At 63.4% G+C, this 56,897-nt stretch carries 49 protein-coding genes, 1 tRNA gene and 1 pseudogene (2 of these 51 cut by a window edge); 28 read left to right on the plus strand and 23 right to left on the minus strand.

The window, feature by feature from the left end; translation table 11 throughout:
- From H621_RS0119805 to H621_RS0119815, 3 genes are all read left to right on the plus strand, one after another.
- Nucleotides 1–86 carry the final stretch of a hypothetical protein gene (locus tag H621_RS0119805; protein WP_051270634.1) on the plus strand. Its footprint begins 661 nt before the window's first position, so only the last 86 of its 747 coding nucleotides appear in the window; the start codon falls outside the window, past its left edge; the stop codon is at nt 84–86.
- Nucleotides 87–153: 67 nt separating this feature from the next.
- Nucleotides 154–471, plus strand: a complete 318-nt coding sequence (locus H621_RS0119810; RefSeq protein ID WP_028945040.1) for a DUF2388 domain-containing protein — start codon at nt 154–156, stop codon at nt 469–471.
- A gap of 201 nt (nt 472–672) precedes the next feature.
- Nucleotides 673–1,125: a YMGG-like glycine zipper-containing protein gene (locus tag H621_RS0119815; RefSeq protein WP_028945041.1), complete on the plus strand. Its 453-nt coding sequence runs from the start codon at nt 673–675 to the stop codon at nt 1,123–1,125.
- A gap of 14 nt (nt 1,126–1,139) precedes the next feature.
- On the opposite strand, the gene H621_RS0119820 is transcribed toward H621_RS0119815, so the two are convergent.
- From H621_RS0119820 to H621_RS27350, 6 genes are all read right to left on the minus strand, one after another.
- Nucleotides 1,140–1,964, minus strand: coding sequence for an SDR family NAD(P)-dependent oxidoreductase (locus tag H621_RS0119820; protein WP_028945042.1), 825 nt, complete (start codon nt 1,962–1,964; stop codon nt 1,140–1,142).
- 29 nt (nt 1,965–1,993) lie between these two features.
- Complete coding sequence (locus H621_RS0119825) at nt 1,994–2,410, minus strand: MaoC family dehydratase (protein WP_028945043.1); 417 nt, start codon at nt 2,408–2,410, stop codon at nt 1,994–1,996.
- 13 nt (nt 2,411–2,423) lie between these two features.
- Nucleotides 2,424–2,864: a MaoC family dehydratase N-terminal domain-containing protein gene (locus H621_RS0119830; protein WP_028945044.1), complete on the minus strand. Its 441-nt coding sequence runs from the start codon at nt 2,862–2,864 to the stop codon at nt 2,424–2,426.
- Nucleotides 2,865–2,890: 26 nt separating this feature from the next.
- Entirely contained in the window at nt 2,891–4,075 is a 1,185-nt protein-coding gene (locus H621_RS0119835; RefSeq protein ID WP_028945045.1) for a lipid-transfer protein, read from the minus strand.
- Between the two features lie 28 nt (nt 4,076–4,103).
- Nucleotides 4,104–5,204 (minus strand): acyl-CoA dehydrogenase family protein, encoded by a 1,101-nt coding sequence (locus H621_RS0119840; protein ID WP_245219113.1) that lies wholly within the window; start codon nt 5,202–5,204, stop codon nt 4,104–4,106.
- 168 nt (nt 5,205–5,372) lie between these two features.
- Nucleotides 5,373–8,186: a winged helix-turn-helix domain-containing protein gene (locus tag H621_RS27350; protein WP_036990172.1), complete on the minus strand. Its 2,814-nt coding sequence runs from the start codon at nt 8,184–8,186 to the stop codon at nt 5,373–5,375.
- Between the two features lie 183 nt (nt 8,187–8,369).
- Between H621_RS27350 and H621_RS0119850 the strand changes: the two genes are divergently transcribed.
- The 11 genes from H621_RS0119850 (at nt 8,370) to H621_RS0119900 (ending at nt 23,057) form a co-directional block, all read left to right on the plus strand.
- Nucleotides 8,370–9,173: an enoyl-CoA hydratase/isomerase family protein gene (locus H621_RS0119850; protein WP_028945047.1), complete on the plus strand. Its 804-nt coding sequence runs from the start codon at nt 8,370–8,372 to the stop codon at nt 9,171–9,173.
- Nucleotides 9,174–9,232: 59 nt separating this feature from the next.
- Nucleotides 9,233–10,789, plus strand: a complete 1,557-nt coding sequence (locus H621_RS0119855) for an acyl-CoA synthetase (protein WP_028945048.1) — start codon at nt 9,233–9,235, stop codon at nt 10,787–10,789.
- Between the two features lie 4 nt (nt 10,790–10,793).
- The gene (locus H621_RS0119860; RefSeq protein ID WP_028945049.1) at nt 10,794–12,350 is read left to right on the plus strand and encodes an acyl-CoA synthetase; all 1,557 of its coding nucleotides are present in this window, start codon (nt 10,794–10,796) and stop codon (nt 12,348–12,350) included.
- Nucleotides 12,351–12,465: 115 nt separating this feature from the next.
- A complete protein-coding gene (locus H621_RS0119865) occupies nt 12,466–13,605 on the plus strand; it encodes an acyl-CoA dehydrogenase family protein (protein WP_028945050.1) in 1,140 nt (379 codons plus the stop codon).
- 27 nt (nt 13,606–13,632) lie between these two features.
- Nucleotides 13,633–14,841 (plus strand): lipid-transfer protein, encoded by a 1,209-nt coding sequence (locus H621_RS0119870; protein WP_028945051.1) that lies wholly within the window; start codon nt 13,633–13,635, stop codon nt 14,839–14,841.
- Nucleotides 14,842–14,924: 83 nt separating this feature from the next.
- On the plus strand, nt 14,925–16,754 hold the full coding sequence (locus H621_RS0119875; protein WP_028945052.1) for a DUF1302 domain-containing protein: 1,830 nt from the start codon (nt 14,925–14,927) through the stop codon (nt 16,752–16,754).
- 26 nt (nt 16,755–16,780) lie between these two features.
- Nucleotides 16,781–18,148: a DUF1329 domain-containing protein gene (locus H621_RS0119880; protein WP_028945053.1), complete on the plus strand. Its 1,368-nt coding sequence runs from the start codon at nt 16,781–16,783 to the stop codon at nt 18,146–18,148.
- A gap of 110 nt (nt 18,149–18,258) precedes the next feature.
- Entirely contained in the window at nt 18,259–19,611 is a 1,353-nt protein-coding gene (locus H621_RS0119885; protein WP_028945054.1) for a coniferyl aldehyde dehydrogenase, read from the plus strand.
- Between the two features lie 29 nt (nt 19,612–19,640).
- Nucleotides 19,641–20,723, plus strand: coding sequence for a Zn-dependent alcohol dehydrogenase (locus tag H621_RS0119890; protein WP_028945055.1), 1,083 nt, complete (start codon nt 19,641–19,643; stop codon nt 20,721–20,723).
- A 12-nt stretch (nt 20,724–20,735) separates the two neighbouring features.
- Nucleotides 20,736–21,929, plus strand: coding sequence for an acyl-CoA dehydrogenase family protein (locus tag H621_RS0119895; protein WP_028945056.1), 1,194 nt, complete (start codon nt 20,736–20,738; stop codon nt 21,927–21,929).
- A gap of 12 nt (nt 21,930–21,941) precedes the next feature.
- The gene (locus tag H621_RS0119900; protein ID WP_028945057.1) at nt 21,942–23,057 is read left to right on the plus strand and encodes an acyl-CoA dehydrogenase family protein; all 1,116 of its coding nucleotides are present in this window, start codon (nt 21,942–21,944) and stop codon (nt 23,055–23,057) included.
- A gap of 172 nt (nt 23,058–23,229) precedes the next feature.
- Here H621_RS0119900 and H621_RS0119905 read toward each other — a convergent pair whose 3' ends face one another.
- Entirely contained in the window at nt 23,230–23,529 is a 300-nt protein-coding gene (locus H621_RS0119905) for a hypothetical protein (protein ID WP_051270636.1), read from the minus strand.
- A gap of 98 nt (nt 23,530–23,627) precedes the next feature.
- On the opposite strand from H621_RS0119905, the gene H621_RS0119910 reads away from it, so the two are divergent.
- Both H621_RS0119910 and H621_RS0119915 read left to right on the plus strand, forming a co-directional pair.
- Nucleotides 23,628–24,062, plus strand: coding sequence for a YeeE/YedE family protein (locus H621_RS0119910; RefSeq protein ID WP_028945059.1), 435 nt, complete (start codon nt 23,628–23,630; stop codon nt 24,060–24,062).
- Nucleotides 24,063–24,064: 2 nt separating this feature from the next.
- Nucleotides 24,065–24,484 (plus strand): DUF6691 family protein, encoded by a 420-nt coding sequence (locus H621_RS0119915; RefSeq protein WP_028945060.1) that lies wholly within the window; start codon nt 24,065–24,067, stop codon nt 24,482–24,484.
- Nucleotides 24,485–24,680: 196 nt separating this feature from the next.
- Here H621_RS0119915 and H621_RS0119920 read toward each other — a convergent pair whose 3' ends face one another.
- From H621_RS0119920 to napE, 5 genes are read right to left on the minus strand one after another with little or no spacing between them, the layout of a single operon-like run.
- Nucleotides 24,681–25,277 carry a cytochrome c3 family protein gene (locus H621_RS0119920; protein ID WP_028945061.1) on the minus strand — a complete coding sequence of 199 codons (597 nt, stop codon included), beginning with the start codon at nt 25,275–25,277 and terminating at the stop codon, nt 24,681–24,683.
- Between the two features lie 9 nt (nt 25,278–25,286).
- A complete protein-coding gene (locus tag H621_RS0119925) occupies nt 25,287–25,766 on the minus strand; it encodes a nitrate reductase cytochrome c-type subunit (RefSeq protein WP_028945062.1) in 480 nt (159 codons plus the stop codon).
- 11 nt (nt 25,767–25,777) lie between these two features.
- Nucleotides 25,778–28,282 carry a nitrate reductase catalytic subunit NapA gene (napA, locus tag H621_RS0119930; RefSeq protein ID WP_028945063.1) on the minus strand — a complete coding sequence of 835 codons (2,505 nt, stop codon included), beginning with the start codon at nt 28,280–28,282 and terminating at the stop codon, nt 25,778–25,780.
- Nucleotides 28,279–28,539, minus strand: a complete 261-nt coding sequence (locus tag H621_RS0119935; RefSeq protein WP_028945064.1) for a chaperone NapD — start codon at nt 28,537–28,539, stop codon at nt 28,279–28,281. The genes napA and H621_RS0119935 overlap by 4 nt, the downstream gene beginning before the upstream one ends.
- A 33-nt stretch (nt 28,540–28,572) precedes the next feature.
- Nucleotides 28,573–28,743 (minus strand): periplasmic nitrate reductase, NapE protein, encoded by a 171-nt coding sequence (gene napE, locus H621_RS0119940; RefSeq protein ID WP_028945065.1) that lies wholly within the window; start codon nt 28,741–28,743, stop codon nt 28,573–28,575.
- 250 nt (nt 28,744–28,993) lie between these two features.
- Here napE and betT point away from each other — a divergent pair, with 250 nt between their 5' ends.
- Both betT and H621_RS0119950 read left to right on the plus strand, forming a co-directional pair.
- Nucleotides 28,994–30,967, plus strand: coding sequence for a choline BCCT transporter BetT (betT, locus tag H621_RS0119945; protein ID WP_028945066.1), 1,974 nt, complete (start codon nt 28,994–28,996; stop codon nt 30,965–30,967).
- 134 nt (nt 30,968–31,101) lie between these two features.
- Nucleotides 31,102–31,176 (plus strand) — tRNA-Gln (locus tag H621_RS0119950).
- A gap of 133 nt (nt 31,177–31,309) precedes the next feature.
- Here the strand turns inward: H621_RS0119950 and H621_RS0119955 are convergent.
- The 3 genes from H621_RS0119955 to H621_RS0119965 form a co-directional block, all read right to left on the minus strand.
- Nucleotides 31,310–33,304: a peptidase U32 family protein gene (locus H621_RS0119955; RefSeq protein WP_028945067.1), complete on the minus strand. Its 1,995-nt coding sequence runs from the start codon at nt 33,302–33,304 to the stop codon at nt 31,310–31,312.
- Between the two features lie 213 nt (nt 33,305–33,517).
- The gene (locus H621_RS0119960; protein ID WP_028945068.1) at nt 33,518–33,898 is read right to left on the minus strand and encodes a RidA family protein; all 381 of its coding nucleotides are present in this window, start codon (nt 33,896–33,898) and stop codon (nt 33,518–33,520) included.
- Between the two features lie 109 nt (nt 33,899–34,007).
- On the minus strand, nt 34,008–34,919 hold the full coding sequence (locus H621_RS0119965) for a LysR family transcriptional regulator (protein WP_028945069.1): 912 nt from the start codon (nt 34,917–34,919) through the stop codon (nt 34,008–34,010).
- Between the two features lie 191 nt (nt 34,920–35,110).
- Between H621_RS0119965 and H621_RS28220 the strand changes: the two genes are divergently transcribed.
- The 8 genes from H621_RS28220 to H621_RS27355 all read left to right on the plus strand — a co-directional run bounded on the left by H621_RS28220 (nt 35,111) and on the right by H621_RS27355 (nt 41,427).
- Nucleotides 35,111–35,326 (plus strand): hypothetical protein, encoded by a 216-nt coding sequence (locus H621_RS28220; RefSeq protein ID WP_084168007.1) that lies wholly within the window; start codon nt 35,111–35,113, stop codon nt 35,324–35,326.
- A 172-nt stretch (nt 35,327–35,498) separates the two neighbouring features.
- Entirely contained in the window at nt 35,499–37,646 is a 2,148-nt protein-coding gene (locus H621_RS0119975; RefSeq protein WP_028945071.1) for an FUSC family protein, read from the plus strand.
- A complete protein-coding gene (locus H621_RS0119980; RefSeq protein ID WP_028945072.1) occupies nt 37,636–37,836 on the plus strand; it encodes a DUF1656 domain-containing protein in 201 nt (66 codons plus the stop codon). Before H621_RS0119975 ends, H621_RS0119980 begins: the two co-directional genes overlap by 11 nt.
- Before the next feature lie 3 nt (nt 37,837–37,839).
- The gene (locus H621_RS0119985; protein ID WP_028945073.1) at nt 37,840–38,781 is read left to right on the plus strand and encodes an HlyD family secretion protein; all 942 of its coding nucleotides are present in this window, start codon (nt 37,840–37,842) and stop codon (nt 38,779–38,781) included.
- A gap of 146 nt (nt 38,782–38,927) precedes the next feature.
- The gene (locus H621_RS28570) at nt 38,928–39,077 is read left to right on the plus strand and encodes a hypothetical protein (protein ID WP_156905639.1); all 150 of its coding nucleotides are present in this window, start codon (nt 38,928–38,930) and stop codon (nt 39,075–39,077) included.
- An 80-nt stretch (nt 39,078–39,157) separates the two neighbouring features.
- The gene (locus H621_RS0119995) at nt 39,158–39,625 is read left to right on the plus strand and encodes a sterol desaturase family protein (RefSeq protein WP_028945074.1); all 468 of its coding nucleotides are present in this window, start codon (nt 39,158–39,160) and stop codon (nt 39,623–39,625) included.
- 73 nt (nt 39,626–39,698) lie between these two features.
- A complete protein-coding gene (locus H621_RS0120000; protein WP_028945075.1) occupies nt 39,699–40,616 on the plus strand; it encodes a pyridoxal-phosphate dependent enzyme in 918 nt (305 codons plus the stop codon).
- Between the two features lies 1 nt (nt 40,617).
- Nucleotides 40,618–41,427 (plus strand): AraC family transcriptional regulator, encoded by an 810-nt coding sequence (locus H621_RS27355; RefSeq protein ID WP_036990176.1) that lies wholly within the window; start codon nt 40,618–40,620, stop codon nt 41,425–41,427.
- A 38-nt stretch (nt 41,428–41,465) separates the two neighbouring features.
- Here the strand turns inward: H621_RS27355 and H621_RS0120010 are convergent, their stop codons facing one another.
- On the minus strand, nt 41,466–42,362 hold the full coding sequence (locus H621_RS0120010; protein ID WP_028945076.1) for a bile acid:sodium symporter family protein: 897 nt from the start codon (nt 42,360–42,362) through the stop codon (nt 41,466–41,468).
- A gap of 46 nt (nt 42,363–42,408) precedes the next feature.
- A pseudogene (locus H621_RS27360) lies at nt 42,409–43,184 on the minus strand (class II aldolase/adducin family protein).
- A 173-nt stretch (nt 43,185–43,357) separates the two neighbouring features.
- On the opposite strand from H621_RS27360, the gene H621_RS0120020 reads away from it, so the two are divergent.
- Entirely contained in the window at nt 43,358–44,365 is a 1,008-nt protein-coding gene (locus H621_RS0120020; RefSeq protein WP_028945077.1) for an AraC family transcriptional regulator, read from the plus strand.
- Here the strand turns inward: H621_RS0120020 and H621_RS0120025 are convergent.
- Nucleotides 44,362–44,934, minus strand: a complete 573-nt coding sequence (locus H621_RS0120025) for an HD domain-containing protein (RefSeq protein ID WP_028945078.1) — start codon at nt 44,932–44,934, stop codon at nt 44,362–44,364. The two genes, H621_RS0120020 and H621_RS0120025, sit on opposite strands and share 4 nt — an antisense overlap.
- A gap of 194 nt (nt 44,935–45,128) precedes the next feature.
- On the opposite strand from H621_RS0120025, the gene H621_RS0120030 reads away from it, so the two are divergent.
- Nucleotides 45,129–46,007 carry a Dyp-type peroxidase gene (locus H621_RS0120030; protein WP_028945079.1) on the plus strand — a complete coding sequence of 293 codons (879 nt, stop codon included), beginning with the start codon at nt 45,129–45,131 and terminating at the stop codon, nt 46,005–46,007.
- 177 nt (nt 46,008–46,184) lie between these two features.
- On the opposite strand, the gene H621_RS0120035 is transcribed toward H621_RS0120030, so the two are convergent.
- The 5 genes in view from H621_RS0120035 to H621_RS0120055 are tightly spaced (at most 24 nt apart) and all read right to left on the minus strand, a layout consistent with a single transcriptional unit that may run on beyond the window.
- Nucleotides 46,185–48,281 (minus strand): site-2 protease family protein, encoded by a 2,097-nt coding sequence (locus H621_RS0120035; protein ID WP_028945080.1) that lies wholly within the window; start codon nt 48,279–48,281, stop codon nt 46,185–46,187.
- Nucleotides 48,281–49,627 (minus strand): efflux RND transporter periplasmic adaptor subunit, encoded by a 1,347-nt coding sequence (locus H621_RS0120040; protein WP_028945081.1) that lies wholly within the window; start codon nt 49,625–49,627, stop codon nt 48,281–48,283. Before H621_RS0120040 ends, H621_RS0120035 begins: the two co-directional genes overlap by 1 nt.
- Nucleotides 49,614–50,396: an efflux RND transporter periplasmic adaptor subunit gene (locus tag H621_RS0120045; protein ID WP_051270638.1), complete on the minus strand. Its 783-nt coding sequence runs from the start codon at nt 50,394–50,396 to the stop codon at nt 49,614–49,616. Before H621_RS0120045 ends, H621_RS0120040 begins: the two co-directional genes overlap by 14 nt.
- Complete coding sequence (locus H621_RS0120050) at nt 50,377–51,912, minus strand: TolC family protein (protein WP_028945083.1); 1,536 nt, start codon at nt 51,910–51,912, stop codon at nt 50,377–50,379. Before H621_RS0120050 ends, H621_RS0120045 begins: the two co-directional genes overlap by 20 nt.
- A gap of 24 nt (nt 51,913–51,936) precedes the next feature.
- A protein-coding gene (locus H621_RS0120055; protein ID WP_028945084.1) for a VCBS domain-containing protein crosses the window boundary here: on the minus strand, nt 51,937–56,897 show its final stretch. The gene runs 6,391 nt beyond the window's last position; 4,961 of the gene's 11,352 nt are visible here — the last part of the coding sequence; its start codon lies off the right edge, out of view; it ends in the stop codon at nt 51,937–51,939.

Here is a 56,897-nt window from a genome sequence, read left to right on the forward strand (position 1 = left end):
CGCAGATGCTCGATGAACGGTACCGGCGCATTGGCCTGAACTACGCGCAAAGCCTGCTGCTGATGAACTTTCTGCCGGTGCAGTAGCAGGGAACTCCTGCCGGGGGAGGAGTATCCTATTTGACGTAGGGACTCTATTTCCGGAGGCACCACCATGCGTCGTCTACTAATCGCTTCTTCGCTTGTTCTCTGCCTGCCTTTCGGCGCGGCGCTGGCCGATGTCGATGCCGGTGATGTCGCCACCTCGGCAGGGGTTTCTGCCTCGCTGTATTCCACCTTCAAGGATGACAAACGGATCATTCCGGCCCGTGACGATGCGTCGTCGTTCATCGCCAGTGGTGGGGCCATCCGTGGGGTTTATCTGGAATCCATGCTGCAGCGGGTTCGTGAACAGAACCCGGGATTGCAGGCCACCGATGAAGATATTGCCCGGGCGATCCTGATGCAGGACCCATTGGGCGCCGAGCGCTGAACCTGTGGGAGCGGCGGTGTGACGGCTCGACTGGCCCCGCGAGAAGCCCATCCGGCTGGCAAACCTGTACAGCCTGGAACACCCATCGCGGGGCAAGCCTGCCCCTACCGTTTCCGGCACATCCCCAGGCCCTTTGCCCCACACCGGATCTACACTTAACGGGCTGCTTCGCCGAAGCAGGTGCAGGATCCGGAGGTCATCATGTTCAGGTTGTCGTCAGTGGGCCTATGTGTGGCGGTTGCGCTGTTCAATGCCCAGGCAAGCGCCGAAACCGTGGTGCCGATGAAGGGCCAGAGTTCTCAGCAAGTCCAATTGGATATGAGCGAATGCCAGAACGTCGCCAATAGCGCGTCGAGCAGTACCTCGACGCCCAGCGGCGGGCGGATCAAGGGGGCGGCCGTTGGGGCCGCCGCCGGGGCAGTGGGGGCGAATGTGCGCGGTAACCAGCACGATGAGATCTATGACCGCGTCGATGATGATGTAAAGCAGGACTATCGGCAGGATCGCGCCAAGCAAACTGCCGCTGCCGGTGCGGTGATCGGTGGCGCCAATCAGCGCCAGGACCGCCGCGAGCAACGCCGCACGAACGAGTCGACCAATGCCACGGCGTACACCAGTTGCCTGCAGGGCAAGGGGTACCAGGTCACCCCCTGACGCTGCAGGGGGATCTACTGCAGGTTACCGGCAACGGCGATAGTCTGCGCGGTGATGTAGTTCGACTCGGGTGAGCAGAACAGATACACCGCGTCGGCCGCTTCCTGCACCGTGCCCGGGCGGCCCAGGGGGTTGCGCTGGGCGAATGACCTGGCTGCCTCCGGGCTGATCCCGACACGGATGTCCCGGCCTTCGATATTCACGGTGGCACCGGCATGGGCGTCGGCGCTGGTCATGCGGGTTTCGATGAAGCCGAAGGCCACGGCGTTGACGTTGACCTTGAAGCGACCCCACTCGCGCGCCAGCGCACGGGTCATGCCGATCACCCCGGCCTTGGCCGACGAGTAGTTCATCTGCCCGGCGTTGCCGTTCAGGGCCGATACCGACGAGATGTTGACCACCTTGCGGAACACTTCCCGTTCCAGGGCCGCATCGGCTTGCGCCTGGGCCTTGATGATCGGGTAGGCGGCACGCAGGATGCGGAACGGCGCGGTCATGTGGCAGTCGACAATGGCGTACCACTGTTCGTCGCTCATCTTCTGGATCACGTCGTCCCAGGTGTAGCCGGCGTTGTTGACAATGATGTCGATGGCGTTGAAGTGATCCATTGCCGTCTTGATGTAGCGCTCGGCAAAGTCCGGTGCGCTGACGTTGCCGTGGCACACGGCGGCCTGGCCACCGAGGTTGCGGATCATCTCGGCGGTTTCGTGCGCGGGGTCGGCGTCGAGGTCGTTGATCACCACGCGGGCGCCTTCGCGGGCCAGTTTCAGTGCGATCTGCTGGCCGATGCCGCGGCCCGAGCCTGTCACCAGGGCGACCTTGCCTTCAAGTTTTGCCATGGGTGTTACTCCTCTCTTATCGGTCTTGTTTACAGGGCGATCACGGCGTCACCGACGATCTTGATTTCGCCGTACTGATTGGTAGTGCGGATCTCGACTCTCAGGCGTTGTTCGCCTTCGGCCTCGAAGCGCTCCACCACCGTGCCGGCACAGGTGATCTGGTGGCCCAGGTGGGTAATGCCGAGAAAGCGCACACCCAGGTCGCGCAGCTGGCGTTGGTCCACCCATTGAGTGACCAGGCGCGCAAGATAGGCCATCGACAGCATGCCGTGGGCGAACACATCGGGCATGCCGGCCTTGCGGGCGTAATCGACGTCGATATGGATGGCGTTGTGATCCCCCGAGGCGCCGGCGAACAGCGCCAGGGTGGTGCGGTTGATCGGGGCCAGGGTCAGGGCCGGCAGTTGTTCGCCGACCTGCAGGTGTTGCAGCGCTGGGGTAGTCATCTGGGTCTCCGCTTCAGCTGTTGCGCTGTACAAGGACGCTACGAAGGTCGGCGACATGTTCGCCGTGCTGGTTGGTCACGCGGGTTTCGCGCACCACGAACTCAAGGGCGCCGCCTTTTTTGTCGTAGATGTCGGCAATGCGTACTTCAAAGCGCAGGGTGTCTCCGGCATAGGCCATGCGGTGGTACCGGAACGATTGTTCGCCGTGCAGGATGCGCGCGGTGACGATGCCCAGTTCGTCGCGCCAGGCGTTGGACGGGATCTGGAACTCCAGCGAAAACAGAAAGGTCGGCGGCAGCGGCAGGGTCGGGTGGCCGGCATCGCGGGCGACCTGTTCGTCGAAGTAGACCGGGTTGGTTTCACCGGTAGCTTTGGCGAAAAAGCGCAGTTGCCCAGCCTCGGCCGTGGCCTCGAAGGCGGGTAGTTGGCGGCCGATGTGTTGTTTGTCGATCATCGAAAGGCTCCTTGGGGCAGGCCAGGTCAGTGTCTCTGGTACACGGTGACCACGCAGGCACCGCCCAGGCCGAGGTTGTGCTGCAGCGCCGTACGCGCGCCTCGTAGCTGACGCTGATCGGCGCTGCCGCGCAGTTGATGGGTCAGCTCGTAGCATTGCGCAAGGCCGGTGGCGCCCAGAGGGTGGCCCTTGGAGAGCAGGCCGCCGGATGGGTTGGTGACCCAGCGCCCGCCGTAGGTGTTGTCGCCATCGTTGACCAATTGCTCGCCGGCGCCTTCGGCGCACAGGCCCAGGCCTTCGTAGGTCAGCAGTTCGTTCTGGGCAAAGCAGTCGTGCAGTTCGATCACGTCGACGTCCTTGGGGCCGATGCCGGCCTGGTTGTAGGCAATGTCGGCGGCCATGCGGGTCATGTCGAAACCCACCACGCGGATCATGTCGTTGGCGTCATAGGTGCTGGGCAGGTCAGTGGTCAGGGCCTGGCCGGCGATCAGCACGTCGGTGCGCAAGCCGTGCTTTTTCGCGAAGGCCTCGGAGACCACGATGGCGGCCGCCGCGCCGCAGGTGGGCGGGCAGGCCATCAAGCGGGTCAGCACACCCTCCCAGAGCATTGGGGCGGCCAGCACGTCTTCGGCGCAGACCACATTGCGAAACACCGCCAGCGGGTTGTTGGCCGCATGGCGACTGGCCTTGGCGCGGATCTTGGCGAAGGTGGCCAGTTGAGTGCCGTACTTCTGCATGTGGGCATGGCCGGCACCGGCGAACTGACGAATGGCTGTGGGCAACTCGGGCATGCCCACCAGCGCATTGGTCAGTTTCAAGGCGCGCTCGGTGGCCGGGGCGCGGTCGGTCCAGGCCGACTTCAGCGCGCCGGGGTTCATCTGCTCGAAGCCAAACGCCAGGGCGCAGTCCACCGCACCGCTCTGCACGGCCTGGCGGGCCAGGAACAGGGCACTGGAGCCAGTGGCGCAGTTGTTGTTGACGTTGACCAGGGCAATGCCGCTCATGCCTACCCGGTACAGGGCTTTCTGTCCGCAGGTGGAGTCGCCGTAGACATAACCGGCGTAGGCTTGCTGGAGGTGCTTGAAGTCCAGGCCGCAGTCGGCCAGGGCCAGGCGGATGGCCTGCTCGCCCATCACATCGTAGGGTTCATTGGTGCCAGGCTTTTTGAACGGGATCATGCCCACGCCAGCCACGAATACCTTGCTGCTCATCGTATGTTCCTTGTTGTTTTTCCGAGGGTCAGAGCTTGCGCGCGATCAGTTCGCGCATTACTTCACTGGTGCCGCCGTAGATGCGGTTGACGCGCATGTCGACAAAGGCCCGGGCAATCGGGTACTCGAGCATGTAGCCGTAGCCGCCATGCAGCTGGACCATGTCGTCGATGCAGCGCGACAGGGTTTCGGTGGTGTGCAGCTTGGCAATCGCTGCCTCTTCGAGGGTCAGGCGCCGGCGCATGTGCTCGCCCAGGTAGTAGTCGACCATCACCCGCAGGGCGGTGGCCTGGACCTTGATGTCGGCGAGCTTGAATTTGCTGTTCTGAAAGTCCCACACGGTCTGATTGAAGGCCTTGCGCTCCTTCACGTAGTCCAGGGTCTGCTCGAGCAGGCGCTCGAGCTTGGCCGCCGCCGACACGGCAATGGAGAAGCGCTCCTGGGGCAGCTCAGCCATCAGGTAGCTGAAGCCCTGGCCTTCTTCGCCCAACCGGTTGGCAACCGGTACACGCACGTTGTCGAAGTACAGCTCGGCGGTGTCCTGGGCGTGCTGGCCGACTTTCTCCAACTTGCGGCCGCGCACAAACCCAGGGCGGTCGGTTTCCACTGCGATCAGGCTGATGCCCTTGGCGCCGGCGTCCGGGTCGGTCTTGCACACCACCACGACCAGGTCGGCAGTCAGGCCGTTGCTGATGAAGGTCTTGCTGCCGTTGATCACATAGTCGTCGCCCTCGCGCACAGCGGTGGTGCGTACCGCCTTGAGGTCGGAGCCGGTGCCAGGTTCGGTCATGGCAATGGCCAGGATGATTTCGCCAGCGCACACGCCGGGCAGCCATTTGCGCTTTTGTTCTTCCGTGCCGCAGCGGTTGATGTAGGGGGCGATGACGTCGGAGTGCATGCCAAAGTACGGGCCGCTCACACCGCAACGGGCGAACTCTTCGTTGAACACCGCGCAGTGGCCGAAGTCGCCGCCACCACCACCGTATTCGGTAGGCAGGCTGATGCCCAGCAAGCCTTCACGCCCAGCCTTGAGCCAGGTCTCGCGGTCGACCTGGCCGGCCTTGTCCCAGGCGGCCTGGCGCGGCAGGCATTCGCGCTCGAAAAAGCGGCGCACGGTGGTGCGGAACATTTCATGGTCTTCGCGCAGAACGGTTCGGGCAATGTGCACGCAGGTCTCCTCAACATGGCAGGCCCCTTGGGCCGGGCGTGAGGATTACGATAGGCGTGGGGCTTAGGCCAAACGCCACCCGAGGCGGGTGGCGGGGCCAGAAACACGGTGTGGACGAGGGGGTGTCGCTCAGGCGGGGGGCGAGTTGCTGTCGCTGGCTTGCAGGTCACGCATACGGGCGACGGCTTCATCACGGCTGCTGACACCCAGCTTGCTGTAGATATGGCTCAGGTGCCATTTCACGGTCTCAGGCGACAGCCCCAGGGCGCGGGCGATTTTCTTGTTGGGCAACGCTTGTGCAAGCAGATGCACCACTTCGAGCTCACGCTCGCTCAGCGGATCGATGCCGAGCGCAGCGGGCTTGCTCGGCGCTGCGCTGGAGGGCTTGTCGGTGGCAACTGCAGGGGCGGCGTCTTGCGCGGCCTGCAGGCGCTCGACATAGAACGCCAGCACCGGGTCAAGGCTTTCCCGACTGGCAACGGCGTCGATCAGTGCCATGCCCTTGGGGTGGGCGTCCAGCAGGCTGCGCAGCAGGCCGAAGCGTTGGCCGCGGCGCAGCGCTTCGAGGATTTTGTCCCGTGCGAGGTCCTGGTTGCCGCGCTCGGCCTCGACCACCGCGGCAAGCACGAGCAAGCGTACGGTGCCCAACTGGCGGCGGTGCCGTTCGCAGGTGCTGATCAGTTGATCAAGACGCACCGCCGCACCCTCCAGGTCTCCCTGGGCGAGTTGCCAGCGCACCCGGGCATTTTCACTGAGGATATGAATTTCCTTGAGCGCCGTTTGCCCTGCATCCGGGTGGCGGGCGTCGAGGGCTTCGAGGCGGGTGAGCTTGGTTCGTGCCGCCGCGGTTTCGCCGAGGATCAGCAGCCAGCGCACCTGCCAGGTCAGGCAATAAGCCTGCAAGCGGTCCAGGCCCAGCTTGGTCGCGTACTCATCCAGGCGCTCGACGAAGGCAAAGGCCTCCTGCTGGTTGCCCGCCAGCCATTGCACGTTCCACAGCACCTGAAGCACGCGCAACACCGAATCGGGAATCGACACCCTTTCGAGGATGTCGACCCACCCCGAGAGCAAGGTGAACGCCTCATCCACCTGATTGGTTTCGTAAAGTACTTCGCCGAGCAGGGCGGCAGACAGGTAAGTGGCATCGGCGCCGGCCTTGCCGCACTGGCCGGACTCATGCAGCACCTCGCGATAGACCCGTTCGGCCTGGGGCATCTGGCCCTCCAGCGCCAGGCTCAACCCCACCATGCACCGTCCTTGCAGGCTGCCGGCGGTGGTGCCGAGCAGGGGCATGCCGTTGACCAGCAACACCGGTCGCTCAACCTGTACCTGGCGGGCCATTTCGTAGTCGCCACGGTGCATGTACAGCCAGGACAGGATATTGGCGCAGGAGCCGATGGCAACGCTGTCGCTGCCCGCCGGCGGGTCGAGCAGTTGCGGCAGGACGGTCATGGCCGCTTCGGTGTCATCGCGCTGCAGGGCCAGGGAAGCACGCAGCAACGCCAGCATGAAGCGGTCGTGTACATCCTGCCAGGGGATATCGCGAGTCAACTGCTCCAGGCTTTCGGCGCAGCCTGTAAAATTGCGCGCGTAGAGCTGCATCCTTACCTTGATCAGGCGCAGCTTGACCCGCGACTGTACCTGCTCCGCCGGCAACAGGCGCACCAGTTCGATCAGCATGCGCAGATCGCCATGGGCATACAGGCTTGGAGCGTGTTGCTCCACCAGCAGCGCCGCGGCAGTGGGATCACCACCCAGGACAGCATGGTGGACCGCTTCGTCCAGGTGGTTGTGGTCACGAAACCACGTCCAGGCGCGCACATGCACGGCGTGCTGCTCGATCTCGCTGCGCGAGTCGAAGTACGTGAGCAGGGTTTCACGCAGCAGCGGGTGCAGGCGATACCAGGTTTCCCGCCCGGCATGGTCTATCGGAATCAGGAACAGGTTGTCCCGCTCCAGGCGTGCCAACAGTGTGCTGGCTTCGCCGATAGCTTCGGAATGGCCGCTGAGGGTGGCGCACAACGAGGCGCAAAAGCGGTTGCAGACAGCCATGAGCAACAGCAGGTCAAGATCGGTGGGCGACAGGTGGGACAGCACCTCGACTTCGAAAAATCGCGCAAACGCCTGATTGTCACGTACCTGGGGCTGCAAGGACGTGGCCGAAGATGCTGGGCGGTTCTTCTTGCGGCTCACGGCCAGCAACTGCAAGCCGGCCGCCCAGCCATCGGTCAAATCGTGCATCAACGTGGCATCGCGCGCGCTGATCGAGCCCAGTTGCGCTGTCAGGAATTGCTCCGATTCGGCCGGGGTGAAGCGCAGGTCCCGCAGGTTCAGTTCCTGCACAAGGTCCTGGCTGCGCAAGCGTGCCAGCGACAACGGCACGGTACTGCGCGACACCAGCACCAGGTGCAGGTTGGCCGGGGCATAGTCGAGCAACCATTGCAGGGCCTGGTGGATACCCACGTCGGTCAGGTGGTGCAGGTCGTCGAGCACCAGCACCAGCTCGCCGGGGCGGCGGGCGATGCTGCGCACCAGGGTGATGACCGTGCGCTCCACGGCCTCGCTGTCGATACCGCGGCCTTCCAGCCGAGTGGCCTCGCGCACAAGGTCTGGGTCGATCTGGCCCAGGCTTGCCAGCAGGTAGTCGAGAAAGCGCGTCAGCTCATTGTCGTCGGCCGACAGCGTCAGCCAGGCTACCTCGAAGCCCAGCGGCAACAGGGCCTGGCGCCAGGCGATCAAGGTCGAGGTCTTGCCGCAGCCGGCCGGGCCCTGGAGCACAATGCAGCGCTGGCGCCGTGCCTTGAGCATTTGCTCCTGCAAGCGCGGGCGGGAAATCAGCCGGCTGCTGCTGCGAGGCGGTATCAGCTTGGTGCTGACGATGGGCGACTGTGACCGATCAAAGACCTGGCTATCGGCTGCGGCGGACTTGCGGTTGTTGTCCATGGGCGTCCCGCTTGGTTTTTTTTTCAAGCATGCACTGAATCTATCTCAATGTAACCCGGTGCTTGAAGCCCGATACCCCGGGGAGCGCCATCGCCACCCGATCCGGGTGGCGATGGTGCGGGGCTGCGTTGTTCTACTGAAAACAACAAGAACACCATGCCCCCGCAGCGCAGGAGCTCGCCCATGGCCATACAGTTCAAGATCAACGAGCACGTGGCGGTCATTACGCTCGATGGGCAATTGCCGGGCAACACCCTGAGCGTCAGCGACCTGATGCACTTGCGCAAGACCCTCAGCGCCTGCCAGGACGATGAGCAGGTACGCGTGATCGTGCTCACCGGCGTCGGCGAGCGGGCCTTCTGCTGTGGCGTTACCCCGAGGGAGGTGCTGCGAACGTCGCCAGGTGGCATCGCTGGCGCACTCAAAAGCCGCGACACTGAGGCCGAGGAGGGCGGTCATGCACGGCTGCCGGACCTGACCGACCTGGAGATCTGGAAGCCGATCATCGCGGCAATCAATGGCGCCTGCCTGGGGGCCGGGTTGGAACTGGCGCTGCAGTGCGACCTGCGCATTGGCGTCGCCCACGCCAGTTTTGGTTTGCCCCAAGTGCGCGAGGCCACCATTTGCGCTGCCGGTGGCGTGCAGCACCTGCTGCGTGTCATTCCCGCAGCCCATGCCATGAAGGTCCTTCTGACCGGTGAGCCCATCAGCGCCCAGGAAGCCGCGCGTATCGGCCTTGTCAGCGACCTGGTGGCGGGGGAGCACTTGATGCCGATGGCCTTGGACTTGGCCGAGCGCATTGCCGCCAATGGCCCGTTGGCGGTGCAGTCGATCAAGCGCCTGGCACTGCACAGCGCCCACCTCAACCCCCGGGATTTCGCCACCCAGGCCCACCTGCACTGGGGCTTGCTGCGCGACAGCCAGGACCAGGCCGAAAGCCGCCTGGCCAACGTCGAGCAGCGCCCCCCGCGCTACACCGGCAACTGACCCGCGCTCCTTCGCTACTGCTGTTCAAACCTGACAACAATAATTCCCAGGAGAGTTCCATGTACCTCACCCAAGGGCTGCACCGCATGCTGCAGCAAAACCCCGATGCCCTGGCCACGGTGTTTCGCGAGCGCCGCCACACCTACGCCCAGTTGGCCGCGCGGGTGGCCCGCCTGGCGGGCGCCTTGCAGCAACTGGGCATGCACACCGGTGACCGCGTCGGCATGCTGGGTTTGAACAGCGACCGCTTTCTGGAGTACTACCTGGCCACCTGGTGGGCCGGCGGTGTGGTCAATCCGGTGAACATCCGCTGGAGCGTGGCCGAGATTGTCTACTCGCTGGATGACTGCGATACCCGCATTCTGCTGATCGATGACACCTTTCTGCCAATGGCCGAGGCGATTGCCGCCAGCGCCAAGGTGCGACCGCTGTTGATCCATGTCGGCGACGGCCCGGCGCCTGCAGGCATGCTCGGCTATGAGCAACTGATTCACGAAGCCGTACCAGTGGACGACGCCTTTCGCGGTGCTGACGACCTGGCCAGCATCCTCTACACCGGCGGCACCACCGGCCGGCCCAAGGGCGTGATGCAATCGCACATGAACCTGTGGTCGGCGGCGGTGGCGCGTGCTGCCGATGTGCCGGTGCCGGCCGATGCCCTGAGCTTGCATATAGCGCCGATGTTCCACCTGGCGGCATTGTCACGGGTGATCCTGATCGCGCTGGTCGGCCTGCCGAGCTACTTCGTGCCTGCCTTCGATGCCGTGGATGTGATGCGCACCATCGCCCGTGAACGCATCACCGACATCCTCATCGTACCGACCATGCTGCAAGCCTTGATCATGCACCCCGAGTTTTCCCGGCATGACCTGAGCTGCCTGCGCGACCTGACCTATGGCGCATCGCCCATCGCCGTGCCCTTGTTGGAACTTGCCCTCAAGGCCCTGCCGCAGGTCAGGTTCACCCAGGGCTACGGCATGACCGAAGCGGCGCCACCGATCTCTGCCAACGGTCCGGAAAACCATGGCCCCGAAGGCATTGCCAATGGCCGCCTGCGCTCGGCCGGGCGGCCCGGGCTCGGGGTCACGGTGCGGATTGTCGACGAACACGACAACGAGGTGCCCTGCGGCACGGTGGGTGAGGTGGTAGTACGCGGACCGAACATCATGCTCGGCTACTGGAACAAGCCTGAAGAAACCGCCCAGGCACTGCGCGGTGGCTGGATGCACACCGGCGACGGCGCCTACATGGACACGGACGGCTTTATCTATATTGTCGACCGCTTCAAGGACATGATTGTCAGTGGTGGCGAAAACGTCTATTCCGGCGAGGTGGAAAGCGCCATCGCCAGTCATCCGGCAGTCGCTGCGTGCGCGGTGATCGGCATTCCCTGTGCCCAATGGGGCGAGGCGGTGCATGCGGTGATCGTGCTCAAGCCGGATACCTTGGCCCGCGACGCCGACATCATCGAGCATTGCCGCCGCCAGATCGCCGGCTACAAGACCCCGAAAACCGTCGAATTTCGCGCCACCTTGCCGCTTTCCGGTGCTGGCAAAGTGCTCAAGCGCGACCTGCGCGAGCCGTTCTGGGGCGGCAAGGACCGTGGGGTGAGCTGACGCCATGTACATGACTCAATGCCTGCACCGCACCTTGCAGCAAACCCCCGAACACCTCGCCACCTGTTTCGGTGAGCGGCGCCAGACCTACCGCCAGTTCGTCGAGCGCGTCGCCCGCCTGGCCGGTGCCTTGCAACGCCTGGGAATGGCGCCGGGCGATCGGGTCGGCATGCTGGCGCACAACAGCGACCGCTACCTTGAGTACCTGTTCGCCGTCTGGTGGGGCGGTGGCGTGCTGAACCCGGTGAACAGTCGCTGGAGCGTGGCCGAGATCGTCTATTCCCTGGACGACTGCGGCACCACCATTCTGATTGTCGATGAACATTTTGCCGGCCTGGCCGGAGAGATCTCTGCCCTGGCGCGCACCCCACCGCAGTTCATCTACGCAGGCGACAGCGAGGTACCGTCAGGAATGCACGGCTTCGAGCGACTGATCGCCGACACGCCACCGGTGGAGGATGCCGGACGCGGCGGCGATGACCTGGCCTGCATCCTGTACACCGGCGGCACCACCGGCTTTCCCAAGGGGGTGATGCAGTCGCACCTGAACCTGTGGTCGGCCTGCATGCCACGCATGGTGGACATGCCGCCGATTGCCGGCGGGCGGCTGCTGCAAGTGGCACCGCTGTTCCACGTGGCTGGCATGGCGCGGGCGCTGATCCAGTTCATGGCCGGTGAAAGCCATGTGCTGGTGGCCAGCTTCGACGCCGCGCACACCTTGCAGGTGATCGAACGCGAGCAGGTTACCGAAACGTTGCTGGTGCCTAGCATGATTCTTGCGCTGCTGGCCCATGCCGACTTCGACCGGCATGACCTCAGCTCGCTCAGGCGCCTGACCTATGGTGCATCCCCAAGTGCCGGCGAGATGGTCGAGCAACTGCTGGCGCGGCTGCCGGACATCGAGCTGTCGCATTCCTACGGCTTGACCGAGGCGTGCCCGGTAGTGTCGAGCAACCTGCCGTGCAACCACACTCCCGAGGCGCGGGCCAGCGGGCTGTCACGTTCGGTGGGGCGTGGCGGGTTGGGCGTACAGGTGAAGATTGTCGACCCCGAGGGGGTGGAGGTGCCGCGCGGCACCGTGGGCGAAATCATCGTGCGTGGGCCGAACATCATGCAGGGCTACTGGAACAAGCCCGAAGAAACTGCCAGGGCCTTGCGCAATGGCTGGTTGCACACCGGCGACGGCGCCTACATGGACGAGCAGGGCTACCTGTTCATCGTCGACCGGCTCAAGGACATGATCGTCAGCGGCGGCGAGAACATCTACCCGGCCGAAGTCGAGAACGCCCTGGCCCGTCACCCGGCGGTAGCCCAGTGCGCGGTGATCGGCATTCCCCATGCGCAATGGGGCGAGGCGGTACATGCGGTGGTGGTCTGCAGCCCCGGCGCCCAGGTGGACGAGGCACAGTTGCGTGCCCATTGCCGCCAGTACATCGCCGGCTACAAGTGCCCGAAATCGGTTGAATTCATCCGGCAATTGCCACTCTCGGCGGCCGGAAAGGTGCTCAAGCGGGTGCTGCGCGAGGCTTATGCCGCGCGCCCTGCACGGCCTGTGGACTGACCCGCAAACCACCCATTCGCGCTACCCGATCCGGGTGGCTCAAACACCCACCCGGCTCACTACATTGGGGTTACGAACCAGGCGCACCAGGCCTGGCAACCCACTGGAGATACCGATGCACATCAACCGTACCGTCTACCGAGAAGACCATGAAATGCTGCGTGAAACCGCACGGCGTTTCTTCGAGCGCGAATGCCTGCCCAAGCAGGCGCAGTGGGACGAAGCCGGGCAGGTTGATCGCGAAACCTGGCTCAAGGCCGGTCGCCACAACCTCCTGTGCCTTACCGTGCCAGCCGAATACGGCGGCGGTGGCGGCGACTTCGGTCACTCGGCGGTGCTGATCGAAGAGCTGTACCGCGCTGGTGTATCCGGTTGGAGCCTGGGGGTGCATTCGGACATTGTCGCGCCCTACATCGTGCGTCTGGGCAGCGAAGCGCAAAAGCAGCAATGGCTGCCAAAAATCTGCACCGGCGAAACCGTGCTGGCCGTGGCCATGACCGAGCCGGGCACTGGTTCCGATCTCAAGGCCATCCGCACCACCGCCGTGCGCGACGGTGACGAGTGGGTGATCAACGGCAGCAAGACCTTCATCAGCAACGGCCTGTCGTGCGACATGGTCGTGGTGGTGTGCAAGACCGACCCCAGCGCGGGTGCCAAGGGTTGCAGCCTGATCATGGTCGAGTGCGATCGCCCGGGTTTTCGCCGCGGCCGCAAGCTGGAAAAGGTCGGCCAGGCAGCGGCCGACACCGCCGAGATGTTCTTCGACGAGGTACGGGTGCCGGTGGGCAACCTGCTGGGTGAAGAGAACAAGGGCTTCATGCACCTGATGGAGGAGCTGCCCCAGGAGCGCCTGGTGATTGCGCTGTACAGCGCCGCCAAGCTCGAACGCATGCTTGAGCAGACCATCGAGTACGTGAAGGACCGCAAGGCCTTCAACCAGACCGTGTGGGACTTCCAGAACACCAAGTTCAAGCTCGCCGACATCAAGGCCCAGGCCACCGCGGTGCGCCTGACCATCGACCACTACATCGGCGAGCACATGCGCCGGCGCCTGACGGTGCAAGAGTCGGCCATCGCCAAGCTGCTGGCCACTGAAACCCTGTGCAAGTGCCTGGACGACATGGTCCAGCTGCATGGCGGCTACGGCTACATGCTCGAGTACCCGATTGCCCGGGCCTTCGTCGACATGCGTGTGACGCGGATCTTCGGCGGTACCAGTGAAGTGCTGCGCGAACTGATCGCCCGCCAGCTTTGATTCTTTCTCTATTTTCCAGGTGAGCCCATGAGCGAAAACGTATTGGTGGCCGGCGTCGGCATGATTCCCTTCAGCAAGCCCGGCACCAGCCCGACTTATGTACAAATGGGCGCCGAAGCGGTACGCCGCGCCCTGGCCGATGCCGGCATCGGTTATGAACGGGTACAGGAGGCCTACGCCGGGTATGTCTACGGCGACTCCACCTGCGGCCAGACTGTGCTCTACGAAGTGGGCATGACCGGCATCCCGGTGATCAACGTCAACAACAACTGCTCCACCGGTTCTACCGCCCTGTACCTGGCGCGCAAGGCCATCGAGTCGGGCGCCGCCGATTGTGTGCTGGCGGTAGGCTTCGAACAGATGCAGGCAGGTCCGTTGAAGTCCCACTGGGATGATCGCCCGCCAACCCGTGAGCGCTTCTTGCCGATCCTGCGCGGCCTCACCAACGACGTCGGCAGCGAAATGGCCCAGGCGCTGCGGACCTTCGGCGGCGCCGGGCGCGAGTACATGCAGAAGTACGGCACCCGCATGGAAACCTTCGCCGCCGTGCGCGCCAAGGCCAGCCGCCATGCGGCGAACAACCCCTTGGCGCTGTTTCGCAAGGTGCTCAGCACCGAAGATGTCATGGCCGACCCGGTGCTCTGGCCTGGGGTGATGACCCGCCTGATGGCGTGCCCACCGACCTGTGGCGGTGCGGCGGCAATTCTGGTGTCCGAGCGCTTTGCCCGCAAGCACGGGTTGCGCCGTGACGTGCAGATCCTGGCCCAGGCAATGACCACCGACACGCCCGAGTCCTTCAATTTCGACCAGCCGTCGATGCTCGACTGGGTCGGCACCCATATGACCCGTGCTGCGGCGCACCAGGTGTACGAGAAGGCGGGTGTCGGTCCGCAGGATATCCAGCTATGCGAGCTGCATGACTGTTTCGCCCAGAACGAAGTGATCTGCTACGAGTCGCTGGGTTTCTGCCCGGAAGGCGGCGCCGAACAGTTCGTCAAGGACGGCGACAACACCTACGGCGGGCAGATCGTCATCAACCCGTCCGGTGGCCTGCTTTCAAAAGGGCACCCGTTGGGCGCCACCGGTCTTGCCCAATGCTACGAGCTGACCCAGCAACTGCGCGGCAATGCCGATCAGCGTCAGGTCGAAGGCGCACGCCTGGCCTTGGCCCACAACCTGGGGTTGGGGGGTGCCTGCGTGGTGACCTTGTACGCGAACACCAGCGGCGGCCAGTAATTGTTTCGCTATTTCGGGTGAAAGGACACACCCGTGCTGTGCCGGCACGGACGCACCCCTCAATCCCTAACCGGAGAAACCGCATGACAAGAACAACAATGCGCGGCGTCTTCCAGCCAAGTCTGCTGGCCGTAGCTGTAATGGTTGCCACCTGCGCGGGTCAAAAAGCCCACGCTGTTGAATTCGATATCGGGGAAATCCAGGGCAGTTTCGATTCGGCGCTGTCCATCGGTGCCAGCTGGTCGACCACCGACCCGGACTCGAAATTCATTTCCAACTTCAACGCCCAGGGCAAGTCCGGTGAGTCGTCGTCGCGCACCACGGACGACAACCGCCTGAACTTCAAGAAGGGCGAGACTTTCTCCAAAATCTTCAAGGGTGTGCATGACCTGGAGCTCAAGTACGGTGACAGTGGTGCCTTCGTGCGCGGCAAGTACTGGTATGACTTCGAGCTGATGGACGAGCACCGGCCGTTCTATGACATCGACGACAGTGGACGCGACCGTGCGGCCAAGTCGTCCGGGGCAATGTTCCTCGACAGCTTCGTGTACCACAACTATTCCATCGGCGATCAGGTTGGCAACGTGCGCCTGGGCAAGCAGGTGGTGAGCTGGGGCGAGAGTACTTTCATCGGTAACTCGATCAACAGCATCAACCCCATCGACGTGGCGGCCCTGCGCCGTCCGGGGGCGGAAGTGAAGGAAGGCCTGATTCCGGTTAACTTGCTCTATGTCTCCCAGGGCCTTGCCGAGAACATTACCGCCGAAGCGTTCTACCAGCTCGAATGGGAGAAATCGGTAGTCGACAACTGCGGCACCTTCTTCGGCAATGACGGTGTGCCGCAGGGCTGCAACGATCGCCTGGTGATCGCCGGTCTCGACCTGCCGCCGGGCGCTGCGCAGAACACCGGGGGCCTGGCGGCCATCGCTGCCGGCCTTGACGATGCCTACATCCCGCGGCTCAAGGACGACGACGCCCGCGACAGCGGCCAGTACGGCCTGGCCTTGCGCTGGTTCGTGCCGGAGTTCAACGACACCGAGTTCGGTGCCTATGCCATGAACTACCACAGCCGCAACCCTTACCTGAGCATCAATCAGATGAGCAGCGCCGCAGGCGGCGTGGCATCGGCACGCAGTGCCCGCTACTTCATCGGCTACCCCGAGGATATCCGCCTCTACGGCCTGAGCTTCCAGACCAACGTCGGCGGCGTGGCACTGGGCGGCGAGGTCAGTTACCGGCCCAACATGCCGCTGCAATTGAATACTGCCGACCTGCTGTCATCGGCAACCTTTGGCGCCACGTCGCCCCTGATCACCACCGGCTTTGCCGGCCGCACCCTGGGCGCCGAAGTCAATGGCTACAAGCGCATGCCGGTGACGCAGGCGCAGGTAACGGCCACACAGTTCTTCGACCAGGTGCTGGGTGCCAGCCGCCTGACTGTGGTGGGAGAGGTTGGCTACAACCACATCAACGGCCTGGGCAAGGCCGACGGCAGCGACCTGCGTTTTGGTCGCAGCCCGGCCTTCGGCTCCGGTGAACTGCCTGGCGCGCTGGGCCTGGCCACCTGCCAGGGCAGCGCGGTGGGCACGCCAACGGCCAGCAACCCGGCCCAGGAGTGCAATGACGACGGCTTCTATACCAGCAACAGCTGGGGCTATCGACTGCGCGGCAAGCTCGATTACCAGAACGTGATCGCCGGTATCAACCTGTCGCCCAACCTGGCCTGGTCCCACGACGTGCAGGGCTATGGCCCCAACTTCGACGAAGGCTCCAAGGCTGTCAGCGTCGGCGTGGATGCCGAGTACCAGAACACCTACACCGCAAGCCTCAGCTACACCAACTTTTTTGGTGGCGACTTCAACACCAACATCGATCGTGACTTCCTCGCCCTGAGCCTGGGCGTGAACTTCTGATGCAACCCTGCCAGAGGAACCTCAACATGAACGCACGTTTCATTCTGCACGTTGGCGCATTGAGCCTGTCGCTGCTGGCAAGCAGTGTGATGGCCGCCGTTTCGCCCCAGGAAGCCGCTCAACTGGGCACCACCCTCACGCCGCTGGGCGCCCAGAAGGAAGGCAACGCCGAGGGTAGCATCCCGGCCTGGACGGGTGGCCTGAAGCCTGGCGCAGCGCCGTTGGACAACGGCTTTCTGGGTGATCCGTTCGCCAGCGAGAAACCGCTGATGGTGATTACCGCCGCCACTGCCGAGCAGTACAAAGACAAACTCACCCCCGGCCAACTGGCGATGTTCAAACGCTACCCGGACAGCTACAAGATCCCGGTGTACAAGACCCAGCGTACGGCTGCCTCGCCGCAGGACATCTACGACATTGCCAGGAAAAGCGCGGTGACCACCGAGCTCACCCCCGATGGCAACGGCCTGGTGAACTTCGCGCAGACTCGCTACTACCCGTTCCCGATTCCCAAGAGCGGGGTGGAGGTGTACTGGAACCATACCAACCGCTACCGGGGCGGCAACATGAGCCGTGAGGCGGCGCAGGCGGCACCGCAAACCAACGGCTCGTACTCGATTGTCGAGTACGACGACACCCTGGCGTTTCCGCAACTGATGGGGGACGTCAAGCCGGGGCAGGGTGACAACATCCTCTACTACTACAAACAGGAGATCACCGCACCGTCGCGCATGGCCGGCAGTGTGGTGCTGATCCACGAGACCATCGACCAGGTCAAGGAACCGCGCCTGGCCTGGGTCTACAACGCCGGCCAGCGCCGTGTGCGGCGTGCCCCGCAGGTGGCTTACGACGGCCCGGGCAACGGTTCGGACGGCATGCGTACCGCCGACAACACCGACATGATGAATGGCGCCCCGGACCGCTACGACTGGAAGCTGATCGGTAAGAAAGAGCTGTATATCCCGTACAACAACTATTGGCTGCAGTCGCCCAAGCTCAAGTACGACCAGATCATCAAGCCGGGGCATATCAACCAGGACCTGACGCGTTATGAACTGCACCGGGTCTGGCACGTACAGGCCACGCTCAAGCCTGGTCATCGGCACATCTACGCCAAGCGCGACATGTACTTTGACGAAGACACCTGGCAACTGGCCGAAGTCGACCACTACGACGGCCGTGGCCAGCTATGGCGAGTGGCAGAGGGCTACGCGATGAACGACTACGAACGAGGTTCGCCCAACTTTGCCATGCTCGGCATCTATGACCTGATTGCCGGTCGCTACAACGTGCTGGCCATGACCAACCAGTCCCGGCATGCCACCACCTATGGCGTCAGTGCCAAGCTCAACGACTTCACCCCGTCGGCGTTGCGCAATGCGGGAGTGCGTTGACAGCTGCATCGCGGGACAAGCCCGCTCCCACCGATCCTGCAGCCGCCACCTGATCCGGGTGGCGGCACCGGCTCGCCAATGATCAACCATGCCGCCATTGGCACCCGACAATAACAAGCGAGGCAGCAATGACCGCCATCGACATCCGTTCGACCCTGGAAAAACAGCGAGCGGCCTTCCTGGCCAGTGAACCCTACAGCGCCGAACAGCGTTGCGAGCTGATCGACCGCGCGATCAGTCTGCTGGTCAACCACGAGCAGGACATCATCGATGCCCTGGCCGCCGACTTCGGTCACCGTAGCCCGAGCTTTTCCAAGGGAAGCGATGTGCTCTCACCTCTGGCCACACTCACCCAGGTCAAGGCCGAACTGGCCCAGTGGATGCAACCTGAAGCACGCCAGGCCAAGGCCGGCCAGGCCTGGGTGCAATATCAGCCGCTGGGTGTCGTGGGTATCGTCACCGCCTGGAATGTACCGGGCTACATGGTCTTCAGCGGCCTGGCCGGGGCACTGGCCGCCGGCAACCGGGTGATGATCAAACCCTCGGAATACACCCCTCGCACCTCAGCCCTGCTTGCCCGGCTGATCCGCTCGGCCTATGCCGAAGATGAGGTCGCCGTGGTCGTCGGTGGTCCCGAGGTTGGCCAGGCATTCTGCAGCCTGCCGTTCGACCATTTGCTGTTCACCGGCGCCGGCAGCATCGGCAAGCAGGTACTGCGCGCCGCCGCCGAAAACCTGGTGCCAGTCACCCTGGAGCTGGGTGGAAAATCGCCGACCATTATCTCCCGTTCCGCCCATTTCCAGGAGGCTGTGGCCAAGGTGGTAATGGGCAAGCTGCTCAACGCCGGCCAGCTGTGTGTGGCGCCTGACTATGTATTTGTGCCGCACGAATCGGTGGACGCCTTTATTGCCGTGGCCAAGGCGGTGGTGGCGAAGTTTTTTCCGACGCTCAAGGACAATCCCGAATACACCTCGATCATCAATGCCCGCCACGTCGAGCGATTGCAGCGTTACCTGAGCGAAGCACGGGAGGCAGGCGTCGAGCTGATCGAACTCAACCCCAATGCCGAGGACCTGTGCCACGCGCCGCTCAACAAAATTGCACCGACCCTGTTGCGCAATCCAGGCGATGAGCTGCAGGTGATGCAGGATGAGATTTTTGGCCCGCTACTGCCGATCAAGCCCTATCACAGCATTACCGAGGTGATTGCCCACATCAACGCGCGCCCACGCCCCCTGGCGCTCTATTACTTCGGCCATGACGCCGAGGAAGAAGCCCTGGTACTCACCCATACCTGCTCAGGCGGTGTGACCCTCAACGGCGTGCTCAGCCATGCCAGCACCGAAGGCCTGCCGTTCGGCGGCGTCGGCCAGAGCGGTATGGGCGCGTATCACGGTATCGACGGTTTCCGAACCTTCAGCCATGCCAAGGCGGTGCTGCGTACCGCGCCGACTGTGGCCTGAACCTTCACCTTCCAATCAAGAGAACTGCCATGAAAGCTGCCGTATTCCATCAGGTTGGCGCCCCGCTGGTAATCGAAGAAGTGGGCATCAGCAAACCGGGCCCTCGTGAGGTTTTGATCCGTACCCGGGCCGTGGGCGTGTGTCATTCGGATCTGCATGTGATCGATGGCGCATTCCCGTTTCCCGGCCCGCTGGTGCTGGGGCATGAAGCGGCCGGCGTGGTCGAGCAGGTCGGCAGTGAGGTGCGTTCGGTGAAGCCGGGCGATCACGTGGTGACGTGCCTTACGGTGTTCTGCGGCCACTGTGAACATTGCGTGACCGGCCACCTGGCCCGCTGCGTGTCCCCGGAGACCAAACGCGGCGCAGATGAAGAGTCGCGCCTGACCTACGTGCAACAGCCGATCCCGCAATTCGTCAACCTGTCCGGTTTTGCCGAGCAGATGCTGGTGCATGAGAACGCCTGCGTGGCGATCCGTCGCGACATGCCGCTGGACCGTGCGGCATTGCTCGGTTGCGCGGTCACCACCGGCACAGGCGCAGTGTTCAACACCGCCAAGGTACGCCCCGGTGAAACCGTGGCCGTGATCGGCTGCGGCGGGATCGGTCTGGCTGCCATCAATGGCGCCGCGCTGGCGGGGGCAGGGCGGATCATTGCCATCGACATGCTCGACGCCAAGCTGGAGCTGGCTCGCCAGTTCGGCGCCACCGATGTAATCAACGCCAAGGACGGCAACGTCGCCAAGCAGGTGCTGGAACTGACCCGTGGTGGCGTTCACCACGCCTTCGAATGCATCGGCCTCAAGCAAACCGTCGAGCAGGCCTTCGCCATGCTCGCCCGTGGCGGCACCGCCACGGTGATCGGCATGCTCAAGCCGGGCCTGAAAATTGAAGTTGACCCGCTGCAACTGCTGCACGAACGACGACTCCAGGGGTCGCTGATGGGCTCCAACCGCTTCCCGGTGGACATGCCGCGCCTGGTGGATTTCTACATGGCCGGCAAACTCAAGCTCGACCAGATGATTTCCCAGCGTATCCGCCTGGACCAGATCAACGAGGCCTTTGATGAACTGCGCCGTGGCGAGCTGGCCCGCTCGGTGATTCTGTTCGACTGATGGAGTGGATTGATGGACATTGAATACACAGTGCCCGAGCAGGCTTTTCGCGAGCAGGTGCGGGGCTTTTTGCGTGAGCGGCTGCCCACCGAGCTGTCGGATAGGATCAGCCAGGGCAAGCGCCTGAGCAAGGCGCACCAGGTGCAGTGGATGCAGATCCTCGACCAGCAGGGGTGGTTGGCACCGGGCTGGCCGGTGGAGGTGGGCGGCACCGGCTGGAGCGCAGTGCAGAAGCATATTTTCGATGAGGAGTGCTTTGCGGCCGGGGCGCCGAAAGTGGTGTCGTTCGGGCTGAAAATGGTTGCCCCGGTGATCATCAAGTTCGGTACCGCCGAGCAGAAGGCGCGCTTTTTGCCGCGTATCCTCAGCTGCGAAGACTGGTGGTGCCAGGGCTACTCGGAACCAGGTGCGGGCTCGGACCTGTCGTCGTTGAAAACCCGGGCAACCCGGGACGGCGACGTCTATCTGGTCAACGGCCAGAAAACCTGGACCACCCTGGCCCACTATGCCGACTGGATGTTCTGCCTGGTACGCACCGACGCCGAGGCCCGTCAGCAGCGGGGCATTTCGTTTTTGCTGATCGACATGAAGACCCCGGGCATTACCGTGCGGCCGATCATCACCCTTGATGGTGAGCATGAGGTCAACGAAGTGTTCTTCGACAATGTGCGCGTGCCGGTGGCCAACCTGGTCGGGCAGGAGAACGAAGGCTGGACCTGCGCCAAGTACCTGTTGACCCACGAACGCACCAGCATCGGCGGGATTGCCCAGAACAAAGCGCTGCTAGGCCGCCTCAAGCACATCGCCACGCACGAGTTGCGCGACGGTCGCCCGTTGATCGAGGAGCCGTTGTTCCGCGCCCAGGTCGCCGAAGTCGAGATGCAACTGATGGCCGCCGAAATGACCAACCTGCGCACCCTCGCCGCTGCGCAGGATGGCGCTGCACCAGGGGCGGAAAGCTCGTTCCTGAAGATCAAGGGCACCGAGATCCGCCAGGCCATCACCTACCTGATGAGCAAGGCGGTGGGGCCTTATGCGCTGCCGTTCATTGAGGACGAGCTGGGCTACGGCGATGAGCCGTTGCTGTATACCGAGTACAGCAGCGCAGCCACCTACCAGTACCTGGATGCGCGCAAGGCCTCGATCTACGGTGGCGCCAACGAGATCCAGAAAAACATCATCGCGAAAATGATCCTCGAACTCTAAGGCGCCTTGCTCATGGATTTCAAACTGACACAAGAGCAGCTGATGCTGCAGGACACCACTGCGCGCCTGGTGCGTGACGCTTATGGTTTCGAACAGCGCGAACAGGCACGCAACAGTGCGTGTGGCTTCAGTGCCTCGTTCATGCAGCAGCTGGGCGAGCTTGGCCTGTGCGCAGTGCCATTCGCCGAGGTCTATGGTGGTTTCGGCGGCAGCGGCGTCGATAACCAGGTGGTCATGACCGAGCTGGGGCGGGGGCTTTGTCTTGAGCCTTTTTTACAATCGGTGATTTACGCCGGTGGCCTGGTGGCCCACCTCGGAACCGAGGCGCAAAAACAGGCGTTGTTGCCACAGGTGGGCAGCGCAAGCCTGCAGTTGGCCGTTGCCCTTGAGGAACCGCAGAGCCATTACCAGCTGGACGATGTACAAACCGTGGCGACGCCCGTTGACGGCGGCTGGAGGCTTGAAGGGCGCAAGTCGGTGGTGGTTGGGGGCCAGAGTGCCGGGCTGATCGTGGTGTCGGCGCGCAGCAGTGATGGGATCAGTCTGTTTTTGCTTGATCCGCAGGCGGCAGGTGTACGCCGTCGGTCGTTTGCAACCTTTGATGGGCGTAGGGCGTGTGAGCTTTATCTGGACGGGGTGTTTGTCGAGGCAGATGCGCTGCTGGGCGAGCCGGGCGGCGGCCTAGCGGCACTGCGCTATCAGCAAGGGCGGGCGATTGCGGCGCAGTGCGCCGAAGCGGTGGGCAGTATGGAAGCGGCTTGTGCGCTTACCCTCGACTACCTGAAGACGCGCCAGCAGTTCGGCCAGCCGATCGGCAAGTTCCAGGTGTTGCAGCATCGCATGGTGGATATGCGCATCGAGTTGGACCAGGCCACTTCAATGGCGCTGCTTGCGGCCTGCGTGGCGGACCAGCCTGACAGCGAAGCGCGCAGCCGGACGCTTGCGGCGGCCAAGTTCATCGTCAGTCGGGCCAGTCGATTTGTGGCGGACCAGGGTATTCAGCTGCATGGGGGAATCGGCCTGACCTGGGAGTACATGCTCTCGCACCATGCCAAGCATTTGTTGATGGTGGCGCGGCAGTTTGGTGATGATGACCATCACCTGCAGGTGTTCGCCGAGCTGATGTAAAACGCCACCCGGTAGGAGCGGGCTTGCCCCGCGATAGTAAGCATATCCATTTGCGCTGGTGGCGCTGAATCACCTGTCCGACTTTACGGCGGGTCCCTTTGGCAGTCGCCGGTGTGCCGGCCCAGCCCAAACGGACGCAAAAGGCTCACCCCACCAGGGGCCCTGGGAGGGCTCAACCCTGGGGGTGACAAACCAGGGCGGCGCCGTTGATTTCGGCGCCGTCCGTCGTTTCTTTGCCGTCCGCTACCGCCATGCTGTCGGCCCCCAGCACTGCCGCTCGATTGAAGGCCATGCGCAAGGTCTCGTCGGGATCGCTACCTTGTACGGTGAACATCGAAAGGAGGTTGCAGTGCTGCGATGAAGCGGCCGTCACCAGGTCGACTTTGGCCCCGGCTTCGGTCAGTTGCGTGGAGCAGCCGCCAACGAGCGCTGCGGCGAAGCAGGCGGCGAATGTCATTAGCGCCTTAGGCATGGTCCGTATCCTTTTGATCAGCGGGTCGGCAGCGCCTACACAGGCGCGCTGTACAATGGCCGGACCTATTGTAGTTGCCAAGACCGGCAGGAGCACACATGACAATCGACTGGAGCCACTTCACCCCCTGGACAGCCTTGATGGGCGGCGTGTTGATTGGCGTGGCCGTCAGCCTGTTTGCGCTGGTCAATGGCCGTGTCGCTGGCATCAGCGGATTGCTGGGCAGCGTGTTGCAGCCAGGGAGCGAAGGGCGAGGGGAGAAGGCGCTGTTTGTTCTCGGCGTTCTGCTTTCGCCCTTGCTGTGGTGGTTGTGGGCAGGGCCGGTGCAGGTGGAATTCGAGACCCCTGTGTGGGGGCTGGTCGTGGCCGGGCTGCTGGTTGGTCTGGGCACCCGTTATGCAGCCGGTTGCACCAGTGGTCATGGCGTGTGCGGCCTTGCACGGTTGTCCCCACGCTCATTGCTGGCGACGCTGTGCTTCATGGCCAGCGGTTTTGCCGTGGTGTTCATGGTTCGTCATGTGTGGGGGGCTTGAACATGCGCGGCGTGATGGCGGTGGTGGCAGGGTTGTTGTTTGGTCTTGGCCTGTTGCTGGCCGGCATGGCTGATCCTGCCAAGGTGCTGGGATTTCTTGACCTGGCGGGGCGGTGGGATCCGTCCCTCGGGCTGGTGATGGTGGGGGCGACCGGGGCTGCGCTGGTGCCGATGCAGTGGAGCAAGCGCCACACCCGCTCGTTGCTTGGCCTGCCGATGCGCATGCCGGTTGCCCGGGAACTGGATCGGCGCTTGATCATCGGTAGCCTGGTGTTCGGCGTGGGCTGGGGGATCGCCGGGATCTGCCCCGGGCCTTCTTTGGCCCTGGTGTTGAGCGGGAACTGGCAGGTGCTGTTCTTTGTCGCGGCGATGCTGCTGGGGATGGGGGTGTTTGGCCTGGTAGAGCGGGCGCAGGGTCGTTAGCGGCTACGAGGTCTGTTTCGGGTCGTACGGTTGGCCCGATTTCAGCGCACCCGCCGATTGGACCGGTAGGAGCGGGCTTACCCCGCGATCAATGGTTCAGGCAACACCCATTTCGCTGGCTATACCGGCCTCTCGGGGGGCAAGCCCGCTCCGACCCTGGGGTCGCGATTTGAGCCGGCTGCCCGTAACCCAGTGGCTACCAGCCCTTGACCCCATGCATGTCCGGTAGTTTGTGAGCGATGCCCTTGTGGCAATCGATGCACGTGGCTTCACCCTTGGCCAGCGAGGTGGAGTGCATGGCCGCCGCGCGTTTGCTCTGGCGGGTGAAGTCCATGAATTCGAAGTTGTGACAGTTGCGACACTCCCGTGAGTCATTGGCCTTGAGCCGCGCCCACTCGTGCTCGGCCAGCTCCCGGCGCAAGGCAACGAATTTGTCGCGGGTGTCGATGGTGCCGAATAGCTTGCCCCACACTTCCTTGGATGCTTGCATCTTGCGTGCGATCTTGTGGGTCCACTCGTGGGGCACATGGCAATCCGGGCAACTGGCGCGCACGCCGGAGCGGTTGGTGTAGTGGATGGTTTCCTTGAGTTCGACAAAGACGTTGTCGCGCATCTCGTGGCACGACACACAGAACTTTTCCGTGTTGGTCGCTTCAAGCGCCGTGTTGAAGCCACCCCAGAAGATGATCCCGGCGATGAAGCCACCCAGGGTCAGGAAGCCCAGGCTGAAGTACACGCTGGGTCGACAGAGGATGCCCCAGTACTCCTTGAGCAGGGCGAACAGTGCTTTCATGGCGACTCCTCAAGGTTTGGCGTTGGCGTCGTCTTGCAGGATCTTGTCGATGGTTTCAAACGTGTTGCCCACCAGCGGTTTCACTTCTTTTTGCGGGACATGGCACTGGTTGCAGAAGTAGCGGCGCGGCGACACCGCCGCCAGTGCCTGGCCGTCGCGGTCCATGTAGTGAGTGATACTGATCATGGTGGCCTGGCTGCGGGCGCTGTTGGCCCGACTGTGACACGACAGGCACTTGTTGCCGTTGATGTCGATCTGGTAGCCGCGAATGCTGTGGGGAATGGTCGGCGGTTGGTCGGGGTAGTTGCGCTCGCGCTTGAGGTCCTTGTTTTCATCGTTGGCAATGACCGGCGCTGGCATGTTCTGGGTCAGGGTGCCGCCGGGGCGGCGCCCGTCCGGCCCGGGTGCGTCGAGCGGGTAGTCGACTTCGGCGGCGATCACCACGCCAATGGCAGCGAGCAGGCACAACGGCAGGATGCGTAGATTCATGACGGTGCTCCTCAGGCCACGCTGATCAACTCGATTCGTATGGCGCATTTCTTGTAGTCGGTCTGCTTGGAGATCGGGTCGGTGGCATCGAGCGTGACCTTGTTGATCAGCTTGTTGGCATCGAAGAACGGCACGAACACCAGCCCGCGCGGTGGCTTGTTGCGCCCGCGGGTTTCGATGCGCGCACGGATCTCGCCACGGCGGCTGATGACCTTCACTTCGCTGCCACGCCGGGCATTCAAAGCCTTGGCGTCGTCCGGGTGCATGTACACCAGGGCGTCGGGTACGGCTTTGTACAGCTCCTCGACGCGCTGGGTCATGCTGCCGGTGTGCCAGTGCTCCAGCACCCGCCCGGTGCTCAGCCAGAACGGGTAGTCCTTGTCGGGCGCCTCGGCTGGCGGCTCGTAGGGCAGGGCGAAGATGATCGCCTTCTTGTCCGGGTAGCCATAGAACTGCACGCCAGAACCGGCCTGGACATAGGGGTCGAGTCCTTCGCGATAGCGCCAGCGGGTTTCCTTGCCGTCGACCACTGGCCAGCGCAGCCCGCGTTCGCTGTGGTAGCGGTCGAAAGTGGCCAGGTCATGACCGTGGCCGCGACCGAACTGGGCGTATTCCTCGAACAGGCCCTTTTGCAGGTAGAAGCCAAACGCCTTGGCCTCATCGTTCTTGAAGCCGGCCTCCAGTTGCTCGACGGGAAACTGGTCGACCTGGCCGTTCTTGTACAGCACCTCGAACAGGGTCTTGCCTTTGAGTTCAGGCGCCTTGGCCAGCAACTCGGCAGGCCAGACTTCATCAGTAGTAAAGCGTTTGGAGAACTCCACCAATTGCCACAGGTCCGACTTGGCATCACCCGGCGCGCTCACCAATTGGTGCCAGAACTGTGTACGGCGCTCGGCATTGCCGAAGGCACCTTCCTTTTCCACCCACATTGCGCTGGGCAGGATCAGGTCGGCGGCCTGGGCCGAGACCGTGGGGTAGACGTCGGAGACAATCACGAAGTTTTCCGGCTTGCGCCAGCCGGGCAATACCTCCTGCATGATGTTGGGGCCGGCATGCATGTTGTTGCTGGCCTGTGTCCAATACACGTTGAGCACGCCATCCTTGAGCATGCGGCTCTGTTGCACGGCATGGAACCCGACCTTTTCCTGGATAGTGCCGGCCGGCAGCTTCCAGATCTTCTCGGCGGTGGCGCGGTGCTTGGGGTTGGTCACCACCAGGTCCGCCGGCAGGCGGTGGGAGAACGTCCCGACCTCTCGCGCGGTGCCACAGGCCGAAGGCTGGCCGGTGAGGGAGAAGGGGCTGTTGCCAGGTTCGCTGATCTTGCCGGTGAGCAAGTGGATGTTGTAGATCAGGTTGTTGGCCCACACCCCACGGGTGTGCTGGTTGAAGCCCATGGTCCAGAACGACACCACCTTGCGCTTGGGGTCGGCATACAGTTCGGCCAGGGCCTTGAGCCGTTCGGCGGGCACCCCGGTTTCCTGGGCGGTGCGCTCCAGGGTGTAGGGCCTGACGAACGCGGCGAATTGTTCGAAGTCGATGTCGCTCCAGGTGTTGGCCTTGTCGGCGTTCTTGGCTTTGGCCTCCAGCGGGTTGTCCGGCCGCAGGCCATAGCCGATGTCATCGGCACCCTTGGCAAAGCGGGTGTGCTTGCTGACGAAATCCTTGTTGACCGCACCACTCTCGATGATGTGATTGGCGATGTAGTTGAGGATCAACAAGTCGGTCTGCGGCTTGAACACCATGGGGATGTCGGCCAGCTCGAAGCTGCGGTGCTCGAAGGTCGACAGTACCGCGACCTTGACCTGGGGCTGGCTGAGGCGCCGGTCGGTGACCCGGCTCCAGAGTATCGGGTGCATTTCGGCCATGTTCGAGCCCCAGAGCACGAAGGCGTCGGTGGCTTCGATGTCGTCGTAGCAGCCCATCGGCTCGTCCATGCCGAAGGTGCGCATGAAGCCCATGACCGCCGAGGCCATGCAATGGCGGGCGTTGGGATCGATGTTGTTGCTGCGAAAACCGGCCTTCATCAGTTTGTTGGCGGCGTAGCCTTCCCACACCGTCCATTGCCCGGAGCCGAACATGCCCACCGCTTCCGGGCCTTTGTTCTTCAACGCCTCTTTGAACTTGGCCTCCATGATGTCGAAGGCCTTTTCCCAACTGATGGGCTGGAACTCGCCCTGTTTGTCGTACTGGCCGTTTTTCATGCGCAGCAGTGGCTGGGTCAGGCGATCGTTGCCGTACATGATCTTGGACAGAAAGTAGCCCTTCACGCAGTTGAGCCCGCGGTTGACCTCGGCCTTGACGTCGCCGTGGGTGGCCACGACCTTGTTGTCGCGGGTGGCGACCATCACACTGCAGCCGGTGCCGCAGAAGCGGCAGGGCGCCTTGTTCCAGTCCAGGGTGACCATGTCGGCTTCGGTGATCAGGTTGCTGGCGGTGGTGTAGATCGGCAGGCCGGCCGCAGCGGCGGCAATGGCGGCTGCCTGGGCCTTGGCGAATTCACGGCGGGTCATGCTCATTGGGACGCTCCTGCAGGGTCGAGGAGTTCGTGATAGATCAACGCCGCATTCAGTACGCCGGGCAAGTTGTTGATCTGTTCGATGCAGTGAAGAATCTGTGTTTCATCACGGGCTTCAAGTACCACCACTAACTTTCCCACGGCACTTTGTTGATGCAGTTCAAGCCCTTCGAGCAGGCGCAAGTTGGCTTTTACCGCTTCAAGCAATTCAGGGCGGGCAAGTACGACAAGACTGGCGATATGCAACATTTCGTCCATGGGCTGGCTCCAATAGACGCGCTAGGGGGAGGTCTATCCGTTGGGCGGCCCAGGCGGGCCGTAGAGCATTTGCAAAAACCAGATGATGAAGCCGTAGCCGCCGACGATGGCCACCGACAGCAAGGGAAAGAGGAAGGCGACAAGAAAGATGAACAACTTGGCTTCCTTGCGGCGCGTGGTTTTTTGTTCTTCAGCCAATGACATGGAATGTTCTCCAGCCGAACTGTTGATTGAGCGTAGATCAACAGGTGGATAGGGTTTGCGGATAAAAGCGCAGGGCGACCGACGGCCCGTTGACCCAGGTCATTAATGGAGAAGATAACTAAGCGCCGACAGCAAACGATAATAATAACAATTATAATTCACTGGCTTTTCATGGTCCTGAATAGGCAATAAGTGCTGGTCTATACTCCAGCCGCCTTACCCGCAGCGAGTCATCGGAGTGCCCCGCCAAATGGATGTCCCTTCCAAACCGAAATCCACACTCAATCCACCGGTTTTCTACACCAGTGCGCTGCTGATCGCGTTGATCGTGCTGTACACGGTGATCTTCCAGGACCAGGCGCAGGCGGTGTTCGGCCAGGTCCAGCAGTGGATCCTGATCAACGCCAGCTGGTTCTACATCCTGGCCGTGGCATTGATCCTGATCAGCGTGGTGTTCCTGGCAGTCAGTCGTTATGGCGATATCAAGCTGGGCCCGGACCACAGCGAACCGACCTACCGCAACAGCAGTTGGTTTGCGATGCTGTTTTCTGCCGGCATGGGCATTGGCCTGATGTTCTTCGGTGTGGCGGAGCCGGTAATGCACTTCACTTCTCCGCCCGTGGGCGAGGGCGGTACGGTGGAAGCGGCGCGCGAGGCGATGAAGATCACCTTTTTCCATTGGGGCCTGCACGCCTGGGCGATCTACGCGATTGTCGCGTTGATCCTGGCGTACTTCAGCTTTCGCCACGGGCTGCCGCTGACCCTGCGCTCGGCGCTCTATCCGCTGATCGGTGAGCGGATCTACGGGCCGATCGGCCATATGGTCGATATTTTCGCCATTCTGGGCACGGTGTTCGGTGTCGCGACATCGCTGGGCTATGGCGTGCTGCAGATTAACAGCGGCTTTCACCTGCTGTTCGGTCTTCCGGTCAACGTCACGGTGCAAGTGGCGCTGATCGCCGTGACCTGCGCCCTGGCCACACTGTCGGTGGCCAGCGGCCTGGACAAGGGCATTCGCATCCTATCGGAGCTCAACCTGGGCCTGGCCATTGTGCTGATGCTGTTCGTGCTGCTGCTGGGGCCCACCGTGTTCCTGCTGCAGACCTACGTGCAGAACACCGGTGCTTACCTGTCGGACATCGTCAACAAGACCTTCAACCTCTATGCCTATCAGCCGACCGACTGGATCGGTGGCTGGACCTTGCTGTACTGGGGCTGGTGGCTGTCGTGGTCGCCGTTCGTGGGGTTGTTCATCGCGCGTATCTCGCGCGGCAGGACCATTCGCGAGTTCGTCTGCGGCGTATTGTTCGTGCCGGCCGGCTTCACCTTGTTGTGGATGACTGTGTTTGGTGATTCGGCCATCCATATGATCTTCAACGACGGAGTGAAGGAGTTGGCCGCTGCCATCGACAAGGACACATCACTGGCGTTGTTCGAGTTTCTCAAGCACTTTCCGTTTTCAGGGGTGGTGTCATTTGTCGCGGTGCTGATGGTGGTGGTGTTCTTCGTCACCTCGGCCGACTCGGGGGCATTGGTAGTCGATATGCTGGCGTCGTCGGGGCAGCAGGCTTCGCCGCTGTGGCAGCGGATTTTCTGGTCGGTGAGCATTGGCGTGGTGGCCATTACGCTGTTGCTGGCCAAGGGCCTTGAGGCCCTGCAGACCGCCACCATTGCCACCGCCTTGCCGTTCTCGATGATCTTGCTGGCGTCGATCTGGGGCTTGTTCAAGGCCCTGAACCTGGATGCCACTCGCCGTGGCCTGCGCCATCAGGCGCTGCCGTCGGCCCGCCACGCCAAGCAGTCCCATGGCAGTTGGCAGCGACGCTTGCGCAGCATCGCGATGATGCCGCGCAGGGCCCATGTGAGCCGCTTCATTGACGAGGTGGTGAAGCCAGCGTTCGATGAGGTGGCTGCGGAGTTGCGCAAGCAGGGTTACGAGGTGTCGGTGAATGCGGAGAAGGAGGGTGTGATAGCGCTGGACCTGGAGCACGCCGGCGAAGGCCGCTTTTTGTATGAGGTGCGCACCCGCGCGTTTTCTACGCCGGGCTTTATCCTGCGCGACCTGGATGAAGGATCGGATGGGCGCAAGTACTTCCGTGCCGAAGTGCATCTGCGTGAGGGCGGGCAGGACTACGACATCATGGGTTGGAGCCGTGAAGATGTGATCGGTGACATCCTCGATCAGTACGAACGGCACCTGCATTACTTGCATGTGGTGCGATAAACCCACCCTTGTTGGCAGTAAGCAGCTGTTTACACTGATATTTTTTGCAGAGGGGGCTTCCCAGGGCGCATTAATGTTGGTAAATTTACGCGCATTCTTGCACAGGCCATCACGTAGCCGACTGCAAGGGCTACAGGGGCGTCGCCAAGCGGTAAGGCAGCAGGTTTTGATCCTGCCATGCGTTGGTTCGAATCCAGCCGCCCCTGCCATATTCTCAAGAGCACCCCGGTCGTTCAGCAGCAACAGCTGCCAGAACGCCGGGGTGTTCCTGTTTCTGCCTCTCTCGTTCTTGACCCGTGCAGACCAGCACGGCGCCCTCACAGCGCCGTGCTGGCCCGTCGCTTAGTGAGGCGCGCGCGGGATGGTCTTGAGCAGGTCTTCAGGGCTGATGTGGCCTACCACTTGTTGCACGCTGCCGGGTTGCGGCAGGTCGAGGATGTGGCCTTTCATCTTGCCGATCACGTGCATCTCGCACGGCTTGCAGTCGAACTTCAGCGTCAGCACCTCATCGCCATGTACCAGCTGCATCGGCGCAACCTTGGTACGCACGCCGGTCACGCCCTTGGCCTGCTTGGGGCACAGGTTGAAGGAGAAGCGCAGGCAGTGCTTGGTGATCATCACCGGTACTTCGCCGGTTTCCTCGTGTGCCTCGTAGGCCGCATCGATCAGCTTGACGCCGTGGCGGTGGTAGAAGTCGCGGGCCTTCTGGTTGTACACGTTGGCCAGGAACGACAGGTGCGACTCGGGGTATACCGGCGCAGGATCGGTCTCGGCCTTGCGCGCGCCGCGTGGGTGGGCGGCAACGCGGGCGGTAGTGAGGGCCTCGATCACTTCGCGGCGCAAGGCCTTGAGTTGCGAGTTGGGGATGAAGTACGCCTGCGGTGCATCGAGCTTGATGTCGGTGGCGTGGTATTGGGTGGTACCCAACTGGCCGAGCAGGTCGTGCAGTTGCTCAAGCGCCTGCTCCGGCTTGTTGGCCGCGCCGAACGGGCCGTCCAGCGAGACACTGGCGTTGACGCCTTCCTCGCTGGTGGCGGTCAACTGCAGGCGGTCTTCGCGCAGCTGCGCCACCCAGGTCAGGCCCACACGGCGCTCGGCAGAGGTCTTCTGCAGGGCTTGCTGCCAATTGTGGTCCAGGTTGCGGCTCAGCGGATGGTTGGGGCGCAGTTGCAGGCCCTTGGGCATCTCGTTGGGCTCTACGCGATAGCGGTAGCGTTTCTCGCCGTCTTCATCGAACTCGCCCTTGGGCTCGGCGATATTGGCGCGAAAGCCCACCACTTCACGTTTGACCAGCACGTTGAGACCGTCGCCATTGGACAGCGGCTCATGGGTGACGACCATCAGGTCGCGCTTGCCGACTTTCTCTACCACGCCCACCGGCAGGCCGGTGAAGGTTGGCGAGTCGAAGGCGCCGATGTCGATCTTGCGCTCGCTGACAAAGTAGTCGGTGCTGCCGCGGTGGAAGGTCTTGTCCGGGTCGGGCAGGAAGAAATGCGCGGTGCGGCCGCTGGAGGCGCGGGCCAGGTCCGGGCGGTCTTCGAGGATTTCGTCCAGGCGCTGGCGGTAGTAGGCGGTGATGTTCTTCACATAGCCCATGTCCTTGTAGCGGCCTTCGATCTTGAACGAGCGCACGCCGGCCTCGACCAGGGCGCGCAGGTTGGCGCTCTGGTTGTTGTCCTTCATCGACAGCAGGTGCTTTTCGTAGGCGATCACGCCGCCTTTTTCGTCCTTGAGGGTGTACGGCAGGCGGCAGGCCTGGGAGCAATCGCCACGGTTGGCACTGCGGCCGGTCTGGGCGTGGGAAATGTTGCACTGGCCGGAGAAGGCCACACACAGCGCGCCGTGGATGAAGAACTCGATGGCGGCATCGGTTTCATCGGCAATGGCGCGGATTTCCTTGAGGTTGAGCTCGCGGGCCAGTACCAGTTGCGAGAAACCGGCCTGGTCGAGGAACTTGGCCCGGCCAAGGGTACGGATATCGGTCTGGGTGCTGGCGTGCAGTTCGATCGGCGGAATGTCCAGTTCCATCACACCCAGGTCCTGGACGATCAGCGCGTCGACGCCGGCATCGTAGAGCTGGTGGATCAGCTTGCGGGCCGGTTCCAGCTCGTTGTCGTGCAGGATGGTGTTGATGGTGGTGAAGATGCGGGCGTGGTAGCGCCGGGCGAACTCGACCAGCTGGGCGATTTCGCTCACCTCGTTGCAGGCGTTGTGGCGCGCACCAAAGCTTGGGCCACCGATGTACACGGCGTCGGCGCCATGCAGGATGGCCTCGCGGGCGATGGCCACATCGCGGGCAGGGCTGAGCAGTTCAAGATGATGTTTGGGCAGGGACATGGTTTTTTTAGTCAGGCTGTCACGGTCAAGGCGCGCATTGTAGCGGCGAAACGTGGGGAGGGCACTCGAATGCTGCCCGGTGGTGCAGGGGGGCTTCTTGCCGGAGCTGCTGCCGCCAGGCTGCGTTCGACTGCAAAGCAGTCGCCATTGCAGAGTAACGGCCGCTGCGCGACCAATCGCAGCCTGGCGGCAGCGGCTACAAGGGGCAGTGCTTCAGGCCTTGGCGGCCATGGCCGTCACTTCCACACGCATGCCTTCGGCGGCCAGGGCTGCCACGCCGACGGCGGCGCGCACTGGCCAGGGCTTGGCGAAGTAGCGCTTGTATACCTCATTGAAGGCCGGGCGGTCGGCCATGTCGGTGAGGTAGATGGTCAGGTGCAGTACGCGGTCCATGGAGCTGCCGGCACGTTCCAGTGCCACCTTGAGCGCCTCAAGGGTGCATTCGCTCTGGGCGGTGATGTCGCCCAGCTCCAGGCTACCGTCGGCACGGGTCGGGATCTGGGTGGAGACCAGCAGGCCGCCGAAGCCGGTCACGTCGCTGGAAATGGAGTCTGCGTCAGGGTCCGGGACGTAGGTGATGTCGTGGTTGGCCATGAGAACCTCGTGTTCAAGGTGAAAAAGGCGCCCAGTCTAATCCCATGGCCAATGCTGTGCTCGGAAATCCTGTTGCCCGGGCAGCGTGCAGGCGCGGGCGCGGGCGCGATCACTTGAGCCAGGCGGTGAATTGTTCCTTGCAGTATTCGACGAACAATTGCGCAGGCTTGGTCAGTTGGGCTCGCTTCAACCATCCGGCCACCAGCCCGGAGCCAGTGACATCTTCAGCCAGCTCCACGCACACCACCTCCTGGCCGTCGTAGGTGCAGGTCAGGTTCGGGCGGGTCACCAGCAAGGCAAAGCCGAAGCCCTGGCCGACCATGCCGCGAACCATCTCGATCGAAGGCGAGCTGAAGACGATGTTGGGGGTCAGTTGCAGTTCTTCGAAGATACTCACGAAGTAGGTACGGCTGGGCTGTACGTCCAGCAGGATCATCGGCTCCAGGGCCAGGTCACGCAGCGACACCTGGGCTTGGCCGGCAAAGCGGTGTCCGACCGGCACCAGGGCATAGGGACGTTGCGGCGCCATGAGCGCTTCGGTTTCGATGGTGCTGTCCAGGTCATGGTCGTAGAAAATCGCCAGGTCGAAACGCCCACCGGTCAGGCCTTGCACCAGTTCCTGCTGCTCGCCGTCCTGGAGGCGGATCTCCACCCCGGGGAAGCGTTCATGAAAGCCCTTGATCAGGCGCGGCAGGTAGAGTGGGGCGACGGTCTCGAAGCAGCCGATGTCGATCTGCCCGCACACCACATCATTGTCGGCCAGTGCGTTCTGCTCGAACTCCCGGGCCATGCGCAGCAGTTCCTGGGCCTTGCGGTAGAAGCGGGCGCCACTGGGTGTGAGCGAGACACCCTGGGCATGATGGCGGATGAACAGCTGCACGCCGAAGCTGTCCTCAAGGCCCTTGATCGCGGTGGAAATCGACGGTTGCGCGATGTACAGCTTGCGCGATGCTTCGGCCACGCTGCCGCATTCGACGGTGGTGACGAAGTACTTCAACTGACGCAAGGTATAGGACGCCACAGCGTACCTCTGGCTGATTGTTTTGCTACACGATACCCCGCCGGGCGCTGTGTCCTACAGCGGATTTTGCTGGGCACTGAGCATATTTTCGCTGGGCAACCATTGATCGCCTCGACGGCACGCGGTGTGGTGGTGCCGTTCCAACGCATACGGCCAGGATTTCACCCGGCCGGATTCTCGAGGTATCTGCCATGAGCACTCCACGTCCTGAAGATGATCCGCTCTGGAAGGATCCGCTGAACAATCCGCAACGCGAACATGACCCGGTCACCGACCCCAATGTCGACGGTGATCCGCAACGGCGCGAGCATCCGCAGGATGTCGAGCGTGTGCCGGATGATCCGGATCTTGACGACCGGCTGCCTGAACCGGATCAACCAACGCCGTTGTCGGATGATCGCCGTTGATCGTGGGGCAAGCCCGCTCCCGCAATCCCCCGGGTAGCTCGCGTGGAAGCGGGCTTGCCCTGCGAAAATCCACCCACCGTTCCATCCATGCAACGCTCTGAAATGCTGCTGCCGCTTCCGCCCGCCCATCACTGTGACTAAGGTAAGTAACACGGTGTGTCGAGGGAGCGGTATGCAACCACTGATCAACTATTTCCGGATGGTCCTGCACCCAGGGCCGGACACGTTTCGTTTCGCCCTGCGAACCATCGTCGCCTGCTTGCTGACGTTGTACCTGGCGTTTGTCTTCGACCTCGACCAACCCAAGTGGTCGATCATGGCCGTGTTCATCGTCAGCCAGCCGCTGGGTGGCATGACCCTGCAGCGCAGTTTCGCCCAAGTGGTCGGTACGACCGTGGGGGCTGCGGTGGCGGTGCTGATCATGGTGCTGTTTCCCCAGGCGCCCGTGCCTTTTATCGTCACCCTGGCACTATGGCTGGCACTGTGTACTGCCGGGGGCACCCTGCTGCGCTACACCAGTTCCCATGCCTTTGTACTCAGCGGATTCACCGCCGTGGTGGTGGCCATGCTGGCAATTCCCGAACAGGGCAACACCCTCATGCTGGCCATTACCCGGCTCACCGAAACCTTGCTTGCGGTGGCTTGCGTGTGCGCCGTCAGCCTGCTCGGCGCCCGGCCCCAGGCGGTGGCCACGGGGTATTTCGCCAAAGTCGACAACCTGATCAAACTGATGGCCGCCCACGCGGCAGCGGCCATTCGCGGTGAAGAAACCAGCGCCGCGTTCAGTCAGCGACAAATGCAGATTCTCGGTGAGATCAGCGCCCTGGAAGGATTGCGCCGCCACCTGTACTTCGACGCTCCGCACTTGCGTGGTGCCAACGGGCTGGTGCAGTTGCTGGGCAACCAGTTGGTGCTGCTCAGTTCGCGCCTGACTGTACTGCGCAATCAAAAGCTGATGATTGCCGAGCGCTGGCAGGGCGCGTACCCCGATTTCATCAGTCGCCTGCTCACTGACGAACTGGCCTTTCTCGATCAATTGGCGCAACAGGGCAGGGCCATGCCGGCCAGCGCCCGCGAACACTTCAGCGCCTTGCAACGTCGTTTCGACCAGGCCGCCCTGCAGGCAGAACAACTGCAGCACGACCTGCCGCCGACCCTGCGCTCGCTCGCCTGGGCCCTGCGCTGGGAACAGGCGCGCTTGCTGGAGCAACTGGGCGAAATGCTCGAGCTGAGCGACGCCATCCAGGAAGGGCGTGCAGGCGACTGTGTCTACCGCCAGCCGCTGACCAACCCGCTGCACCTGGATTTTCGCCTGGCGGCGATGAACGCCAGCCGTGCCTTCATCGCCTTGCTGGTCGCCGGCTTGATCTGGATCGAAACGGCTTGGGACGGCGCCCGCGCCGGCGTGATCCTGGTCGGCATCCTGTGTTCGCTGATGGCGACCTTCCCACGCCCCTTGATGGCGGCTCAAAACTACATGCGCGGGTTGGGCATGGCCTTGCTGGTGTCGGCGTTGTACCAGTTCTGGCTGATTCCCCAAGTGGTGGACTTCGAGATGCTCGCATTGTTGCTGCTGCCGTTGCTGTATGTGGTCGCCGTGGGGCTTTCTACCCCGATGACCGCCGGCATCGGCATGGGCCTGGGCCTGTCCAGCTTCCTGCTGTTCGGGCCGCAGAACATCGGTGCCTGGCAGAACACCGCGATCCAGTGGTTCGAGTTCGCCGGCGCCTATATCTGTGGTGGGGTACTGTCGCTGCTGGTGTACGCCTGGCTGTTTCCGTTCAACCCGCAATTGCGCATTGAGCGGTTGTTCCGCGAGACCCGCGAGCAGGTCTACGCCTTGCTCAAGGGGCCCGCCAGCGATGAGCGGCAGTTTGCCTTCGAAAGCCGCATGGTCGACCGCCTGACCCTGATCCTGGGTTTGCTGCCGGCCACCCAGGATGCGCGCTCCAAGGCGCTGTTCGAGGTCAACCTGGCATGCATGGCCCTTGGCGTGGCCCTGCGCCAGTTGCAGGAGCAGGGCCGCAGCAACCTGCTGTTGGCCGAGGCGACCCGCGAACGTCTTGAACAGGTGCTACGCAACACCGGTCGCTATGTGGCCGGGCGCACTCGGGGCCAATTACCCGCATTGCTCGAAACCCTGCAGGTGTTGGGTGAGGACCTCGATACGCTGCACAGCGAACAGTTTGACGCGCCTGCTGAACAACTGCGCTCGCTGTTCAGGATTCGCGTTGCGCTGCTGGTGATTGCCGGGTTCCTGCGTCACTACAGCACCTACCTCGATCCCGCTGCCGAAGGAGAGCCGGCCCTTGCCCATTGATTTCGAGATCGGTGGCGTCTACCTGCCACCGATTGCCCAGGCCTTGTTGCTGGCCGTGCCCTTGTTGTTTGTGCTGCTGTGGTTGTTGCAGCGCCTGGGTGTGATGCAACGGGTGTGGCACCCGGCGTTGTTCGAAGGCGCGCTCTACACCTGCCTTTGTGCCTTGATCATCCTGTTCATGGGGAGTTGAACCTTGAAGACGTTTTTGGCCCAGGCCTCGACCCTGGCAATCGTGGCACTGGCATTGGTGCTTGGCTGGTTCGCCTGGGAGCACTACACCCGCGCACCCTGGACCCGCGATGCGCGGGTGCGGGCAGATGTGGTGACGTTGTCGGCCGATGTGTCCGGGCGCATCACTGCGCTGCACGTGCAAGACAACCAGCATGTGAACCAGGGCGATCTACTGCTGGAAATCGACCCGGCGCGCTACACCCTGGCCGTGGAACATGCCCGGCGCGCCGTCGAAGTGGCCCAGGCCAGCGAAGGCCAGGCGCGGGCGCAGATCGTCTCGAGCCAGGCCTTGCTCAAACAACGGCAAAGCGAGGAGCAGCGTCGGCGCACCTTGAAGCAAGGCTTTGCGATCTCAGGGGAAGAATGGGAAAAATCCAGCACCGATGTCGCCGTGGCCCAGGCCGAACTGATGCGTGGGCAGTCGGACCTGAGCCTGGCCCTGGCCAACAGCCGCTTGGCCAGCGCGGCGCTGACCCAGGCCGAACTGGACCTTGAACGCACGCGCATCGTTTCGCCGGTCACAGGCTTCGTCACCAACCTGCAGACCCGCCAGGGCGACTATGCCAGCAGTGGTGTTGCCTTGCTGGCGCTGGTCGATAGCGCCTCGTTCTATGTCAGTGGCTATTTTGAGGAAACCAAGTTGCCTCGCATTCACCCCGGTAGCCGGGTGGACATCGCGCTGATGAGCGGAGAGCGCTTCGAGGGCAAGGTGCAGAGCATTGCCTATGCCATCACCGACCGCGAGAACGAGTTGGGCAACCGCCTGCTGGCCAACGTCAACCCCAGCTACACCTGGGTCAAGCTGGCCCAGCGGGTGCCGGTGCGGATCGAGATCGACCCGGCCTATGCCGGCAAAGCCAGCTTGCGCGCCGGTACCACCGCGACCGTTACCGTGCGCGATTGATAGGCCGCGGCAGTTCATCGGCTTGGTCTGAAAAGATAAAGCGTTGGCGCACAAAGACAAGACGCTGCCCGCACAAGGGTTCAAGCTGGTGCGTAACAACAATAAAACTCACCACCCAGGCTGCGCCCGGGTGCAGGAGCTCCGTTATGCGCCACTATGTCTTTTCCCTGGTTGTCATTGTGCTGGTGGGTGCCGCCACCGCTTTCACCGCGCCCGACCCGGCCCCGCAACAGCTGTCCATCACCAGTCTCTACCTGCCCAAGGTCACTGAGCACGCGACGTTCAGTCGCTTTTAACCGACAGCAGGGTGTGCCCGATGGCACCTTGGTGGTAGGCTTTTCGCCCTTTCTGTCTCTGTCGACCCGCACACCCTTCGATGATTTTCAACCTCGCGGTATTTCTCTGCACCCTGACGGCCATGGAGGGCGTCGGCTACCTGGCGCATCGCTACATCATGCACGGCTGGGGCTGGTTCCTGCACCGCTCGCACCATGAGCCGCACCTGGGCGCGCTGGAAACCAATGATGTCTACCTGGCAGCCCTGGCCCTGATCGCCTTTGCCCTGGTGGCGTTGGGCCGCGCCGGTCATGCGCCGTTGCAATGGGTGGGGGCAGGGGTGGCAGCATTCGGGGTCATCTATGTGATCGTGCACGACGGCATCGTGCACCGGCACTGGCCCTTCAAGCCGCGGCCGCGCAATCGCTACCTCAAGCGCTTGTACCAGGCGCACTTGCTGCATCATGCCTTGAAGGGGCGGGACAACAGTGTATCGTTCGGCTTTTTATATGCCCCGCCCTTGCACCGTTTGAAGCGCCAACTGCGCGAGCGCCGCAAGCACCAGTAGGAGCGCAATTTCGTACAAGATTGCCCGCTTCGTTAAGCGTACGCTGGAGCTGGTCCCTACATGGAGTAAGCGCATGAGCCTGCATATCGAAACCCCGTTGCTGGCATCCCGCCCGCTGAGCCTGGCCAGCGGCCTGGACATCTGGCTGAAGCTCGACGCCCTGCAGCCGTCGGGCTCGTTCAAGTTGCGCGGCATTGGCGCTGCCTGTGAAACCTATGCCAGGCAGGGCAAGCGTCGTTTCATTTCCTCTTCAGGTGGCAACGCCGGTATCGCCGTGGCCTATGCCGGCCGCAGCCTGGGCCTGGCCGTCACCGTGGTGGTGCCCGAGACCACCACCGAACGGGCCAAGCAGTTGATCCGTCAGGAACAGGCCGAGGTGATCGTTCATGGCAAGGCCTGGCACGAAGCCAACGCCCTGGCGTTGTCGCTGCTGGGCGATGATGACGCCTATATCCACCCCTTCGATGACCCGTTGCTGTGGCAAGGCCACGCAACGATGATCGATGAAGTCGCCGCCAGCGGTTTCACCCCCGATGCGGTGGTGCTTTCGGTGGGTGGGGGCGGTCTGTTCAGTGGTGTGTGCGAAGGCCTGGCGCGCAATGGCCTGGGGCAGGTACCCGTATTTGCCGTAGAAACCACCGGCGCCGCCTCGCTGGCCGCGGCCATGGCGCAAAAGCAATGGGTTGCACTGGACAGCGTCAACACCGTGGCCACGTCGCTGGCTACCAGGCAGGTGTGCCAGCGTGCCTTCGAGTGGAGCCAGGAACGTCCTGTGTTCAGCCATGTGGTCAGCGATCAGGCTGCACTGGAGGCGTGCGAGCGCTTCCTCTCGGACCAGCGCGTGCTGGTCGAGCCAGCCTGCGGCGCTGCGCTGGCGCTGGCCTATTCACCCAGCGAGGCGCTCAAGCGCCATGCCAAGGTGCTGGTGATCGTCTGTGGTGGGGTGACCGCGACCGTTGACCAGATCCGCCAGTGGCGGGCGACCTGCTGATTTGGAAAGCGTCGTTCATCAGGCTCCGGGCCATCCAGGCGTTCGCCTGATCGATGCCCGTTACCAGCAATTCGCCTTCCCCCGGCATTTCCACCTGGAGTACCACATCGGCCTGATCGTCGCCGGCCAGCAACGCTACGCTGCCGGTGGCGAACGCCTGCTGGCCGGGGCCGGGGACATCCTGCTGATGGCCCCGGAGCATGTACACGACGGTGCCAGTGCCAGTGACCAGGGCTATGGCATTCGCATCCTGACCCTGGACCCGATCTGGCTGGCCGAGGCCAGCCGTGACCTGAGCAATGGCCGCCAAGGCTTGCCCACCCTCAATGCCAGGCAACTGCGCCACCCGCGTTTGCAGCAGTTGCTCAATGGCCTGCACCAGCAACACGATCCGCTGGCGTTCCAGAGCCAACTTTACGAAACCCTGGCCCTGTTGCTGGGGATGGGCTCCACCCTTACGGTCAGTGACCACGGCAATGGCTTCGATGCCAGGCGCTGGCAGCAGTTGCGCGAGTGGCTGGAGTCTCGCCTGGACCAGCCGCCGAGCCTGGAAGCAATGGCCGCGTTCGTTGACCTGAGCCCCTGGCAATTGCTGCGCCGCTTTCGTAATCACTGCGGGCTGCCGCCGCAACAATGGCTGACCCAACTGCGCCTTGAACGCGCTTTGCCGCGGGTGCTGGCCGGCCAGCCGTTGAGTGCAATTGCCCTGGACCTGGGCTTTTACGACCAGGCGCATTTCAGCCGATTGTTTCGCCGCACCTACGGTGCGCCTCCCCGTGCCCTCGGAGGCGCAGGTATACACAAAGCCTGAGGGAGCTGACTTGCTTGCCACTAGGCCAACTTACACAGTCAGTCCGCATCACGGGGCAAGCCCGCTCCTACCGGGATCGGTTCGCGGCTAACCCACCAGCCGAACGCTGCGGCGGTGAAGAACATGATCAGGCTGTAGATCGCCGCCGGGATCGCCATGGTCGAGTTGTTGAGCAGGCTCGGGGCCAATGCCAGGGCAATGGCCAGGGTGCCGTTGTGGATGCCGATCTCCATGCCGATGGCAATCGCCTGGCGTTTTGGGATCTTCAGCAGGCGCGGCAGCCAGTAGCCGATGCCCAGGCTCAGCAGGTTGAACAGCAACGCCGCTCCGCCGACCACCGGGGCGTACTCCACGACGGTCTGCCAGTCCTTGACCAGGGCCAGCACCACGGTGAACACCAGAAACAGCGCCGCCACCAGTTTCATCGGCCGTTCCGAGCGCTGCGCAAAGCCTGGTGCCAGGCGGCGGATCAACATGCCCAATGCCACCGGCACCAGCACAATGGCGAACACTTGCAGCACTTTGGTGAACTGCAGCGGGATGGCCTGGTCAGCGGTCATGAAGTAGGCCAGCGACAGGTTGACCAGCAACGGCATGGTCAGGATCGCGATCAGCGAGTTGACGGCGGTCAGGGTCACGTTCAAGGCCACATCGCCGTGGGCCAGGTGGCTGAACAGGTTGGCCGTGGTGCCGCCAGGGGAGGCGGCCAGCAGCATCAGGCCCACCGCGAGTGCCGGGGCCAGGCCGAAGCCCTTGGCAATCAGGAAGCAAATGAACGGCAGCAGCAGGATCTGGCAGGCCAGGCCGATGAGCACTGGCCGGGGGAATTTCACTACCCGGGCAAAGTCGGCCAGGGTCAGGGTCAGGCCCAACCCCAACATGATGAAGCCCAGGGCAATGGGCAGAAAGGCGCTTAGCAAAGGCGATGCAGTCATGTCCGGGTCTCACGCAAAGGGATGTGCGCCAGTGTAGGCGAGGATCTCAGCTCGCGTAGCCCGGCATCTGCTCATCGAGCTTGCGCAGCAACGCCGGCCAGGGCAGGGCGCCGCCCATGCCGGTGCTGCTGCGCAGCACGCCAGCGAGCATGGCCTGGGTACCGGCGAGGATGCTCTTGGGGATTTCGCTCAGCGCCGCGCCGCTGCCTTGGGCCATCAGTTGGATCTCGCAGGTACGCTGGAAAATGAACATCATCAGGAAAGCGTCGGCCACGCTGGCGGCGCAGGTCATCAGACCGTGGTTGCGCAGCATCATGTAGTGGCTCAGGCCCAGGTCGGCCTGCAGCCGGGCCTCTCATCGGCGTGCAGGGCAACGCCTTCGTAGTCGTGGTAGCTCAGGCTTGCGAGCACGAACATCGACTGCTGGGACAGCGGCAGGATCCCCGCCTGCTGCGCCGACACGGCAACGCCCGCGGCGGTGTGGGTATGCAGCACGCAATTGACGTCGTGGCGCACCTCATGCACGGCGCTGTGAATGGTGTAGCCGGCGGGGTTGATCTCAAAGGGGCTGTCCATCTGCTTGGAACCCTCAAGATCGACCTTCACCAGGCTGGAGGCGGTGATCTCATGGAACATCAACCCATAGGGGTTGATCAGGAAATCTTCGGTGCCCGGTACCTTGGCCGAGATATGGGTGAACACCAGGTCATCCCAGCCATGCAGGGCGATCAGGCGGTAGCAGGCGGCCAGGTCCACGCGGGTCTGCCACTCCTGGGCCGAGACTAGCTGCTGGACATCACCCGGTGTTTTCAGGCTGTGCATCGGTGCTTTCCTTGTTCTTGTGGGTATGGCCCTGAGTCTAGCCACACGGCACCCGGGCGGAACTCGCCTTGGCAGCCAAGCTGATAGCCTTGCGGGTCAACCGGCAGGTGAGGTTGTTCGCGTGCGGGCAGTGGTGTAGAAATGCTGCGCACGTTTTGAACAAGAGTCCGTTGATGACCGAGCGCACCACCTCTTCCCATTGGGCCAGCACTATCGTCCAGTCCCTTGAGCACCAGGGAGTGGACTGCCGCCGACTGTTCCAGACCCTGGGCATGAACTACGCCGCCCTGAACGACGCCGATGCACGCTTTCCCCAGGATGGCATGACCCGCTTGTGGCAGGAGGCGACACTGAGCACCGGCAACCCGGCCATTGGCCTTGGCATGGCCCGCGCCGTCCGGCCATCGGCCTTTCATGTGGTGGGCTATGCGGTGATGTCCAGCCATACATTGCTGGAGGGTATCGAGAGCCTGGTGCGCTACCAGCGAATCATCGGCGAGGGGGCAGACCTGGCCCTGCAGGCCACGGACGAAGGCTATGACTTGACGCTGGCCATTCATGGCGACCGTCTGCCCTCGACCCGGCAAAGTGCCGAAGGGTCGCTGGCGTACTTTCTTGCGTTCTGTCGCTGGTTGGCCAATCGGCCATTGCAGCTTCGGCGGGTGTGTTTTCGCAGTGAAGCGCCCCAGGACCCCGGGCCCTACGCCGAGGTATTCCAGGCACCCTTGCAGTTCGAGGCCGAGCGCTACGCCCTGTGCTTTGAGCGCGCCGACCTGCAGGCGCCGCTGCCTACGGCCAATGCTGGCCTGGCCAAGTTGCACCAGCGTTTTGCCGATGACTACCTGACACGTTTCGCCGATGGCCAGGTGACGCACCAGGTGCGCTTGCTGCTGTGTCGCCTGCTGCCTCGGGGTGAGCCTCGTCGAGAAGCCATGGCCCAGGCCCTGTTGTTGTCCGAGCGCACCTTGCAGCGGCGCTTGCAGGAGGAGGGCAGCAGTTTTCACCAATTGCTCGACGACACGCGCCGTACCTTGGCCGAACAGTACCTGGCCCAGCCGGGGCTGAGCCTTCAGGAGATCTCCTATTTGCTGGGGTTCTCTGCGCCGAGCAATTTCTTTCGCGCCTTCCGGCGCTGGTTTGCCACCACCCCCAACGACTACCGTGCCAGCCGCGCGCCTTAGCAGGCGGCCAGGTACAGCGATTGCCGGGGACGGGCAAATACCCGGTGCAGTATCGGCTCGAAGAACGCCAGGGGCAGGGTCTCGCCCGCCGGGTCGAAGGCGGCCGCGTCGTAGCGGGCGCAGAACTCGATGGTGCGCAGGTACTGCGGGTGCTGCTTGAATTGCTCGCGCAAAAAGCGATCCATGCCCAGGTGATGGAAAAAGTAGTAGCCCTGGAAGATGCCGTGGTGTTCGATCATCCAGTGGTTTTCGGCGCTGACAAAGGGCTTGAGCATCGCTGCGCCGATATCGGCGTGATTGTAGCTGCCCAGGGTGTCGCCGATATCGTGGAGCAGGGCGCAGACCACGTACTCTTCGTCTTCACCGGCGCGATAGGCCAGGGTGGCGGTCTGCAGGGAATGGGTCAGTCGGTCTACCGGAAAGCCGCCGAAATCGCCTTCGAGCAATTTCAGGTGAGCGAGAATGCGCTCGGGCAAACCGGCGGCGAAGTCGGGAAAGTGACGAGCGATGATTGCCCAGTCCTCGGCGGTACCGTCGTCCATGTGGGTAAAGCGCGCGCGTGCGTTCATGCAGGGCTCCAGGTTCAATGCCGTTGTGGCTGGGCCGAGCATAAGAAGCCGCGTGCCGTGTGCCCAATCGCTCCGGGCGCCAGGTTGTTATCTTTGTTGGCCATTGTTGGCCACGCCTGCGTCAAGGCGCCGCGCTTGTAGACCCTGGCCCCAGGCAGTAGCATTCGCGGCTTTACTCAAGGATCCGATACCCGATGCAGTTCCAGCCAGGCATTCTCGACGCTCCCGTTCCTGCTCAAGCCCGTCACCTGTTTTTCGCCCTGCACACACCCGCTGTGCTCGCTGGCGTGCTCGATGCACTGCTGCAAGCGGTAGATGGCAGCCGTGTGGTGGCCGGTTTCGGCGCGCCGCTGGTACAGGCGCTGGGGCGTAGCATTGATGGCCTGCGTGCCTTCCCGCAGTTGACCGCCGCCGTCGACAATCCTTGCACCCAGCACGACCTGTGGTTGTGGGTGCGCGGCGATGACCGCGGTGAACTGTGGTTGCTCAGCCAGGCCCTGGAAAAGCTGCTGGCGCCGGCGTTTGTGCTGGTCGAGGCCACCGACGCCTTTCGCCACAAGAGTGGCCATGACCTGACCGGCTATGAAGATGGCACCGAGAACCCGGTGGAAGACGCCGCGATTGATGCTGCAATCGTTGCTGGCGATGTGCGTGGGGTGAGTGGTTCGAGCTTTGCTGCGTTCCAGCTGTGGCGTCATGACCTGGACTGCTTCAAGGCACTGCCGCAGGCTGAGCAGGACGACATCATTGGCCGACGCAAGTCCGACAATGAGGAGCTGGATGATGCGCCGGTGTCGGCGCATGTCAAACGCACTGCCCAGGAAAGCTTCGAGCCTGAGGCGTTCATCGTGCGTCGGTCGATGCCTTGGGCGGACGAGCGCGGGGCCGGGCTGGCCTTTCTGGCTTTTGGTCATTCGTTCGATGCGTTTGAAGTGCAGTTGCGGCGCATGAGCGGTCTGGAAGATGGCGTGGTCGATGCGTTGTACCGCTTCAGCCGACCACTCACCGGCGGCTACTACTGGTGCCCGCCGATGTGCGAAGCCGGCCTGGACCTCAGCGCCTTACTGGGCTGACAACTGTAGGCGCGATAGCCAGCACATCTGGAGTTGCCTGGAAAACGGCCGCTACGCGGCCGATCGCAGTCTCGTTCCTCGGCAGCGGCTACAGAGTACCGGTGTTGCCGCTGGCGACAGCCTGCGATCGACCGCACAGCGGTCGTGGTTCAACACAGTTGCCCCCACTGGTCGGGTTCAAAACCCGCTCTCGCGCAGGAACACGGCCATCAGGTGCGTCACCCCATCGGCCAGCAAGCTGCGGCGCTCGCCCTCGATTTTCAGATGCCCCCGGGTTTCGCGCAACGAGGGCAAGGGCGCATCCAGCTGAACCAAGACCTGGAACACCGCAGTCGTCGGTATCAGCGCGCTTTCATGCGCCGCCACCGCCAACGGCCCGCCATAGCGTGACGCCAACAGCCGATGGCTGAGCTGGCTGGTACGGGTGCTGGCGATGGCCAGCACCTGTCCGCTTACCGGCGCGGGCTGCCCATCGGCATAAAAACGCACCCGGCCACCCTGCACCAGGCGATGCACTTTGTCCTGGTCGACATAGGCATCGACCTGCCAGTGGCGCGGGTCGATCAATACCCCCAGGGCTTCCTGGCGACCCACCCACTGCCCTGGCCGCCAATCAGGGTTGACGTCCAGCCATTGCCCTTCAAACGGTGCCTGCAGGTTGAGGCGGGCGATTTCCGAACGCGCCGAACGCGCTTCTTCGTATTGCACGCGCAAACGCTCACGGGTCGCTGCCTGTTCGGCAAGCCCGCCCGGCTCGGCCAGCAGGCCGCCCAGGCGCGCCTGGTAGCTGCGCGCATTGGCTTCGCTGCTCTGCAGGCGCGAGGCGATGTCGGGCTCGTCCAGTACCACCAGGGTTTCCCCGGCCTTGACTGTACCCTCGCCACGCACCGACTGCAGGCGGGCAGGATAGGGCGCATATACCCGCAGCTGATGTTCTGCACGGGCCACGCCCACGGCGTCGATCTGGCTGCGCCAAGGCACTGCCAGCAGCAGCAACAGCGCTGCCAGCAGGCCATAGAATACCCACCGCCGGCGCTGCGGCACGGCGCTGCGCTGGGCGTACCAATGCTTGAGTTCACGCCAGATCGGCATGGCGATAAACCAGGACAGTTCCACTACCAACAGTACGATCCCCAGCAATTTGAAAAAGAACAGGTACACCGCCAGGGCAATCCCCAGGAACAGCACCAGCCGGTAGGCCCAGGTGAGAAAGGCAAAGGTCACCAGCAGGCGGCGCTTGCTGGCCGGAAAGTGTTCCGGCCAGGGTTCGTCCAGGCCCAGCAGGTTGCGGCGCAGGCTGACCCGGGCCAGTGCCGAGGCGCGTTCGTGCAGGTTGGGAAAATCCAGCAGGTCGGAGAGGATGAAGTAGCCGTCAAAACGCATGAATGGGCTGGCATTGAGGGCCAGAGACAGCACCCAACTGGTGGTCGCCAGGTACAGCAGGGCATTGCGCAGCGGGCCTGGGTCGCACAGGGCCCAGCCCAAGGTGCTCAGGCCTGCCAGTGACAGCTCGGTGATGATCCCCGCGGCGGCGATGGCCAGGCGTTGCTGCGACTTGCGCAATTTCCAGCTTTCACCGGTGTCGGTGTAGAGCATGGGCCAGAGCACCACGAAGGCAATGCCCATGTGACCCACTTTCAGCCCAAGGCGGGTTGCCACCAGGGCATGACCAAGCTCGTGCAAGGTCTTGGCGACCATCAGGGCCAGGGCAAAGCTGAGCAGCCCTTCGACCGAGAATGACTCGACCACGTCGTGGACGAAGGTGTCCCACTGGTGCAGCACCAAAATGATCCCCAGCACGCTCAAGGCAATGACCACCAGTGCCGTGAGCGGGCTGAACAGCCAGCCCAGTGACTGGGCCAGGTGCTGCAGGTGGTGTTGCGGGCGCACCAGCGGGATACGGAAGAACAAATAGTGATGCAGCCACCAGCGCCAGCTCAGCCAGGTACGCTCTTCGCCGCGTGCCTTGAGCCGTTCCAGCGCCTCGGGGCCCGCGCGCAGCAGTTGGTGCTGTTCAAGGAAGGCCTGGAACCCCAGCACCTGATCGACGTCGGGTTTGAGGGCCGTCTGCTCGGCAATCTGGGTGCTGACCTGGCGTGGTGTCTGGCCCCAGCGCAGCAGGCACTCGAACTCCAGCCAGCCAATCCGGTAAAAGCGGTTGATCACCGTGTCCTGGATCACCCAGGCCGGCTCGCCGTTGCTGCCCTCGGACGCCTCGCTCAGGCGCAGGTCTTCACGCAGGGGCGGCAACGGCAGGTCGGCGGGCTCGCGCATTACAGGCCACTCCAGGCACGTACCGCTGCGATCGGGCGGCGCAGCAGGTAGTAGCCGAGCATGACCCGGCCGCCATACAGCTTGGCGGTGCCATGCAGGCCCAGGCGAGCATGCTCCGAAGCGTCGTCGATGCTCGCCAGCAGCCGATAGGCGACCACATTGTCGTCGGTACTACGGGCCTGGTAGCTGGTCTCGAGGATCTTGCCCTTGAGCGGTGTCAGGGGGTAGGCGGTCAGAAACAACGTCACCTCGGCCCCGGGTTCCAGGGCGATGGCGTCGGCCACCGGCAGTTGGATGAGCATCGCCGGTTGCGCAGGGTCGGCCACCTGCATGATGCGCTCGCCGGTGACTACCGGTTTGCCCAGCCAGTCGTTGGGGTCGCTGAACACCGCGACGCCATTGCGTGGCGCCAGCACCCGGGTGCGCTTGAGCTGGGCCTGGACCGCTGCCAGTTCGGCCCGGCGCTGGCGAGCGCGGCCTTCGAGCAGGGTCAGCTCGCCTTTGCTTTGCGGGTTGTCGAAGGCGCGCTGGCTGGCTGCCGACAGTTCGGCATCGGCCACCGCGACCTCCTTGCCAAGTACTTCGGCGCGGCTGCGCAGGGTGGTCTCATCGAGGGAGAACAAGGGTGTCCCCACTTCGACCACCTGGTTGGGTCGTACCTGGATCTGGTCGATCACGCCATCAATGGGGGAACTGATGATCTGTGCCTGGCGCGAGACGATTTCGGCCGGTGCCAATGCGCTCTGGCGCACCGGCAACAGCAACAACAGCCCCAGCGCCGCCACTAGCAGCAGGCCCTGGCGCCGGCTCAGGCCCCAGCGAAACAGCCGGCGTTGACGGCTCAGCGCCGTCCAGCAGTAACCCCAGGTGTCGAGCAGTGTAGGCAGGGCCTGTTGCATTGGTGCAGGCGGCGCCTGCTCCAGCAACAGCAGCAAGATACCCAGGCGCTCACCGTCGCGAGCGTGTACCGGCAGGCACCACAACCCTTCGGGCCACCATTCATCCCAGCCGTCGGCGATGTCTGCGGGCGGTGGCACGCTGTTGCGAGTCAGCCACACAGGCGCGGCATCGGGCACCTGGCTTGCAACCCAGCGACTGGCCCGCTGCAACCAGACCAGGTAGGGCGAATCTTCGCTGGGGCGAGTCAGGCCCGAGACCTGCAGCAGCTCAAGGCGCTTGCCGCGCTGGGCGAACACCAGGGCCTGGTGGAACGCCAACAGCGGGTACAGGTCGTTGGCCATGGAGAAGCTCAGGGCATTGAGCGAGTCGGCCTGCAAGGCACGGTCTCGCAAGGCCCCCAGCTGCAGCAGCAGGTTCAGCGGCGGGGGCGATTCACTCATGGTCATCGGGGAACCGCGCCGTGCCGCTCATGCCGGCAATCAATTCGGGGTACTTGTTATCGAGCTGGGCTTCGAGCTCGACGGTCTGCGCCACGGCATCGACCCGGGCGTTGATGACGCTGATATGTGCCGGGTACTGCTTGCCGGTTTCAACGATGTTCACCTCCAGGGGCATGCCGGGCTTGAGGTGCTTCAAACGGGTGGAGGGCACGTTCAGGCGCACCTTGAGGTCGCCATCGCTGACCAGGTCGAACAACGGCGTGCCGGCACTCACGGTCTGGTAGGGCTTTACATGGACCTTGGCGACTCGCCCGGCAAACGGCGCCAACACCTGACAATAGCTGCTTTGCGCGGCGGCCATGGCCTGGGCGCCGTCGGCCTTCTGTACTTCGGTATTGGCCATCGACACTTCAAGATCGCCCACCGCATCGAGTTTGCGCAGGCTTTTCTTGGCGTCCAGGTTCTGCCGGGCCATGGCCAGTTCGGCGGCGGCCACCTTGGCCCGGGCCTGGGCTTCGCTGCAATTGAACCGCGCCAGCGGGGCAGACTTGGCCACGCGCTGGCCAAAGCTGCCGCGGAGCTCGGTCAGGGTCCCGGCCATCTGGCTCGACAGGGTGGTTTCCAGCTCCGGGGCCAGCAACACGCGAATGGTCGCGGCCTCGTCCAGGGGCGGCGGCACATGGGTGGCCTGGGGGGCGTCTTCGGCCCAGGCGGGCAGGGCAGTGGCGAGCGACAACAGAATCATCACGGCAGATTCACAAGCTCGGTTGGGCATAAGGCGTTCCTTGCTGGGTGACGAGCAGGCGTTTTTGTTCCTGTTCATTGAGGGTGCGGTGAATCTCGTTGGCCAGGGTCTTTACGTCGTGCTTGTCGATCTCGGCCGGCAGGATGTCCAGGCCGATGGAGTTGTACAACCGGCCCCAGGCCGCCTGGGCACTGGAGAACGCCGCCTCGCGCTGGTAGCGCGAGAGCAGGTAGCGACCTTCGGCGCGGATCAGCTCGAGCTCCGATCCCAGGTTGTTGCGCTGCGCGGCCTGGGCGTAGTTGAGCAGACTCTGGTCGACGCGCAGGCTTTCATCGGAGAACGTCACCTCCTGGCGTGCCAGCTGATAGCGCAGGGCGCCTACCCGAACCTGGGTGAGAATGGCCATCGACAGGGCGATCCGACGCATGTCGTCGGTGTTGCCTTGTGACGCCTGGGCAGCGTTGAGCGAGGGCAGTTGCAGCAGCTTGAGCAGGTTCATCGACACCTGCAGGCCGGTGGCATTCCAGTGGCTGTTGTAGGCCAGGGAGTTGGAGTCATAGCGGTAGCCGTAGTCGAACGTGACGTTGGGCCACAGTTGCGCCTTGGCAATTTTCAGGTCCTTCTCGTTGACCCGCTTGCGGTACCACTCTTCCATGATCTCCGGGCGGTTCTGCAGCGACAGCAGCTCCAGCTGGTCGATACCGGCACCGATCTGCGGCAATTGCGGCTCGGGCATGTCGGCCAGGACCATGCGGGTCTTGGGCGGCAGCGACATCAATGCCGACAGCTCGGCCTGGGCGAACTCCAGGTCCTGGCGGCGGACGGTGAGCAGGTACACCGAGTCGAGCAGGGCGCGCTGGTAGGCGAGGATCTCCTGGCGGGGCAGCAAGCCCTTGTTCTCGGCTTCGCGGGCCTGGGTCAGGGCGCGGTGGGTGCGGGCCAGCAACTGGTCCACTTCAGGCATCAGGCGTTGCGCGGCCAGTGCGCGCCAATACGCGTTGCGCACATCCTGCAGGACGTTCTGCGCCACCTTGCGTCGGCGCTCGTCGGCCATCAGCATCTGGTCGGCCTTCTGCTGGGTGCGGTAGTAGGCCACGCCAAAGTCCAACAGGCTCCAGCTCAGGCCCAGGCCGTAGAGCGTGCGGTAGCGGTCTTCGGAGGTCGAAGGGCGCAAACTCTCTTCGCGGTCCTCGATACCGATGGAGGTACCGCCCGAGTCGTTGTTACGGCCGGCATAGCCCGCAGAGGCCACCAGGCGCGGCAACATCTCGTGGCTGGAGACGTCGCGCAGGTCCGAGGCCAGGGCGCTTTCCATCAACTTGAGGCGGTAGTCCAGGTTGTATTTCAGCGCCCGGGCCGCCGCTTCGTAAAAGGTGATAGGCGTGGTGACCGGCTCCTGGTCACGGTACATGCGGGCCTGGTCGTCGACGATGCGCTGGCGGTTCTGCTCTTCGGTGATGGCCTGGGGTTCCAGCGACGCACAGGCACTGAGCAACAAGGCTGAAGTGAGGGCCGTAATCGTAAACCGGGTCGCATGTCTAGGCATATTCAGTCCTTTGTCAATGGCAATTTATTCTGGCGTGTTGCGCCCGTGCGGGTACAAACGCTGTGCGGCGGCGTGCAGTTGCGCGGTAAAGCCGCGCGCGTTGCGGGGCTCGGCAGGGGGGTCGCTTTGCGCCGGGCCCTGGGTCAGGTGTGCGGGGTCCAGGGTGAATACCGAGGGGTCGCTGAGCAAGCCATCGGCACTGAGGCTGGTACGGCCCTGGCGGCCCAACAGCCAGGCAAGGTCCAGCTCACTCTCGCGTTGGCTGCGCTGCACGCTGTTGCTGACAAACTGGCCTTGTACCAGCCCCAGGCCGGCACCGATGGATTCACTTTGCTGCTGGGCCACGCTTGCAAGGCGCAAGCGGCTGCCGCCGGTTTCCCAGCTGGAGAGTTCATTGAGGCGTGCGTCCCGCTCCACCACCGGCGAGATGAAGATCGCCGGCACCACGTCCGGGATCGGCAGGCGGTTGAAGGGGTCGCCCGCCGGTCGGTCGAAAAATGAACCTGCCGGCGCTGGAATGAACGGCGCGGCGATATCCAGGGTTATCACCAGTTCGGCCTGGTCCTGGCCGCCGGCAAGATCGCCAATGGTGTAGGTGAACACATCCTGCAGCACCTGGCCCAGGCCTGCCGCTGCCAGCACCTGTGGGTTGGTCAGGTCGATGCTGTAGGTGTAGCTGCCGTCGGCATTGAGGACCAGCGTGCCGTACAGGCCTTGCAGCGGCTGGCCAACACTGCCCGAAGCACCGCTGGCATTTTCTGCACCGGTGCGCACACCCACCACCTGCAGGCTGTCGTTGCCGTCCACATCACTGTCGTTGGGCAGCACATTGCCGCTGGTTTGCGGTGCCGGCACCTGGTCGCTGGCCAGGGCGCTGTCGTTCTGCGCCACGGGTGCGTCGTTGGCGCCCTGGATCACCACGGTCAGGCGTGCATCGGCCGTGGCACCGGCGGAATCGCGCATGCGGTAGGTGAAGGTCTCGGAAAGTGTCTCGCCCGCAGTGCGCAAGGCCTGGACGGTGGGGTTGCTGTTGTCGATCAGGTAGGTGTAGCTGCCATCGGCATTGAGTGTCAGCTGACCATAGCGACCGACCAGTACCTGGCCTGCGCCGACCGATTGGCCCGCTTCGTTGCTGACGCTTTGTACCTGTTTGCTCTCACCATTGGCGACGCCGTCGACATCGGTGTCGTTGGCCAGCACATTGCCCTGGCCGTCGCTGCCCGGGCTACCGTTGGCCACACCACCGGCTTCCACGGCGATGCTGCCATCGTCCTGGGCATGGGGGGTGTCGTTGCGGCCATCGACGGTGATGGTCAATTGGGCGGTGTCGAACGCACCCCAGAAGTCGACCAGGGTGTAGTTGAACACGTCAGTGAGGGTCTGGCCGCTGGTGCGCAGGGCCTGGACCTCGGCCAGGTTGTTGTCGAGCACATACTGCCACGTGCCGTCGGCATTGAGCGTCAGGTCACCGTAGAGGCCGCGCAAGGTGCTGCCCACGGTGCCCACGGTACCTGCACCGGTGCTGATGCCGATGACGTGCAGGGCGTCGCCTTCCGCGTCGGTGTCGTTGTCGGTGATGACATTGCCGCTGGGGTTGATGCCGGCCTCGCTGTTGTCCAGGCCGCCGGCCTCGACGGCGGTGGCGGTGTCATCGTTGGCCACTGGCGCATCGTTGCGCCCGCGGATGATGATATTGATCTCGGCCAGGTCGTTCAGGCCACCCTGGTCGGTGACCTGATAGGTGAAGGTATCCCGCAGGAACTGCAGCGGCCCGAGGGCGAGCACCGTAGGGTTGGTGCTGTCGATGTTGTAGATGAAGCTGCCATCGGCGCCGATGATCAGCTCGCCGTAGAGCCCGGTGATCACGGTGCCATTGGTGTTGTTGGTGCCGCTGTTGACCAGGTCGAGGGTGCCGGCCGCGGCTTCGTTGCCGAAACGGACACCGCTGACGTGCTTCTGGTCGCCCTGGTCGACATCGGTGTCGTTGGGCAGCACGTTACCCGTGGGGTTGACGCTGTTGCCGTTACCATTGTCGGCCACCGCCAGGGCCAGGTCATTGCTGGCCACCGGGGCATCCCAGGCACCCTGGACGGTGATGGTCAACTGCGCGGTGTCGAGACGCCCGGCCGTGTCGCCCATGCTGTAGGTGAACTGCTCGATCAGCGATTCGCCCTGTTTCAGGCCCTGGACCGCTGCGAGGCTGTTGTTCACGACATAGGTGAAGCTGCCATCGGTGGCGATGGTCAGGGTGCCATACAGGCCATTGATCACTTGACTGCCAGTGACGACGTTGAGGATGCCGCCCGCTGCCTCGTTGCCGGTGCGGATGCCGTTGACAGTCTTGGTGTCGTTGACATCGACGTCAGTGTCGTTGGCCAGCACGTTGCCGCTGGGGTTGACCCCGGGGGTGGCGTTGAAGGTGCCTCCGGCTTCCACTGCAAGGGCGATATCGTTGACCGCCACCGGCGTGTCGTCACGGCCCTGGATGATGATGATCAGCTGTGCCGAGCTGGTAGCACCGGCCAGGTCGCGAATGCTGTAGGTGAACGCTTCGGTCAGGGTATTGGTGGCGCCGCGCAGGGCCTGGACCTGCGGATTGTTGTTGTCCAGCACATAGGTGTAGCTGCCATCGGCGCCCAGGGTGAGGGTGCCGTAGGTGCCGACGAAAGCTCTGCCGAGGGTACCGACGTTGCTTCCCTGGGTGACCCCGGTGACGCTCAAGGCTTCGCCGAAAGCGTCGACGTCGGTGTCGTTGCCCAGCACGTTGCCACTGGGGTTGGTGCCCGGGATGTCGTTGCCCTGGCCACCGGCCTCGATGGCCGTGGCGATGTCGTTGCGCGCGACCGGGGTGTCGTTGGCGCCATTGATGTTGATGGTCAGGGTGGCGCGGTCTTCGGCGCCGCTGGCGTCGATCACGGTGTAGCTGAACAGGTCTTGCAGGCTGTTGCCGGCACGCAGCTGTTGCACCTCGGTCATGGCATTGTCGAGGCGGTAGCTGTAGCTGCCGTCGGCGTTGAGGGTCAGCCAGCCATAGGCGCCACGCAGTTCGGTACCCAACGTTCCAGCGGTACCGCCCTGGCCTTCGCTGCCGGTGCGCACCGAGCTGACGGCCTGGGTTTCGCCATAGTCGATCGGGTCGGTGGGATCCTCTCCGCCGTCGACATCGGTGTCGTTGCCCAGCTCGCTGGCCGGCGGATTCTGGTGCAGGACATTGCCGCTGGGGTCCTGGCCCGGCAGATTGTTGTTCAGGCCTCCGGCTTCGACAGCGGTCGCCGTATCGTCGTTGGCCACCGGGTTGTCGTTCTGGCCACGGATGAGCACGATGATTTCGGCGCTGTCGGTCTCGGGGGTAGCCCCGACGCCGTCGCTGATGGTGTAGGTAAAGCGCTCGAGCAACAGGTCGCTGTTCAAGCGCAGTGCCTGGACCGCAGCATTGGAGTTGTCCAGCACATAGGTGTAGGTGCCATCCGGGTTGATGGTCAGGGTGCCGTACAGGCCGACCACCTGGGTGCCGCCCGGCAGCACCGCCACTGTCGTGCCGGTCTGGTCCTCGGCGCCGGCACGGATCTCGGTCACGGTCAGTGGGTCGCCGTCCGGGTCGAAGGCATTGGCGGTGGCATCGCCTGACGGGTTGACCCCAAGCGTTTGGTTATCGACACCACCGGCTTCGGTCGCCAGCGCGACGACGTTCTGCGCCACGGGCGGGTCGTTGACCCCGCGCACGGTAATGACCAACTGCGCCACGTCGGTGAGGCCGGCGTTGTCGGTGATCTGGTAGGTGAACACTTCGGTCAGCGTATCGCCTGGGGGCAGGCCCTGTACGGTGAGGTTATCGCTGTCCACGTCATAGAAAAACGAGCCGTCGGCGCCAATGCGCAAGGTACCGTAGAGCCCGTTGATCACCGTGCCATTGGCCTGGGTGGTGTCGGCATCGACATCCGTGAGGATGTCGACCAGCGGATCGTAGTCGTTCTCGGTTTTGGCGATCACGCCGGTGACTACCAGCTCGCTGCTGGGCCGGTCGGTGCGGTCGACGTCCAGGTCAACGCCGTTGCCGCCCGGCTGATCGATGGTGCCTGGCCGGCTGGGAAACAGGATCACATTGCCGCTGGGGTTGCTCTCCTGGGCGTTGCCGTTGGTGGAGGCCGCCTGGGCCGCAGCCTGGTCGTCGCTGGCCACGGGGTTGTCGTTGGCGCCCTGGATCACGATGCGCAGTTGGGCGACATCGTCCAGCCCGGCCGTGTCGTCGAGCCGGTAGCTGAAGAATTCGATCAACTGATCACCCGCCACCAGGCGCTGCACGGCGGTGTTGTCGTTGTTGACTTCGTAGCGGTAGCTGCCGTCGGCGTTGATGAAAAGGGTGCCGTAGGTGCCGTTGATTTCGGTTTCTGCACCCGCTGCCACGAGATCGAAGTCCCCGGCGGCAGACTCACGCAAATGGCGTATGCCGATAACGGTCCGGGTCTCGCCGTTGGCGTCGCTGTCGACGTCGGTGTCGTTGTCGAGCACATTGCCTTCGGCATTCTGGCCACCGAGCGTGTTGCCGACTCCGCCGGCCTCGATGGCGATACCTTCATCATCCACGCCCACCGGCGTGTCGTTGGCGCCATTGATGGTGACGACCAGGGTCGTGGTGCTGGTAGCGCCGATGATGTCGGAGATCACATAGGTGAAGTTTTCCGTTAGGGTCTGGCCGGCCAGGCGCAGGGCCTGGACGTCGGCATTGTTGTTGTCGACAAAGTACTGGTAGGAGCCGTTGGTCCCGATCAGCAATTGGCCGTACTGGCCGATCACCACGACGGTGCCGTTGACCGGCAGTGTCTGTTGGGTCAATGGCGTGCGGCCAGCCGAAAGCACCCGCAGCTGGTCGGCGTTGGTGGCGATATCGACATCGGTGTCATTGGTCAGCACGTTGCCCCGCGGGTCGATACCGGCCACCGCGTTGTTGGTACCGCCGGCCTCCACGGCGGTGATGGTGTCGGGTA

The sequence above is a fragment of the Pseudomonas vranovensis DSM 16006 genome (assembly GCF_000425805.1).
GTDB lineage: Bacteria > Pseudomonadota > Gammaproteobacteria > Pseudomonadales > Pseudomonadaceae > Aquipseudomonas > Aquipseudomonas vranovensis.

What these genes read in the sequence shown, in the direction of transcription:
- H621_RS0119810 (WP_028945040.1), top strand. Translation starts at nt 154, where the DNA reads ATGCGTCGTCTACTAATCGCTTCTTCGCTTGTTCTCTGCCTGCCTTTC.
- H621_RS0119815 (WP_028945041.1), top strand. Translation starts at nt 673, where the DNA reads ATGTTCAGGTTGTCGTCAGTGGGCCTATGTGTGGCGGTTGCGCTGTTC.
- H621_RS0119820 (WP_028945042.1), bottom strand. Translation starts at nt 1,964, where the DNA reads ATGGCAAAACTTGAAGGCAAGGTCGCCCTGGTGACAGGCTCGGGCCGC.
- H621_RS0119825 (WP_028945043.1), bottom strand. Translation starts at nt 2,410, where the DNA reads ATGACTACCCCAGCGCTGCAACACCTGCAGGTCGGCGAACAACTGCCG.
- H621_RS0119830 (WP_028945044.1), bottom strand. Translation starts at nt 2,864, where the DNA reads ATGATCGACAAACAACACATCGGCCGCCAACTACCCGCCTTCGAGGCC.
- H621_RS0119835 (WP_028945045.1), bottom strand. Translation starts at nt 4,075, where the DNA reads ATGAGCAGCAAGGTATTCGTGGCTGGCGTGGGCATGATCCCGTTCAAA.
- H621_RS0119840 (WP_245219113.1), bottom strand. Translation starts at nt 5,204, where the DNA reads ATGTTCCGCACCACCGTGCGCCGCTTTTTCGAGCGCGAATGCCTGCCG.
- H621_RS27350 (WP_036990172.1), bottom strand. Translation starts at nt 8,186, where the DNA reads ATGGACAACAACCGCAAGTCCGCCGCAGCCGATAGCCAGGTCTTTGAT.
- H621_RS0119850 (WP_028945047.1), top strand. Translation starts at nt 8,370, where the DNA reads ATGGCCATACAGTTCAAGATCAACGAGCACGTGGCGGTCATTACGCTC.
- H621_RS0119855 (WP_028945048.1), top strand. Translation starts at nt 9,233, where the DNA reads ATGTACCTCACCCAAGGGCTGCACCGCATGCTGCAGCAAAACCCCGAT.
- H621_RS0119860 (WP_028945049.1), top strand. Translation starts at nt 10,794, where the DNA reads ATGTACATGACTCAATGCCTGCACCGCACCTTGCAGCAAACCCCCGAA.
- H621_RS0119865 (WP_028945050.1), top strand. Translation starts at nt 12,466, where the DNA reads ATGCACATCAACCGTACCGTCTACCGAGAAGACCATGAAATGCTGCGT.
- H621_RS0119870 (WP_028945051.1), top strand. Translation starts at nt 13,633, where the DNA reads ATGAGCGAAAACGTATTGGTGGCCGGCGTCGGCATGATTCCCTTCAGC.
- H621_RS0119875 (WP_028945052.1), top strand. Translation starts at nt 14,925, where the DNA reads ATGACAAGAACAACAATGCGCGGCGTCTTCCAGCCAAGTCTGCTGGCC.
- H621_RS0119880 (WP_028945053.1), top strand. Translation starts at nt 16,781, where the DNA reads ATGAACGCACGTTTCATTCTGCACGTTGGCGCATTGAGCCTGTCGCTG.
- H621_RS0119890 (WP_028945055.1), top strand. Translation starts at nt 19,641, where the DNA reads ATGAAAGCTGCCGTATTCCATCAGGTTGGCGCCCCGCTGGTAATCGAA.
- H621_RS0119895 (WP_028945056.1), top strand. Translation starts at nt 20,736, where the DNA reads ATGGACATTGAATACACAGTGCCCGAGCAGGCTTTTCGCGAGCAGGTG.
- H621_RS0119900 (WP_028945057.1), top strand. Translation starts at nt 21,942, where the DNA reads ATGGATTTCAAACTGACACAAGAGCAGCTGATGCTGCAGGACACCACT.
- H621_RS0119905 (WP_051270636.1), bottom strand. Translation starts at nt 23,529, where the DNA reads ATGCCTAAGGCGCTAATGACATTCGCCGCCTGCTTCGCCGCAGCGCTC.
- H621_RS0119910 (WP_028945059.1), top strand. Translation starts at nt 23,628, where the DNA reads ATGACAATCGACTGGAGCCACTTCACCCCCTGGACAGCCTTGATGGGC.
- H621_RS0119915 (WP_028945060.1), top strand. Translation starts at nt 24,065, where the DNA reads ATGCGCGGCGTGATGGCGGTGGTGGCAGGGTTGTTGTTTGGTCTTGGC.
- H621_RS0119920 (WP_028945061.1), bottom strand. Translation starts at nt 25,277, where the DNA reads ATGAAAGCACTGTTCGCCCTGCTCAAGGAGTACTGGGGCATCCTCTGT.
- H621_RS0119925 (WP_028945062.1), bottom strand. Translation starts at nt 25,766, where the DNA reads ATGAATCTACGCATCCTGCCGTTGTGCCTGCTCGCTGCCATTGGCGTG.
- napA (WP_028945063.1), bottom strand. Translation starts at nt 28,282, where the DNA reads ATGAGCATGACCCGCCGTGAATTCGCCAAGGCCCAGGCAGCCGCCATT.
- H621_RS0119935 (WP_028945064.1), bottom strand. Translation starts at nt 28,539, where the DNA reads ATGGACGAAATGTTGCATATCGCCAGTCTTGTCGTACTTGCCCGCCCT.
- napE (WP_028945065.1), bottom strand. Translation starts at nt 28,743, where the DNA reads ATGTCATTGGCTGAAGAACAAAAAACCACGCGCCGCAAGGAAGCCAAG.
- betT (WP_028945066.1), top strand. Translation starts at nt 28,994, where the DNA reads ATGGATGTCCCTTCCAAACCGAAATCCACACTCAATCCACCGGTTTTC.
- H621_RS0119955 (WP_028945067.1), bottom strand. Translation starts at nt 33,304, where the DNA reads ATGTCCCTGCCCAAACATCATCTTGAACTGCTCAGCCCTGCCCGCGAT.
- H621_RS0119960 (WP_028945068.1), bottom strand. Translation starts at nt 33,898, where the DNA reads ATGGCCAACCACGACATCACCTACGTCCCGGACCCTGACGCAGACTCC.
- H621_RS28220 (WP_084168007.1), top strand. Translation starts at nt 35,111, where the DNA reads ATGAGCACTCCACGTCCTGAAGATGATCCGCTCTGGAAGGATCCGCTG.
- H621_RS0119975 (WP_028945071.1), top strand. Translation starts at nt 35,499, where the DNA reads ATGCAACCACTGATCAACTATTTCCGGATGGTCCTGCACCCAGGGCCG.
- H621_RS28570 (WP_156905639.1), top strand. Translation starts at nt 38,928, where the DNA reads ATGCGCCACTATGTCTTTTCCCTGGTTGTCATTGTGCTGGTGGGTGCC.
- H621_RS0119995 (WP_028945074.1), top strand. Translation starts at nt 39,158, where the DNA reads ATGATTTTCAACCTCGCGGTATTTCTCTGCACCCTGACGGCCATGGAG.
- H621_RS0120000 (WP_028945075.1), top strand. Translation starts at nt 39,699, where the DNA reads ATGAGCCTGCATATCGAAACCCCGTTGCTGGCATCCCGCCCGCTGAGC.
- H621_RS0120010 (WP_028945076.1), bottom strand. Translation starts at nt 42,362, where the DNA reads ATGACTGCATCGCCTTTGCTAAGCGCCTTTCTGCCCATTGCCCTGGGC.
- H621_RS0120020 (WP_028945077.1), top strand. Translation starts at nt 43,358, where the DNA reads ATGACCGAGCGCACCACCTCTTCCCATTGGGCCAGCACTATCGTCCAG.
- H621_RS0120025 (WP_028945078.1), bottom strand. Translation starts at nt 44,934, where the DNA reads ATGAACGCACGCGCGCGCTTTACCCACATGGACGACGGTACCGCCGAG.
- H621_RS0120030 (WP_028945079.1), top strand. Translation starts at nt 45,129, where the DNA reads ATGCAGTTCCAGCCAGGCATTCTCGACGCTCCCGTTCCTGCTCAAGCC.
- H621_RS0120035 (WP_028945080.1), bottom strand. Translation starts at nt 48,281, where the DNA reads ATGCGCGAGCCCGCCGACCTGCCGTTGCCGCCCCTGCGTGAAGACCTG.
- H621_RS0120040 (WP_028945081.1), bottom strand. Translation starts at nt 49,627, where the DNA reads ATGACCATGAGTGAATCGCCCCCGCCGCTGAACCTGCTGCTGCAGCTG.
- H621_RS0120045 (WP_051270638.1), bottom strand. Translation starts at nt 50,396, where the DNA reads ATGCCCAACCGAGCTTGTGAATCTGCCGTGATGATTCTGTTGTCGCTC.
- H621_RS0120050 (WP_028945083.1), bottom strand. Translation starts at nt 51,912, where the DNA reads ATGCCTAGACATGCGACCCGGTTTACGATTACGGCCCTCACTTCAGCC.